The sequence below is a fragment of the Thalassovita mediterranea genome (assembly GCF_001458435.1).
In the GTDB taxonomy this organism is placed as follows: Bacteria; Pseudomonadota; Alphaproteobacteria; order Rhodobacterales; family Rhodobacteraceae; genus Thalassobius; species Thalassobius mediterraneus.
Window position 1 is genome coordinate 1 of sequence record NZ_CYSF01000018.1, and the last position, 55950, is coordinate 55950.

Annotated in this window: 53 protein-coding genes, 1 rRNA gene and 1 other RNA gene; 30 read left to right on the forward strand and 25 right to left on the reverse strand. The window is 58.9% G+C overall.

The window, feature by feature from the left end:
* The first annotated feature begins 32 nt into the window (after positions 1–32).
* The 6 genes from rrf to TM5383_RS16770 all read left to right on the forward strand — a co-directional run bounded on the left by rrf (position 33) and on the right by TM5383_RS16770 (position 7256).
* A 5S ribosomal RNA gene (gene rrf / locus TM5383_RS15060) occupies positions 33–147 on the forward strand.
* A gap of 362 nt (positions 148–509) precedes the next feature.
* Positions 510–755 (forward strand): hypothetical protein, encoded by a 246-nt coding sequence (locus tag TM5383_RS15065; RefSeq protein WP_058319876.1) that lies wholly within the window; start codon positions 510–512, stop codon positions 753–755.
* Positions 756–765: 10 nt separating this feature from the next.
* Complete coding sequence (locus TM5383_RS15070; RefSeq protein WP_143570272.1) at positions 766–1290, forward strand: hypothetical protein; 525 nt, start codon at positions 766–768, stop codon at positions 1288–1290.
* 239 nt (positions 1291–1529) lie between these two features.
* Positions 1530–3830, forward strand: a complete 2301-nt coding sequence (locus TM5383_RS15075; protein ID WP_143570273.1) for a calcium-binding protein — start codon at positions 1530–1532, stop codon at positions 3828–3830.
* Positions 3831–3855: 25 nt separating this feature from the next.
* Positions 3856–5970 carry an ATP-binding cassette domain-containing protein gene (locus tag TM5383_RS15080; RefSeq protein WP_058319879.1) on the forward strand — a complete coding sequence of 705 codons (2115 nt, stop codon included), beginning with the start codon at positions 3856–3858 and terminating at the stop codon, positions 5968–5970.
* Entirely contained in the window at positions 5967–7256 is a 1290-nt protein-coding gene (locus TM5383_RS16770) for a beta-barrel domain-containing protein (protein WP_058319880.1), read from the forward strand. The genes TM5383_RS15080 and TM5383_RS16770 overlap by 4 nt, the downstream gene beginning before the upstream one ends.
* Before the next feature lie 128 nt (positions 7257–7384).
* Here the strand turns inward: TM5383_RS16770 and TM5383_RS15090 are convergent, their stop codons facing one another.
* The 10 genes from TM5383_RS15090 to TM5383_RS15135 form a co-directional block, all read right to left on the reverse strand.
* Entirely contained in the window at positions 7385–9076 is a 1692-nt protein-coding gene (locus tag TM5383_RS15090; RefSeq protein ID WP_076400178.1) for a methyl-accepting chemotaxis protein, read from the reverse strand.
* A 315-nt stretch (positions 9077–9391) separates the two neighbouring features.
* Positions 9392–10189: a heme ABC transporter ATP-binding protein gene (locus tag TM5383_RS15095; RefSeq protein ID WP_058319882.1), complete on the reverse strand. Its 798-nt coding sequence runs from the start codon at positions 10187–10189 to the stop codon at positions 9392–9394.
* A 1-nt stretch (position 10190) separates the two neighbouring features.
* Positions 10191–11264, reverse strand: coding sequence for a FecCD family ABC transporter permease (locus tag TM5383_RS15100; RefSeq protein ID WP_058319883.1), 1074 nt, complete (start codon positions 11262–11264; stop codon positions 10191–10193).
* Positions 11264–12145: a heme/hemin ABC transporter substrate-binding protein gene (locus tag TM5383_RS15105; RefSeq protein ID WP_058319884.1), complete on the reverse strand. Its 882-nt coding sequence runs from the start codon at positions 12143–12145 to the stop codon at positions 11264–11266. The genes TM5383_RS15100 and TM5383_RS15105 overlap by 1 nt, the downstream gene beginning before the upstream one ends.
* Complete coding sequence (locus tag TM5383_RS15110) at positions 12142–13215, reverse strand: hemin-degrading factor (RefSeq protein ID WP_058319885.1); 1074 nt, start codon at positions 13213–13215, stop codon at positions 12142–12144. Before TM5383_RS15110 ends, TM5383_RS15105 begins: the two co-directional genes overlap by 4 nt.
* 120 nt (positions 13216–13335) lie before the next feature.
* A complete protein-coding gene (locus TM5383_RS15115; protein ID WP_058319886.1) occupies positions 13336–15411 on the reverse strand; it encodes a TonB-dependent receptor domain-containing protein in 2076 nt (691 codons plus the stop codon).
* Positions 15412–15664: 253 nt separating this feature from the next.
* Complete coding sequence (locus TM5383_RS15120) at positions 15665–17050, reverse strand: DEAD/DEAH box helicase (protein ID WP_058319887.1); 1386 nt, start codon at positions 17048–17050, stop codon at positions 15665–15667.
* Between the two features lie 304 nt (positions 17051–17354).
* On the reverse strand, positions 17355–17801 hold the full coding sequence (gene dtd, locus TM5383_RS15125; RefSeq protein WP_058319888.1) for a D-aminoacyl-tRNA deacylase: 447 nt from the start codon (positions 17799–17801) through the stop codon (positions 17355–17357).
* Positions 17802–17914: 113 nt separating this feature from the next.
* Positions 17915–18586 carry a nitroreductase gene (locus TM5383_RS15130; RefSeq protein WP_058319889.1) on the reverse strand — a complete coding sequence of 224 codons (672 nt, stop codon included), beginning with the start codon at positions 18584–18586 and terminating at the stop codon, positions 17915–17917.
* The gene (locus TM5383_RS15135; protein WP_058319890.1) at positions 18586–19692 is read right to left on the reverse strand and encodes a TFIIB-type zinc ribbon-containing protein; all 1107 of its coding nucleotides are present in this window, start codon (positions 19690–19692) and stop codon (positions 18586–18588) included. Before TM5383_RS15135 ends, TM5383_RS15130 begins: the two co-directional genes overlap by 1 nt.
* A gap of 136 nt (positions 19693–19828) precedes the next feature.
* On the opposite strand from TM5383_RS15135, the gene TM5383_RS15140 reads away from it, so the two are divergent.
* The 3 genes from TM5383_RS15140 to TM5383_RS15150 all read left to right on the forward strand — a co-directional run bounded on the left by TM5383_RS15140 (position 19829) and on the right by TM5383_RS15150 (position 21835).
* Complete coding sequence (locus TM5383_RS15140; RefSeq protein ID WP_156415738.1) at positions 19829–20251, forward strand: hypothetical protein; 423 nt, start codon at positions 19829–19831, stop codon at positions 20249–20251.
* A gap of 445 nt (positions 20252–20696) precedes the next feature.
* Positions 20697–21074, forward strand: a complete 378-nt coding sequence (locus TM5383_RS15145) for a hypothetical protein (RefSeq protein ID WP_058319892.1) — start codon at positions 20697–20699, stop codon at positions 21072–21074.
* A gap of 383 nt (positions 21075–21457) precedes the next feature.
* Positions 21458–21835, forward strand: a complete 378-nt coding sequence (locus TM5383_RS15150) for a hypothetical protein (protein WP_058317577.1) — start codon at positions 21458–21460, stop codon at positions 21833–21835.
* An 83-nt stretch (positions 21836–21918) separates the two neighbouring features.
* Here the strand turns inward: TM5383_RS15150 and TM5383_RS15155 are convergent, their stop codons facing one another.
* The 6 genes from TM5383_RS15155 to TM5383_RS16635 form a co-directional block, all read right to left on the reverse strand.
* A complete protein-coding gene (locus TM5383_RS15155) occupies positions 21919–22434 on the reverse strand; it encodes a DinB family protein (protein WP_058319893.1) in 516 nt (171 codons plus the stop codon).
* Positions 22435–22440: 6 nt separating this feature from the next.
* On the reverse strand, positions 22441–23589 hold the full coding sequence (locus TM5383_RS15160) for an SPFH domain-containing protein (RefSeq protein WP_058319894.1): 1149 nt from the start codon (positions 23587–23589) through the stop codon (positions 22441–22443).
* A gap of 45 nt (positions 23590–23634) precedes the next feature.
* Entirely contained in the window at positions 23635–24615 is a 981-nt protein-coding gene (locus TM5383_RS15165; protein ID WP_231725180.1) for a DUF2927 domain-containing protein, read from the reverse strand.
* Entirely contained in the window at positions 24612–25805 is a 1194-nt protein-coding gene (locus TM5383_RS15170) for a toxic anion resistance protein (protein WP_058319896.1), read from the reverse strand. The genes TM5383_RS15165 and TM5383_RS15170 overlap by 4 nt, the downstream gene beginning before the upstream one ends.
* A 64-nt stretch (positions 25806–25869) precedes the next feature.
* On the reverse strand, positions 25870–26760 hold the full coding sequence (locus TM5383_RS15175; protein WP_058319897.1) for a 5-bromo-4-chloroindolyl phosphate hydrolysis family protein: 891 nt from the start codon (positions 26758–26760) through the stop codon (positions 25870–25872).
* 221 nt (positions 26761–26981) lie between these two features.
* The gene (locus TM5383_RS16635; RefSeq protein ID WP_082645507.1) at positions 26982–28169 is read right to left on the reverse strand and encodes a pseudouridine synthase; all 1188 of its coding nucleotides are present in this window, start codon (positions 28167–28169) and stop codon (positions 26982–26984) included.
* Between the two features lie 95 nt (positions 28170–28264).
* On the opposite strand from TM5383_RS16635, the gene TM5383_RS15185 reads away from it, so the two are divergent.
* Entirely contained in the window at positions 28265–28714 is a 450-nt protein-coding gene (locus TM5383_RS15185; RefSeq protein ID WP_058320025.1) for a nucleoside deaminase, read from the forward strand.
* A 39-nt stretch (positions 28715–28753) separates the two neighbouring features.
* Here TM5383_RS15185 and TM5383_RS15190 read toward each other — a convergent pair whose 3' ends face one another.
* Positions 28754–29446, reverse strand: a complete 693-nt coding sequence (locus tag TM5383_RS15190; protein WP_058319898.1) for a metal-dependent hydrolase — start codon at positions 29444–29446, stop codon at positions 28754–28756.
* 108 nt (positions 29447–29554) lie between these two features.
* Here TM5383_RS15190 and TM5383_RS15195 point away from each other — a divergent pair, with 108 nt between their 5' ends.
* The 7 genes from TM5383_RS15195 (at position 29555) to rpmG (ending at position 34308) form a co-directional block, all read left to right on the forward strand.
* Positions 29555–30205: a ceramidase domain-containing protein gene (locus TM5383_RS15195; protein WP_058319899.1), complete on the forward strand. Its 651-nt coding sequence runs from the start codon at positions 29555–29557 to the stop codon at positions 30203–30205.
* A gap of 34 nt (positions 30206–30239) precedes the next feature.
* Positions 30240–30527, forward strand: coding sequence for an Asp-tRNA(Asn)/Glu-tRNA(Gln) amidotransferase subunit GatC (gene gatC / locus TM5383_RS15200; RefSeq protein WP_058319900.1), 288 nt, complete (start codon positions 30240–30242; stop codon positions 30525–30527).
* Positions 30527–32014, forward strand: a complete 1488-nt coding sequence (gene gatA / locus TM5383_RS15205; RefSeq protein ID WP_058319901.1) for an Asp-tRNA(Asn)/Glu-tRNA(Gln) amidotransferase subunit GatA — start codon at positions 30527–30529, stop codon at positions 32012–32014. The genes gatC and gatA overlap by 1 nt, the downstream gene beginning before the upstream one ends.
* A gap of 103 nt (positions 32015–32117) precedes the next feature.
* Positions 32118–32837 carry a hypothetical protein gene (locus TM5383_RS15210; protein ID WP_306345462.1) on the forward strand — a complete coding sequence of 240 codons (720 nt, stop codon included), beginning with the start codon at positions 32118–32120 and terminating at the stop codon, positions 32835–32837.
* Between the two features lie 31 nt (positions 32838–32868).
* Positions 32869–33516 carry an N-acetylmuramoyl-L-alanine amidase gene (locus TM5383_RS15215; protein WP_231725182.1) on the forward strand — a complete coding sequence of 216 codons (648 nt, stop codon included), beginning with the start codon at positions 32869–32871 and terminating at the stop codon, positions 33514–33516.
* Between the two features lie 49 nt (positions 33517–33565).
* Positions 33566–33976: RNase P RNA component class A (gene rnpB / locus TM5383_RS15925), an RNA gene on the forward strand.
* A gap of 164 nt (positions 33977–34140) precedes the next feature.
* Entirely contained in the window at positions 34141–34308 is a 168-nt protein-coding gene (rpmG, locus tag TM5383_RS15220) for a 50S ribosomal protein L33 (RefSeq protein WP_007814563.1), read from the forward strand.
* Positions 34309–34483: 175 nt separating this feature from the next.
* Here the strand turns inward: rpmG and TM5383_RS15225 are convergent, their stop codons facing one another.
* The gene (locus tag TM5383_RS15225; RefSeq protein WP_058319903.1) at positions 34484–35260 is read right to left on the reverse strand and encodes a Bax inhibitor-1/YccA family protein; all 777 of its coding nucleotides are present in this window, start codon (positions 35258–35260) and stop codon (positions 34484–34486) included.
* A gap of 185 nt (positions 35261–35445) precedes the next feature.
* Positions 35446–35664, reverse strand: coding sequence for a DUF1127 domain-containing protein (locus tag TM5383_RS15230; RefSeq protein WP_076400182.1), 219 nt, complete (start codon positions 35662–35664; stop codon positions 35446–35448).
* A gap of 136 nt (positions 35665–35800) precedes the next feature.
* Between TM5383_RS15230 and TM5383_RS15235 the strand changes: the two genes are divergently transcribed.
* Positions 35801–36652 (forward strand): LysR family transcriptional regulator, encoded by an 852-nt coding sequence (locus TM5383_RS15235; protein ID WP_058319904.1) that lies wholly within the window; start codon positions 35801–35803, stop codon positions 36650–36652.
* A gap of 86 nt (positions 36653–36738) precedes the next feature.
* Here the strand turns inward: TM5383_RS15235 and TM5383_RS15240 are convergent, their stop codons facing one another.
* The gene (locus TM5383_RS15240) at positions 36739–37698 is read right to left on the reverse strand and encodes an NADPH:quinone oxidoreductase family protein (RefSeq protein WP_058319905.1); all 960 of its coding nucleotides are present in this window, start codon (positions 37696–37698) and stop codon (positions 36739–36741) included.
* A 426-nt stretch (positions 37699–38124) separates the two neighbouring features.
* Between TM5383_RS15240 and TM5383_RS15245 the strand changes: the two genes are divergently transcribed.
* From TM5383_RS15245 to TM5383_RS15265, 5 genes are all read left to right on the forward strand, one after another.
* Positions 38125–38496, forward strand: coding sequence for a helix-turn-helix domain-containing protein (locus TM5383_RS15245; RefSeq protein ID WP_058319906.1), 372 nt, complete (start codon positions 38125–38127; stop codon positions 38494–38496).
* A gap of 140 nt (positions 38497–38636) precedes the next feature.
* Complete coding sequence (gene hisN / locus TM5383_RS15250) at positions 38637–39437, forward strand: histidinol-phosphatase (RefSeq protein WP_058319907.1); 801 nt, start codon at positions 38637–38639, stop codon at positions 39435–39437.
* A 62-nt stretch (positions 39438–39499) separates the two neighbouring features.
* Complete coding sequence (locus TM5383_RS15255) at positions 39500–40753, forward strand: sugar-transfer associated ATP-grasp domain-containing protein (protein WP_058319908.1); 1254 nt, start codon at positions 39500–39502, stop codon at positions 40751–40753.
* Positions 40754–40912: 159 nt separating this feature from the next.
* Positions 40913–42253 (forward strand): 8-oxoguanine deaminase, encoded by a 1341-nt coding sequence (locus TM5383_RS15260; protein ID WP_058319909.1) that lies wholly within the window; start codon positions 40913–40915, stop codon positions 42251–42253.
* A 110-nt stretch (positions 42254–42363) separates the two neighbouring features.
* On the forward strand, positions 42364–42879 hold the full coding sequence (locus tag TM5383_RS15265) for a CAP domain-containing protein (protein WP_058319910.1): 516 nt from the start codon (positions 42364–42366) through the stop codon (positions 42877–42879).
* Here the strand turns inward: TM5383_RS15265 and guaD are convergent.
* A complete protein-coding gene (guaD, locus tag TM5383_RS15270; protein WP_082645509.1) occupies positions 42876–44240 on the reverse strand; it encodes a guanine deaminase in 1365 nt (454 codons plus the stop codon). The genes TM5383_RS15265 and guaD overlap by 4 nt on opposite strands.
* 288 nt (positions 44241–44528) lie before the next feature.
* On the opposite strand from guaD, the gene mgtE reads away from it, so the two are divergent.
* From mgtE to TM5383_RS15295, 5 genes are all read left to right on the forward strand, one after another.
* Positions 44529–45899 carry a magnesium transporter gene (gene mgtE / locus TM5383_RS15275; protein WP_058320029.1) on the forward strand — a complete coding sequence of 457 codons (1371 nt, stop codon included), beginning with the start codon at positions 44529–44531 and terminating at the stop codon, positions 45897–45899.
* On the forward strand, positions 45896–46453 hold the full coding sequence (locus tag TM5383_RS15280) for a 5-formyltetrahydrofolate cyclo-ligase (protein WP_058319911.1): 558 nt from the start codon (positions 45896–45898) through the stop codon (positions 46451–46453). Before mgtE ends, TM5383_RS15280 begins: the two co-directional genes overlap by 4 nt.
* A gap of 67 nt (positions 46454–46520) precedes the next feature.
* Entirely contained in the window at positions 46521–47342 is an 822-nt protein-coding gene (locus tag TM5383_RS15285; protein WP_058319912.1) for a TIGR00282 family metallophosphoesterase, read from the forward strand.
* Positions 47343–47489: 147 nt separating this feature from the next.
* A complete protein-coding gene (locus TM5383_RS15290) occupies positions 47490–49268 on the forward strand; it encodes an SLC13 family permease (protein WP_058319913.1) in 1779 nt (592 codons plus the stop codon).
* 120 nt (positions 49269–49388) lie between these two features.
* Complete coding sequence (locus tag TM5383_RS15295) at positions 49389–50129, forward strand: YebC/PmpR family DNA-binding transcriptional regulator (protein WP_058319914.1); 741 nt, start codon at positions 49389–49391, stop codon at positions 50127–50129.
* Between the two features lie 559 nt (positions 50130–50688).
* Here the strand turns inward: TM5383_RS15295 and TM5383_RS15300 are convergent.
* Complete coding sequence (locus TM5383_RS15300) at positions 50689–51564, reverse strand: LysR family transcriptional regulator ArgP (RefSeq protein ID WP_058319915.1); 876 nt, start codon at positions 51562–51564, stop codon at positions 50689–50691.
* Between the two features lie 102 nt (positions 51565–51666).
* Here TM5383_RS15300 and TM5383_RS15305 point away from each other — a divergent pair, with 102 nt between their 5' ends.
* A complete protein-coding gene (locus tag TM5383_RS15305) occupies positions 51667–52266 on the forward strand; it encodes a LysE/ArgO family amino acid transporter (protein ID WP_058320030.1) in 600 nt (199 codons plus the stop codon).
* 71 nt (positions 52267–52337) lie between these two features.
* On the opposite strand, the gene choV is transcribed toward TM5383_RS15305, so the two are convergent.
* The 3 genes from choV to choX form a co-directional block, all read right to left on the reverse strand.
* A complete protein-coding gene (gene choV / locus TM5383_RS15310) occupies positions 52338–53357 on the reverse strand; it encodes a choline ABC transporter ATP-binding protein (RefSeq protein WP_058319916.1) in 1020 nt (339 codons plus the stop codon).
* A gap of 1 nt (position 53358) precedes the next feature.
* Positions 53359–54189 carry a choline ABC transporter permease subunit gene (gene choW, locus TM5383_RS15315; RefSeq protein ID WP_058319917.1) on the reverse strand — a complete coding sequence of 277 codons (831 nt, stop codon included), beginning with the start codon at positions 54187–54189 and terminating at the stop codon, positions 53359–53361.
* A 113-nt stretch (positions 54190–54302) separates the two neighbouring features.
* A complete protein-coding gene (gene choX / locus TM5383_RS15320) occupies positions 54303–55226 on the reverse strand; it encodes a choline ABC transporter substrate-binding protein (protein WP_143570275.1) in 924 nt (307 codons plus the stop codon).
* Between the two features lie 87 nt (positions 55227–55313).
* Here choX and betI point away from each other — a divergent pair, with 87 nt between their 5' ends.
* Positions 55314–55901 (forward strand): choline-binding transcriptional repressor BetI, encoded by a 588-nt coding sequence (betI, locus tag TM5383_RS15325; protein WP_076400184.1) that lies wholly within the window; start codon positions 55314–55316, stop codon positions 55899–55901.
* Positions 55902–55950 lie beyond the last annotated feature (49 nt).

A 55950-nucleotide genomic window follows, 5' to 3' on the forward strand; every position in this document is an offset into this window, starting at 1 on the left:
GGGCTAACAAAAGCCCGTTGTTGCTTATTCGGTTTGGTGGTCATAGCACGAGTGAAACACCCGATCCCATCCCGAACTCGGAAGTTAAGCACCGAAGCGCCAATGGTACTGCGTCTTAAGACGTGGGAGAGTAGGTCACCGCCAAACCTAATAAACAACAACAATCTCTCAAAAACGATGAAACACAAAAACAGCCGCCCCAATGGGCGGCTTTTTTAATACAAAATTAACAAAATTAGAACGTATGATACAAAATAGAGGTATCAAAGATTGAACTGTGTTACGCACGCGTGCTTTAAGCGCGTGGCAAACAACTGAAAGTTCGTATCTGTGAAAAAAACTATTCTGTCTGTCACTATGTTTGGGATCCTGGCGGCACATCCTAGGTCACCGTACGTGCATTCCGCGAAGGTGCTGATAGCAAGCGCGGCGAAGAAATCATTTGGGCGAAATGCAAACTGGTTTCCGATGACCTCGCTGCAGACGCTTTAACCCCGCAAGAAGTGATTGTGCCCCGTTTTAAGCAGCGTGCCGAATTTGAGGACCGCGGCGTTCCCAGCGCGTTGGTTGTGTCTTGTAAATACGGCGACCTGTCCGGGGTTTCTCAGGTGACCGCAGTTCCCAAAAGCACCACTGTTATGACCGGCGCAGGGATTGCTGGCGCATTGGTGAGCATTGCGGCCAGTGCGGCCTTGGCGACTTCGACACCTTGGATTTATGAGGGCGCTGTTGCCGTCGTCATGACCGATGGCTAACGTGATCAGAATGGCGAAGCGCTGCGCGGTGCTGGCGATCTGTGGCGCCCTCAGCGCCTGTGGTCCGTCGATTGAAATCACGTCGGATACTGTTTCGCCACGTATGGTTCGCAAAATCCCGGCGGGGCAGCATCTCGGCTGGGTACAGACCGAGGTTCGCACCTTCACCGAAAGCGCTGATGGGAAGAAGACCGAAGTGTCCGGTATTTCATGTGTCATCAGATCAAAGGACTTTACCGCCCGCGTGACCTCGCCTGCGCGTGTGAAGACGCCGACGTATGTACAGGGGGCGCGATTTGCCGACCGGGGCAAGCCGTCGCCTGTGGTTTTGAAATGCCAAGGCGGTGGTTTGTCGGGTAACACAAAGGTTGAGGCAAAGCCTTATGGCTTGTCCGATTCCACCACCACCACGAGCTATTATTATAGCAATACCGGTGGCTATGCGGGTGGGATCAGTACGACACGTCACAACAGCCAGCTGGTGTCCAGTTTCCCGTGGTCTTATGGCGGCGCGATCAAATTGGTTTTGCAATAACCTGACCCGGAACGAAAATTGAGAGGCGCGTGCAATACCAGCACGCGCCTTTGTCGTTTCAAATGCCCGCGAAACATCCAATCCTCACCACGCGGACACAGTGGCAATCGCCGTAGACATCCGCACAAATTAGATCAAATCCAACACAGTGCAGTCCGTTCCTCGTGGCCACAGAAAACTCTTCTTAAGGAATTAGACCTACCCTGAACCTCGATTGAAACCTGTGGCCGAGGTGCAGAATGTCTATGAATGAGCGGGATCCTAAATCTGATGAGGTAAAGGAATTCATCGGGACAACCGATGATGACCAATTGAGCGATGGCGCGCAAAACGAACAGGGCCAAACCCTGCGCGAGCGGCTGGCGCAGGTGGACAAGGTTAACGGGCACGCAGGTGACGACAATATCAGTACAGGGCAGGGCAATGATTTGGCCGCTGGTGATATGGTCGGGGACGAATGGGCCTATGTGGACGGGAAATGGGTCTACAATCCCGCTGCGCTACAGGTCAGCGATGTTGGGACAACCCGATCCTATGACGACGATATTCGTACCGGTGATGGCGATGATGTGCTGCTGGGGAATGGGGGAAATGACACCCTAAGTGCTGGACGCGGCGACGATGTCTTGAACGCAGGCCGGGGGAATGATCTGGCCTACGGTGGGGAAGGCGATGACCTTGTTAATCTGGAACAGGGGAATGACACCGCTGAGGGCGGGTTGGGCGCCGATACCATCAATGCTGGGGATGGCGACGATGTGGTTTATGGCGACCTGCGCGGTGGCAACATCCTATCTGCTGACGGTGACGGCCTGACCAGTTTTTCCCAATACGGTGAAAGTGCTGGTTGGGTGATGGAGGATCAGGATGGCATTGAAACCATTTCCCAATCCGCAAATACGGTGGCGGGGGAAAGCTATACCATTTCCTTTGAACTGGCGGCGAATCTTTCCGGTGGCCATGGATGCGGCAAGGTAGAGGTCCTGTGGAATGGCGAAGTGGTCAGCGTGGTCGAAACAACTACAGGCGTCTATGAAACCCACCAGGTTGAGGTGACAAGCACCGGACAAGAGGGGCAGCTGAGTTTCCGTGCGGTCCCCCCCGAAGGGGCGGTAGCCTATGATTTCAGCGGCCCTGTCGCCAGCTATGAAAAAATAACCACCCTTAATGGGCAAGAGGTTGAGGTCGCCGGGTTCGCCCCTGGGCAGTCGACCCTTTATCAGGTGATCAACGGCCAACTAAAAGCCTTTGACCCAGACGCGCGCACCTATGTCGATGTCGGTGATCCACCTGGGTTCAAGATTAACGCCGTTGGTTTCAACGCCGAGGATGACTTGATCTATGGCGTGGCGAAGTCGAATGGGGTGGATGCCCTTGGTAACCCTGTGCGCAGTACAGATACCGTGATGATTGATGCGAATGGCGATGCCTTCCGTGTCGGCGATGGGTTTTACGGCGATTATGTTGGCGATTTCGATGACAGCGGGAACCTATGGACCTTTCACACCACATTGGACCGGATCAGCGTGGTGGACGTCGACAATAGGGACGCCGACGGCAATCCGGAAATCCAGCATTTCCACCTGCCCCGGGGGCTGTTCACTGACCGGACCTATGATCTGGCCTACAATAGTGAGGACGGGCATTTCTATGCGGTTGTTTCCCCTGGCAAAAATGGCGAAGCGGGCAAGGTTGTGCAGATCGACGTAAGCGAGGTAGCTGCTGGCGGTCATCCCACCTTTAACGAGGTGCCAATCACCGGCACGCTCTATGGTGACACGATGGAAAGCGGCATGGCCAGCGGTGCCTATGGTGCGGTTTTCCTCGATGGGGATGGGAACCTTTATTACGGGCTCAATCGCGGGGATCATGATCTGGACGGCAGCACAGCTGCGCAGGGGGGGATTTTCAGGGTTGAGGTCGATTGGGACACCGGACAGGCCTACTCGGAATTCATGTCCGAAGCACAATCAACAGGATCCAATGACGGCACGGTCGATCCACGCTCTGCCGACGCCTTTACCGATATTGATGCCGACTCGCCTGTGTTGCTGCGCAATCCACAGCTGATCCAGTCGGACGGCGGCAACGATGACCTGCGCGGCGGTGCCGGAAATGACCAGATGTTTGGCAATGCGGGCGATGACACCCTGCATGGGGGCGAAGGTGCGGATCGTTTGTCTGGGAATCAGGGTAACGACAACATGAGCGGCGGCACCGGTGCGGACACCCTGACAGGCGGCAGCGGCGATGATCACCTGTGGGGCGGCAACTGGCGCGGCGATGGCACCACGGATACCTTTGTGGTGTCTCATGATGCAGGGCGTGACATCATTCATGATTTCGAAACGGATCACGACCGAATTGACCTGTCCGCCTATGGGCTGGACTATGCCGAAGTCGAGGCTGCGCTGTCTGATCGCGGCTGGGCGACGGAACTGGATCTAAGCGCACTTGCCGGTGATGGCAGTGTTGGCGACAGGCTGCTGCTGAAATCTGTGGATGTTGATGATCTGGATGAAAGCAATTTTATCCTGTGATCCCCTGTGTTGAGTGGAGCAAGCAATGAACCCCATCCAACACTCACGCCGTATGATCGCACCGCTGCTGGTGTTCTCTCTGTTGAGCAATCTAGCGGTGTTGATCAGCCCTTTGTTCATGATGCAGGTGCTGGATCGCGTCGTCCCCAGCGGCAATACCGCCACTCTCGTGCTGTTGGGGGCGCTGGCACTGTCGGCGCTGTTGGTGCAGGGCGTGGCCGAAGGGTTGCGCGATCTTTCTTTGCGCCGCCTTGGAACATGGATCGAAGGGACGGGAAGCGGGCAATTGATGCAGGATTGTGGTGCCAGCCCTGCTGAAACCGATATGGCAGAACATTGTGCTGCGGTCGCAGGCTTGACGCAGGCGCTGCGCGGCCCAACCGCACAGGCAGCCCTGTCGTTGCCATGGTTGCCGTTGTTCATTCTCGCATTGGCGTTGATCCACGCGGGGTTTGTTGCGCTGTTGTTTGGCCTTCTTTGCGCGTTGTTTCTGTTGGATCGAATTCTGACGATAACAACCGTGACGACACAGATGCAGCTTGCGCAGGACCAGCAACGCGAACAGACCCTGTTTCAGAACGCAGGCAAACAAGGCCAGCGTCTGGGAAACGCGATGGCCACACAACACATGCTGGCGCGCGCATTTAGCCTACAGGTGCGCCGGCATCAGCATAGCGACCGTCTGGATCTGCCGCAGGCATTTGGGGGCAGCATTGCGGGTGTTCTGCGCAGCGCCGGACAAGTTATGGCGTTGGGGCTTGGGGCCTATCTGGTGACCCAGAACCAGCTGAGCGCGGGGGGAATGATCGCAGCCTCGTTGATCGTCAGTCGCAGCTACGGCAGTTGTGAAACTGTTCTGAAACAGGGGCCAGCACTGCGGCAGGCGTTGGAACACTATCGGGTGCTATTGCGCCGGCCTCAAATGCATGCTCCCTCGATGGCGTTGCCTGCATTCAAGGGCGCACTGACCGCAGAAAACCTGACCTGCCCACGTGGTGGGGGCGCGGCGCCTTATCTCGACCGGGTCAGCTTCAGCTTGGCGCCCGGGGAATGTCTGGCGATCGTCGGCGCGGCGGGATCTGGTAAAACCAGTTTGCTGCAGGCGCTCTCCGGCTTGAAACCTGCCGCCATCGGATCGACATTTTATGATGACAGTGCACAGCGCAGCCTGCCGCCAGAGGCGAGTTATCGATTGATCGGCAGCCTGCCGCAGCGTGCCGATCTAATTGCGGGCAGCCTCGCCGATAATATTGCCTGCTTCGATCCAGACCGCGATGATGATGCGGTGGTAGCGGCGGCGCAGGCCGCAGGTGTGCATGGTTTGATCGCAGCCCTGCCCGAGGGATATGAAAGTGATCTGTCGCGTTGCCCGCATGTTCTGTCTGCTGGTCAGGTGCAACGTGTGGCCTTGGCGCGCGCGCTTTACACGCAACCGCGCTACCTGTTTCTGGATGAGCCGAACGCGCTGCTTGATGGTGATGGTGAAAGGGCCCTGTTGCAAACGCTGCTACGCCTCAAGGCGTCAGGCACAACCATTGTCATGGTGCTGCATCGGTCGGGGGTGATGGGGGTCGCGGACAAAATTCTGCGTCTTGATCAGGGACGGGTGGTTGATTTTGGCCCCCGGGCTGAGGTGTTGGCGCGCCTGAGCGGAAATCAGCGCCAAATTCGGCTGCCTGCGTTAGCAACGTCGCAGCATGATCTGCGTGATTGGGTTGCGTCGCAATTCACCCGTGCCAGCGATGAGGCATTCAGTCAAAAGGCGCAGATCATCGCTCAGGAAATGTTCCAATTGGCCTTGGCGGCGGCGGGCGAACAGGCCAATCCACCGCCAGAGTTGGCGTTTTCATTGAAATTTCGCGATGAATTTGAATGCGACTTGCGCATGGCGGGGGATGTGGCGCTGGATCTATCGGAAAAGATCATCCGCGTGCGCAAAGAGCTGAGGCATGGCCGCGAAATGGGGCAGGGCTCATCGCGCGACGAACAGGCTTTGGCGGCGTTGGAACGTATGGGCAGCGCGTTGTGTCAGCAGACATTGGAAGGCCGCACGACGTTGCAGGCGTCTGTTCTGGCCCACAATGCCCCACGATCCTCGGGCGGACGGGAACAGGGACAGCGGCAGGAGGTATTGCAATGAAAGATGATGCACTGCCCCCACAGGTGGCGCGGCCTGCGTTTCTGGGCGCCTTGGCGGTGCTGTGCTTTTTGACAGGCCTCATCGCCTATGCGGGTTTCGTGCCTTTGGCGACGACCTTAACCCTGAGTGGACGGTTGGTCTCATCAACGCCAGAGGTGGTCTTGCAGCCGCCATATGGCGGACCCGTGGCCGAGGTTTTGGTGGCCCGCCATGATCATGTTGCGGCAGGGGATGTGCTGTTGCGTCTGGATACGACGGTTGAGACGAAACAGGTTGCAGCCGTTCAGGCACAGCAGGCGCGGTTGCGGGCCGAAAATGCAGTGATCACCGCGCTGCTGACAACAGATATGCCTGTGTCTGTGCCAGTGTCTGGGCCGGTGCTGGATGGCGCAGCGGGGCACGGCCACGAATATGCGCTACAGATGCAATTGGCTTATGCGGAACATCAGGCCAAACAACAGTCAGTTGGCGCATTGGCACAACAGATCACCCTTCTTGAGGGGGAGGTGGCGCTGACTGAACGACAGTTGTCTGGTATGCAGGCGCGGGCGGATCGGCAGGCAGGGTTATTGCAAAAGGGCGTTTTGAAACGCACCGAGGTTGAGGCGTTTTCAGAGCAGGTCCTGATGGTTGCCGCCGAAATCGAAGGCAGCCGCGGCACACTGGCCGCGCTGCGTGATCGGCAGGCACAAATGGCTGCGCAGGCGCAGATCGTTTTGTTGCAGGTGCGCCAGCGGTTGACCGCTACGCGGGCACGTAACATCAAACAGCTGCAGGATATCGATCAACATCTGGCTGAGTTGAAGGACCGGATTGAGCGCGCCACCATTCATGCACCAATCAGTGGCACGGTGACACGGCTGGATCTGCCTGCACGCGATGCCTATGCGGCACGGGGCAAAACGGTTCTGGCAATTGCGCAACCGCTTGCGCAGCCGCATTTGGAGTTGACCGTACCGACCACCTATATTGATCAATTGCGCCCGGGCATGGTCGGGCGATTGGTGTTGCCCAGTCTGCCTCAACGGGCCATGCCCCGTATTGAAACGCAGCTGGCAGCTATTTCGCCCCGTGCCGCGTTGGATGAGGCGGGGCAGCCCACAGGCTTTGCCGCGCAGGCGGATTTATCACTGGATGCCTCACAACGGCTGGCGTCGGCGCTGTCAGATCTGCGGTTGTCAGAGGACATGCCGGTTCAGGTGATCATAGAGGTCCGTGAAACAACGCTGGCGCAGTACCTTCTGGCGCCTTTGGCTGCAGCGTTTCAACGCGCACTACAGGATTAAGGAATGTAAGGGGGCAGGGCGTCCGCTGGTCAGGCAAGACCCTGACAATAAGTCCAGGCGAACAACGTAGTGCAGACAGATGACAGGCCGCATCTTGAACGGATGCGGCCTGCTGCGATTGGCGTAAATTACGCGGCCTTGTTGTTTTTGGGGATGAAATCCGGTTCTTCATCCGTGTCGGCCAACAGTGCGTCAAAATCCAGATCCGGCGCGCTGCCGCGGGAGGTGTCGCGTGCAGGCGCGGAAACTGGGTCCTGTTCCTTGGCCTGCGGTTGAGGGGCCTCTTCTGCAGGCTGGGCGTCGCGCACGGCCAAAGGCGCGGTGTCTTTGGTGCCCAGATCGAAAAACGCGACAGCTTGTTGCATGACCTGCGCCTGACCTGACAGCTCTTCGGCCGTTGCTGCCAGCTCTTCTGAGGCGGCGGTGTTGGTCTGGGCGCTGCCGTCAACCTGATTGACTGCGATGCCGATCTGTTCGATGCCTTTGCTGATTTCGTCATTGGCTTTGGCGATATTGGTGATCAGATCAGACGTGGTGGCAATCTGCGGCACCAGCTCGTCGATCATCTCGCGTGCCTTATCGGACGAACTGGCCGTGACCGAGGTGAGCGCGTCAATCTCGCTTGCGGCTTCCTGACTGCGTTCGGCCAGTTTGCGCACCTCAGAGGCGACAACAGCAAACCCGCGCCCATGTTCACCTGCGCGCGCAGCTTCGACTGCGGCGTTCAGAGCCAGCAGGTCTGTTTGGCGCGCAATCTCCTGGATGATGTGGATTTTTTCCACAATCTGCCCCATGTGCTTGGTCGCGTCGCGCACCACGGTGGCACCACTGCGGGCCATTTCTGCGGCGTCGGCTGCAGTGCGTTCGGTGCGGTGGGCGTTTTCAGCAGTGCTGGCGATACTGGCGGCGATCTCTTCGATCGAGGCAGAGGTCTCTTCGGTCGCGGCGGATTGGTTGATTGCCACCTCTTGCAGCTGCGCGGATGTTGTCGACACCTGCAAGGCCCCCGTAGAGACATACCCCGCAGAGGTGTTCACATCCCCAACCGTGCGGCGCAACTCGCCAACCATGCGGGCCAAATCATCCAGAAGCGCCCCAATTTCGTCCCGGCGGCCATGCGCGGCCGGGGTTTCCAGCAGGCCTGATGCGACCTGATTGCTGAGAGTTTTGGCCGCTTTCAGACCCTTGTGAATGGAACGCAGCATCATCAGTGCCACCAGTAGAGAGAAGACAACAGCGCCCAAAGTCAGGGCAATCAGTTCAAAGCGCACGATGGCGTATTCGTGGTTCGACTTCTCGACCTGCGTTTCCAGATAGGCACTTTCCGCGACAGAGAAATCGTGAATGATTTTCAGCATCTCTTTGTCCAGCGCGCCGCCTTCTTCGACCAGTTGCAGCGCCGCCTTTTCCATATCACCACGTTTATAAGAGGTGATGACTTCGGCGTTGACCACATTGATCCGTTTGCGCAGGTCGGTGAATTCGTCCAGCACAGCTTTCTCTTTGGCCGAGGCATGAGAATATGCGGTTTGCAGCAACACGTCTTCTTCGTGTTCCAACACTTCCAGTTCGGCCTCTATCCGGTCATGGAGAGCGCCGGGTTCGATCAGAACATATTCCCGCATCAAGTTTTGGATGCGCTCCTGAATCAGTGCCAACTCATCCAGATCGCGCAACGCGCGGAAATCTTCGTGAACGATTTTGTCAGTTCGATCCTTGAGGATCGACATCTCCTTTACTGACAGCCACCCCACAATCATGAGGAGGGTGCATAACAGCGCAAAGGAGGCCGCGAGCCGAGCTTTGATAGAAAAAAACATTACGGGTTACTCTTGCTTGGGGTCATCAACGAGAGGGTTGTGCAATCACATCTAATTGGGGGTGGCAGGTGGTTAATATCGTGGTGCCGTCGTCAGTTTTATGGATCTGGGGTTGTGATCGCAGTGCGCCTCCTTACTCGATAAATACGACGCGCATGGTGGGTGTTATAGATCGCGCAATGATTGTTTTGGGCTGATGGTGCAGCATTAGATCGTAACCTTTGCGCCATATGCTTGTTTTTAAACGAATGTTTTGCATAAAAAATGGGCATCCGATTTTGTGTCGAACGCCCATCTTTTCAACGGTTGGTGGGATCAGTTTAGGTGTGCGGCCTGTGGTAAAATCCACGCGCCGCCCATTGGTGGGGGCGTGTTGACCTGCAGCTTGCAGTGGTAGGCTGCGCTGAGGGTGTCATTGGTCAGTACCTGTTGTGGCGTGCCATGTGCGCGGACGGATCCAGCATCAATCAATGTGATCTGATCGGCAAACATCGCCGTCAGGTTGAGGTCGTGCATCACCGCCACCACACCGCCGCCCGCGCGGGCATAGTCCTGCGCCAGTTGCATCACCACCAGCTGATGCCCGATATCAAGGGCTGACACTGGTTCATCCAGAAACAACCAGCGCGGTTGTCCGTCTAGCACCGGTTCCCAGATCTGCACCAGCACGCGCGCCAACTGCACCCGCTGTTTTTCACCACCTGAGAGGTCGTGGAAATAGCGCCCTTCGAACCCCGTCAGCCCGACGCGGGCCAGCGCCTGCAAGGGCAGGGTATCGCTGGTGTCGGGGCGGCTACTGGCCAGTCCAGCGGTCAGGCCAAGGCGCACCACCTCTAGCACAGTGAAGGGAAAGGCGAGGTTCGCCGCCTGCGGCAGCACGGCGCGGGTCATTGCCAGCTCATGCGGTTTCATCGATGCGCAATCCTGCCCGTTGATCTGCACCTTTCCGGTGTAGGCCAGTTCGCCGGTGATGGCGCGCAGTAGCGTGGTTTTGCCCGATCCGTTGGGGCCGACTATCGCGGTGACCTCACCAGCGCGGGCGGCGAAGTCGATGCCGTGCAGGATCTCTTTGCGGCCCAGTTTGACGTGGATGTCTGTGGCTGTCAGGGACATCTTACATCTCCACCAGATTACGGTTTTTGAGGAGGATCCACAGGAAGAACGGCCCGCCGATGGCGGCCATGACGATCCCGATGGGCAGCTCAGCCGGGGCAATGACCACCCGCGAAATGGCATCTGCCAAAAGTAGGATAATCGCCCCCAACAGCGCCCCGTTGATCAACAGGCCCCGGTGATCCGGCCCCTGCACCAGACGCAACAGATGGGGCACCACAATGCCGACAAACCCGATGCCACCGGTCACAGCGGTGGACGCCCCGATAGAGGCGGCGACGGTCATGATCGCGATACGTTTCATCTTTTGCACGTCGATGCCAAGGTGATGCGCTGCGGCTTCGCCCAGGGTCAGGGCGTTTAGCGCGCGGGCCAGAAACGGTGCGGCGATCAGCGTCAGGATGATCAGCGGCGCTGAGGCGCTGAGCTTTTCCCAGCTGGCCCCGGCAACGGATCCCATACTCCAGAACGTCAAATCGCGCAGCTGATTGTCATCAGCATAATAAACCAACAGCCCCATAAAGGCCCCGATCAGCGCGCCCAATGCGATGCCCGCCAAAAGCATGGTCGCCACCGATGTGCGGCCGCCACGGGTCGCAACAGCATAGAGCAGTAGGGTCGTGATCCACCCGCCGATGAAGGCCGCGAAGGGAACTGAATATTTGCCCACCGCGGCGGCAACGGTCACAGGCAGGAAACCACCCAGCACAATGGCCACAACCGCGCCAAAGCCAGCGCCAGCGCTGACGCCGACCAGACCGGGATCGGCCAGCGGGTTGCGAAACAGACCCTGCATCACTGCGCCAGACACCGCGAGGGAGGCACCGACCAGTGCAGCGGTCAACATGCGCGGCATCCGGATGTCCCAAATGATGATCTGATCACGTAGGGACCCTTCACCGACCAAGGCGGCCAGAACATCCGTCTGATCCGCCGCCCCCCAGCCAAGGCTGAGGAGCATGGCCGCCGCCAAGACCACGATTAAAATCACGCTCAGCAGCTGTGACAGACGGCGACGATCACCGCCGCGGCGCTGGGCAGTCTGCGTCAGCGACGTAGCATCTGCGGCAACCATCAGTTCACAACCTCCTCTGCGGGATAGAGAACCTGGTGCAGTTCACTGACAAAGGAGGCCGTGCGCGGCCCGAAACCAAGGGCGGCACCGTCGATGCTGTAAAATCCACCGTTTGCCGCGGCAGGTGTGGGGGCAACAGCGGGCAGGGCCAGGATTTCCTCGGCCCGACCTTCGTGATCGGTGCGGCCGGTCATCATCAGCACCAGATCTGGTTGCGCTTTGATCACCGCTTCATCGTTGACCAGTTTGTAGCCTGCATAATCCTCGGCCATGACGTTGATGCCGCCGGCCAGTTCGATCAGCCCGTTGGCGCCTGTGTCACGACCCGACACGTTCAGGCGGCCACCGTCGTTGGACAGCACAAACATCACGCGCTTTTTGGTGTCCACCTTGGCGACCTTGGCGGCGATGGCGGCCAGCTCGGCTTTAACGTCACTGGCCAGTGCCTCTGCCTGAGCGTCCTCGCCGATGGCGTGGCCGACGGTGCGAATGGCGTCTGTTACAGCCTCGGCGCTGAAACCATCATGGACCAGCACAATAGGAACAGAGGCTTCGCGCAGCAGATCCATAGTTTCTACGGGTCCGGAGGTGTGGCGCGCGATGATCAGGTCGGGGGCGACAGACAGCACGCCCTCGGGCGACAGGCGACGCATGTAGCCGACGTCGGGCAGATCGTTCACCATTGCCGGATAGGTTGATGTGGTGTCACGCGCCACGATGCGATCCTGTGCACCAAGGGCGAAGAGGATTTCCGTGATCGGCCCACCGACGGAGACGATGGATTTTGCTTGCGGGTAGCTGTCGCCGTGGTCCTCTGCCGCGAAAGCGGCGGCAGAGAGGCCAATCGCGGCCACAGCGCCTAAGGTCAGTGAACGGATCATGCCGGAACCTCTTCTTTCGTAAGGGTAGGCAAGTCAGCGATGATCTGATGCCATTGGGCCAGATCGTCGGCGTCATTGTTCGGATCGCGCATGCCAAAGACCTGCATGATGGTCATGCCACGGTTGTCAAAACATTCCAGCGACACGGCAGGGCCGCGTTTGGTGGGCTTTTCGACCGCATAAACCTCGGCCACGTGGTCATTGCGCAGGTGCAGATCGAACCGCTCATCCAACACGTTGACCCAAGGCCCCATGTTCTTGATGTTGTCCAGACGGCCCCAATGGATCTGGATATTGCCGGGGTTGCCGACGAACAAAATGGTGCGCTGTTTCAGCTCTGACACGCGGTTGATCAAGGTTTCGACAGCCGAGATTTCTAGCGGGCGCACCCATTTTTCACCCGCAACCAGACGGTAGGCGCCCAGACGGTTCATGCCCAGTTTCGACGTCAGCCGCATGAACTGGTGGGTGTCGGTCATCTTGCCCCACTCCTGCAGCAGAACGTCCCGTTTGGCGGGGTTCCATTTGGCGGGTTCGATGGGGGTGGCCTCAACCACGTCGATGCCTTCGGATTGGTCGGCATCGGTCAGCTCTGCCACAACAGCGGCCCATGCGTCGTGGTTCGATCCCTCGCGCATAAACACCTTATGGACGGCGTCACCGGCGGCATCAAACACCTGCAGCGTGCGGCGCAAGCCACGGTCGGTTTCCTGTTCGATGGCGAAGCCATGCACCCAGTGTTTGGGGAAGATACGCAGGTCAATCTCATGGCCCACAACCATCGCCGCATGGGCGCCGGAGGTGTATTTGCCATAGGTGCCCACACGTTCATGCACGGCAGAAAAGTTGCGTGTCAGCGCCATGACTTCGCCCAGTTTGCTGATTGCAGGCATCAGCTGATCGGGATGGGGATTGATGCGGGTGATCACCTCGCCGTTGCGCTGACCCAGATGGGCGGCGACCAGTTCGGCCTCTGAGATGGCCAGCTTGTCTGCCAGATCGCGGTCGCGCATTTTGGGATTGTCGAGTTTTGCCTGACGGATGTCGGCGGCACTTGGTTTCTGGGTCATCGGACTACCTCGAAGACAGAGAGCGAAGAGAAGGGGGGATGGCGCCGGGCATCGGGCCAGATCCCGAAAACTGCAAAGGGGCGGCCCCAGACAGGGGCCACCCGATAGGATCACAATGGATCAGAAGGTTTTCGCCAGGGTGAACTTGATGTTACGGCCCTTGGCGTTCCGGTTGGGGTTGGTCAGGTAGGGGCGATAGGTGGTGTCGAACAGGTTTTCGACGCCCAGTCGCATTTCCGTGCCCGCCAGTGCGCCGCTTTTGGGTTTGTAGCCAACAGACAGCGCGTAGGTGGTCCAGTCATCCGACGGTGCGGTTGCGCCGCCTGCGGATGTGGTGCGGTTGTGGGCAAAGGCATGTTTGGCCTCAACCGCGATGTCCAGCTGTTCATCCATGAACTTCTTGCCCACAGTCAGCTGAACAGTGTCCGCTGGTGTGTAGTTAAAGAAGGTGCTGGTGCCGTTGATGGTGCCACGGGTGCGTGCGGCCGCAAAGTCGGCGTAGAAGACCGGGCTGGCGTAGTTCAGTTCCAGCTCCAGACCTTCCAGTTTGGTGTCGTTGATGCCGGAATAGGTGGTGCCATCCCAGATCTCGGTGCGGAAGGCCGTCAGTTTGGCCTGCAGGCGGTCCTCATCCATCATTACGTCAAAGCCGTCATAGGACAGGCCCAATTCGAATGTGGTGGCTTTTTCCGATTTCTCGCGGTTTGCGCTCGAGCGCAAATCGTCAAGGATTGGCAGGTTTTCGTTGTAGGCCGCGCTACCGAATACGGCAAAGGTATCGCTGACCGCGTAACGTGCGGACAGGGCACCGGTCCAGGCCTGTTTCTTGTACTGCGTTCCGTCGGGGATTGCGGTGTAGGGAATGCAGAAACCGGGACCGAAACAAACCGTGGTGTCGCGGTTGTTCTGCGATGTCAGGGTCTGTTTTTCAAAACGGATCTGCGGGGTGACAGTCAGGCGATCACCAACTTCCATTTTGTTGGCAATATAGAGCGAGATACTTTCGTCCGTACCGCCGGGGGCCGTACCGTCGTTTTCACCCGCATCCGCACCGCTGAGCAGGATAGCGCTGCGTTCGCGGTTTTTGAATTCGACACCAGTGGTCAGGGTGTGGCTGACCGAAGCAGTATCGAAGCGCGCGCGGTTTTCCAGACGCAGGCCGTGCGTGACCGTGTCGTGGTCGGTGTTGGTCAGGTTGGCACCCACAGTTGAGGAGGTGATCTCCATCTCTTCCTGTTTGCGGAACAGGCGGGCTTCAAAGTCAATCAGATCGTTTTCGACCGAGGTATAGCGATAGGACAGATAGGCAGTTTTGTCCTTCATGATGCGGTCAACCAGCGTGCCACTCCACAACGGATCAAAGGCGTCATAGGGCACGTCTTCGGCAGGTGAGGTGGTCTGCGTGTAGCCAAAGGTCAGGCGGCTGTCGTCGGTCAACTGATAGTTCAGTTTCAACAGGCCTGAGGGTGCTTTGAACCCTGTTGCCTGACGTGTGGTGCCACTGCCGTCTTTGCCCTCTTTGACTTTGCGGTAGCCGTAGAAAGCCAAGGCGTTAAAGCGGTCGCTGGGGGCAAACGATAGGATCGTCGTCGACAACAGGCCGTCGCCGTTGCTTTCATAGCCGACCTTTTGGCGCACAGAGAATGTATCGCCGTCTTGCAAGAAGTCGGTGGCGTCTTTGGTCTGTGCTTCGACCGTGCCGCCCATCGCGCCCGAATTATAGCGGAAGCTTTCGCCGGGGCCACGGGTGACCTCGACAGATCGGAACAATTCCGGTTCCAGCGACAGGAGCGACCCGTTGCGATAGATCTCTTCGGCACCCGAAGGCACGCCGTCGATGACAACGGCCACATGGCCGTCGGTGCCGTAGGTGCCGGCCTGCGCGCCAAGACCACGGATGTTCACAGCCGACCCCTGCGGGGTGGAGCCGTTGATCAGGCTGACGTTCGGGATCGAATCCAGCAGTTCGCCAAACGATGTGGCCTGACGGGCCTCAATCTCTTTTTGGTCAACCACGGTGGTGGAGGTGGCGGTGTCGGTCTGAACGCCGCGGCGGCTTTCGTTTAGCTGGATTTCTTCCAGTTCGATGATGTCATCGCTGTCTAGAAAGGCATCCTGTGCCAAACCGGCGCTGGGCGTGGCGGTTAGGGCGGTCAGGCCAGCAATGGCCACCGCAAATGGTGATGTGCGCTTCATGGTCCCCTCAAAGCGTAGATGTTGGATGGCTGCGCAGGCAGGCGCAGAATCGGTCTAGCTGGCTTTGAAGAGCGTGCTGGGTGAGCGAGGTCGTTTTATTAACTTGATTTCTTTTGTCAAGAATTGAAGCCGACTCTGCGGTCTTTCCGGTTCGCCCGCCTGTTTGTGTTGCAAAGCGGGCAAACAAAAAACGCGCGCCAAGCAGGGCGCGCGTTTTCTGGGTGAGGTGTCGCGTATTAAAAAATCCGCTGGATCAATCTCGGGCAGGGGCCGGTTTGCGGCGACGCGGGCGACGCGATTTGGAATTTGCGGGTCGATCCGATTGGGGCCGCTCAGATTGTCCGCCGTCTGCCTTTGATCGCTCGGTACGGGGACGTCCGCCGCCGTTGCCACCACCATTGCTACCGCTGCGACCACGACGATTGCCACCACCGTTGCCGCCGTTGCCTGCGCCACCACGACCACCACGGCGACGATTGCCGCCGGGTTTCTTCGGTGCCTCACTCGGCAAGAAGGGGGTGCCGGAGGCCACGGGGATCTCCAACTTCATCACCTTCTGGATGTCGCGCAGCTGTTCGGCCTCATCGACGGTGCAAAACGCAATCGCTTCACCTTCACGGCCTGCACGCGCGGTACGGCCAATGCGGTGCACATAGTTGTCGGGCGTGTCGGGCAGATCGTAGTTGATCACATAGGCGACGCCCGGAATGTCGATGCCACGCGCAGCCACATCGGTGGCAACCAGCACGGTGATCGTGCCATCGCGGAACCCTTTGATGGCACGGTCGCGCTGGTTCTGGCTTTTGTTGCCGTGGATCGAGGCGGCGTTGTAGCCATCGCGCACAAGCGACTTCATCAGCTTCTCGGCACCCCATTTGGTGCGGGCGAACACCAGCGTCAGCGCGTTCAGATCGCGCGACAGGATTTCGCGCAGCAGCTTGGGTTTGTCGTCACGGCCCAGGAAATGCACCGATTGTGTGACCTTATCAGCCGCCTTACCGGGGGGCGATACCTGCACGCGGCGGGGATTGTTCAGATAGGCCTGCGACAGCTCTTCCATCTGTTTGGGCATGGTAGCCGAAAACAGCATGGTCTGGCGCGGGGTGCCCAGTTTCGGTGCGATTTTGCGCAGCGCATGGATAAAGCCCATGTCTAGCATCTGATCCGCTTCATCCAGTACCAGATGGCGGGTTTTCGACAGGTCAACCGCGCCACGGTCCATCAGGTCAATCAGACGGCCGGGGGTGGCGACCAAAATGTCGGTGCCACGGTTCAGAACCGCGATCTGGCGGTTGATCGACTGGCCGCCAACGACGGTGCGCACATGGATGCTGGTGTGTTGCGCCAGCATGTTCAGGTTGTCGGCGATTTGGTTCACCAATTCGCGCGTCGGGGCCAGCACCAGTGCCTTGACGGTTTTCGCGGGGGCTTTGGCCGGATCGTTCAGCAGCTGTTCCATCAGCGGCAGGCCAAAAGCCAGCGTTTTGCCGGTGCCGGTCTGGGCCAGACCCAGAATGTCGTGGCCTTCCAGCGCCAGCGGGATCGCTTGGTTCTGGATTGGGGTGGGTTGGGTCAGGCCAGCTTTGGCCAGCGCCTTGTTCAGGGCTGGGCTGAGGCCCAGCATGTCGAAGTCAAACAAATCATGTCCTTTCGCGCTGGGCCGTTTGGGCGCAGCGCAGGGGGCCGCGTGAGATGCGGCAGCACGAGGTTTCACGCAGATCTGATACTCCCGACGCCACATGCGGCGGGCGGTCCTGCGTCAAGAACCCTGCGTGATGGGGAACTAAAGGGTGGTGGGGTCACTGGGCCGGATGCGGATGGTCATGCATCGGCCGGCTGGTCACGCGACAGCGCAGCGATGGGGCGCATATGGCTGTCGCGGGCGCGAAAGTCAAGCGGGCAGGCGCGCCGGTCGGGGTGGCGCGCCTTTGGTCTGCGGCGGATTACACCGCTTCGGTGTCCATCCAGATGGTGACAGGACCGTCGTTCAGCAATTCGACCTTCATGTCGGCGCCAAATTCCCCCGTTTCCACCGGCACACCCTCTGCCGCCAGTTTCGCGGCGAAGTATTCATAAAGCGCCTTACCCTCCTCAGGTCGTGCGGCAGAGGAAAACCCGGGGCGGTTCCCGCGTGAGGTGTCTGCCGCCAGCGTGAACTGCGATACCACAAGGGCAGAGCCGCCGATGTCACGCACGGATTTGTTCATCTTGCCCGCCTCATCCTTGAAGATGCGCTGCTTGGCAATCTTGGTCGCCAGATAGTCGGCCTGTGCCTCTGTGTCGCCCTGTATGGCGCAGATCAGGATCAGCAGACCGGGGCCGGATCGACCGATTTTTTCACCATCCACGGTGACAGAGGCATGGGAAATTCGTTGCAACAGGGCGCGCATGGGCGGGTTCCTTTTGGATATTCGTTTGGGATCGGTAACTTTGTACCGTCAATCTTGGGGATTGGCGCCTGACGGGCGCGTCTGATCAAGGCGGGTTCAGTGCTGCGTGCGACCTATGCACGCCAGTCCAGGACTTCGTCCAGATCTGCGCGGTCTGTGCGGAACCCGTTGATCGGGTGATCCGCGTCCCTGTAGCCGAAAGAAATGGCGCACAGGATCATGCGGTTGTCGGGAATCTGGAAATGATCGCGCAACGCGGGCGCATAGGCTGCCACCGCCGCCTGCGGGATGCTGGCCACGCCCAATGCCTCAGCCGCGAGGGTAAACGCGGTGATAAACCCGCCGCAATCCAGTGCCCCATAGGGCCCAAGATCACGTTCCGAGGTGACAATCGCCACATGCGGCGCCCCGAACAGGTGAAAGTTCTCTGCCATCTGCTTGGCCGAGGCAACGCGGTCGCCCTTTTCGATGCCCACCGCCTGATAGAGTTGTCCGCCGCAGGTGCGGCGGCGTTGCTGATAGGCGCCTGTATATTGTTTGGGCCATGCCAGATCAGGCGCGGGTGCGGTGGTTTCCGTTGCCGAAACCAATGCCGTGCGAAAGGCGTCTGTCGCAGCTTTGTCGGTTATGATGACCTGCCAAGGTTGCGCATTACACCAACTGGGAACGCGCCCCGCCGCGGTTACGATCCGTTCGATGTCGGCGCGCGGTACAGATTTATCCTGAAAGGCACGGCAGGAATGGCGGCGCGTCAGCAGTGTCTCGAATGTAGCGATTTCGGTCATCAGATTTTCCCCTCACTCACCGCGATGGCATAGCCGATCCCGCCCGCCACGATAAGACCGGCGAGCGTGGCCAGCGCAATTTTCCACATCGACCAAGGCCGTTCGCCCTGCACGCGGCCAGTGCGGCCGTTGACCACAAAGCGGTAACTGTTGCCACGATACTTATATGCCGCGACCCAAACCGGCAGCAGCACATGCTTAAATGTCACTTCGCTGACATCTGTATCGACGTCGCTGATCCGTTGCCGGTCGCCGCCGATGTCAAAACGCACGTCGCGTTCAATCACCCGGTCCATGTGGGCGCGTGCCTCTTTGAAACCTTCGGTCAGTTCGACGGTGTAGGCTTCAGCGCGAAACCCGGCGAGGTATTCCGGCTGATAGGGTTCCAAGGCCGACAGATCCCAAGGCTGCAACGCATCCGTATAGCGTTTCGGCAAAGAGCGAGAGGCCAACACCAACACATCATCAAAAAACCGCGCAACCCGCCCTGACACATTGCGCCAGCGGATCTTTTGGACCCGCTCTTGCTGCATCTCACCGTCGCGCATCACATTGCGGGTTTCATAGTAAACCGTGCCGCGCTGGCCGCGATAGCGACTGTCGGTTTGGGCATCAAAGGTCCAATAGGGCACATAGATGCCATCCATCTTGCGTCCTTTGCGGGCATATTCCTGCAACCCGTTGGGGGCAAACCACAGACGGCCCAGCCAGTCGTTCATTGCCTGATGCGCGTCGCGCTCTTCCAATGCAAAGGGCAGGACACCGCGCGGCTTGATATGGCGGTGCTGGCCTGTGTCGGTGACCACGGGGGTGGCACAGAACGGGCATTCCGCGGCATGGGTCGCCTCGTCTAGTTCGACCTGCGCGCCGCAGCTGGGGCACTGGCTGACGCGGGTTTCTTCCATCTCTTGGCTGGGAAGTAGATTTTGCAAAGCGCGTTCGAAATCCAGTTCACGGATCCCGCCTGCCCAGGGATTTTTCTGCCGCACCTCGCCTTCATTGCCGCAATGATCGCAGATCAGCTGGCCTTTTGTTGGGTCATATCGAAAATCTGCACCGCACAGATCACAGGGAAAATGGTGTTGCGACAGGGGGTTATCCGTCATGAAATGCTGAACCCATACTTTTGTGTGTAACTCTCACAAACTTTTTCTCATCTTTTTTCTAAAAAGGGGAGAGGCTATGTCGTTTTGGGATCTGAACGCAGAGAAAAAGATAGCTGCCCAGCCAAAGGACAACGCCATGACTGCCAACATGACCGCCACCGCCGCCAACCAGAACACCACCCCTGCTGCTCTGCTGGGATTGCACGTTGCTCTGCAAAGTGCGCTGAAGGCACATGGCGCATGGAAACAGCGCATGGTGCGTGCCGTTGCCAACAAGAACACCCACATCGCCATTGATGAATTGCGCATGGCCGAAGTCAGCGAATTTGGCCGTTTCCTGATGGATCTGCCGCTGGCGCTGCAGTCGTCCGAAAATCTGGCTGAAGTGCGCCGTTTGCACGCCGACCTGCATGTGGCCGCTGCCGAAGTGGCCTTCCTGGTGAAGCAGGGCAAACACGCCGAAGCACGCGCGGCCATTTCGAACGGCGCCTTTCCGCAGATCAGCGGTGCGCTGAACCAGGCGCTGGTGCGCTGGCAGGTGCGCGATCTGGCGGCTTGATCAATCTGGCGCCGCATTGGTGGCGACCAAGCGAAACCGACACATTGAGGGCAAGGCGATGATCCGGGGGGACATCGCCTTTTTCTTTGCGTTTCCTATGTGGGGGGCTGGACCCGAAATCACCCCGCCAATGCCACAGAGTTGCCACACTTGCTGTCGTCACTTAGGGCATGGCCAACTCTGTCTTGCTTATCCGACCCATTGTAACATTGCGCCCGCTACTGCGGCGCGGATGGCATGAAACCTGCTGTAAATATTTGAACAAGCGTTGTTTTTATGTCCTTGGTCGGTTCACTAGGACCAAAGTCCTAGTGTCGCTAGGACCATTGAGAGCGGCGACCATACTTTATCGCAATTTCTTCCTAAAATGGGGAGTGATACTGTCGTTTGTAGTTACCGAGAGCACCCCTTCGCATCACGCGATCAACCTAGAAAGAGACATGTCATGACCCAGAAGACCGTCACCAACACTTGCGAGATTATCAACAACGCAATCGTTGCCCACTTCGTTCTGGGTCATCAGCTGCGCGCCGCCGCTTACGAAGAAAATCGTGCGTTGCCGGTGCGCGCCTACAAGAATTCGCAGAAATGTGGTCTGGGCAAACTGATCGCATTCCTGAAGGAAAACGATCAGATGACCGACCGTGCCAAAGAGGTCGATGTGCTGCACCTTGATCTGCACGACGCTGCTTGTGGCGTGGCTGCATTGATTGCCACCGGTCATTTCGACGAAGCCATTGATGAACTGTCGACTGGCTATTACGCCGATGCCGCATCAAACCTGACCAAGGCGCTGTCGCATTGGAAAATGGAAACCGCCTGACGCTTTCGTGCGGTAACGATTGCTCTCGGGGCGCCTCGGTTTTTCCGGGGCGCCTTTTTTGTGTCTGTTCGGCGGGGCCTGTGGGTACTCATCGCCTCATACCTCCCCCCGAATCCCCCCGTTTCCCCGCCTGATACATCCCGAAGGATATATCGCGGATATATCCTTTCTGGACCCGCACCAGCGGTTCGAGAGCGTGGTTTTTACGCCCATCCGGCAGGATGCAGATCACCCCCCGCCGGAACCGCCTAAGCCCCTTAGGACCATCGAGAGGGCGCGCCATACTTTATCTCAATTGAGGCGATAAAGGCGGATATCTATATTCGTTTGTAGAGAGCACGAGCAAACAATCGCATAAGCGACAAACGAGAAAGAGACACACAATGACCCAGATGACCGTTCTGAACACCGCTGAAATCATCAACAACAGCATCGTTGCACATTACGTTCTGGGTCATCAGCTGCGCGCCGCCGCCATCGACGGCAACCGCAGCCTGCCGGTGCGCGCCTATAAAAACGCCGAGAAATGTGGTCTGGGCAAGCTGATCTCCTTCCTGAAAGACAACGCACAGATGACCACCCGCGCCAAAGAAGTTGACGCGCTGCACGTTGACCTGCACGACGCTGCCTGCGGTGTTGCGGCCCTGATCGCCACCGGCAACTTTGACGCGGCGATTGATGAACTGGCCACCGGCTACTACGCCGATGCAGCCGCGGCCCTGACCAAGGCACTGTCGCACTGGAAAGTTGAGATTTCGTAAACGCCAATCACTTTCTCTGCTCTCTCAAACGAAAAAGCGCCCCCGATCGGAGGGCGCTTTTGTTTTTGCTACTGTGCGTGGGCTTACATCGTTAGATATTCATCCGGCATAAACGGCACATCTGTGTCGCCCGGACGTGCCCCTGCAGCGGTCAGCATGGCGTGGATCTGGCCGCGATGATGGGTCTGGTGGTTAAAGAGTTGCATGACCAGCATTTGTTTGGGTTTGGTCACGTCCCGCCCGATAGCGCCGGAAAACCAGCTGAGATCACCCTGAAACCAGTCCGGCGTCACCTCATGCGCCCATTGCAGGATGCGCTGGTCAAAGGCCTTGCGATCCGCCTTGAACGCCTGCCAATCATCGGCAAGGCCTGTAGATTGTGGAATGCCAACCGTCGGCGCAGGGGTGCCGGCAAAACGGCTGAGCCAGATCATATCCCCCCAATACAGATGCGAAAACGTGGCATTGATTGACCCAAAGAATGCACCGCGATCCTGCACCCGTTCCGCCGCAGACAAGGTGTCGGCGGCGGTGATCAGGTTTTCGTTTTGCCATAGGTTATATCTGGCCATAGTCAGCACGTAGGTTTGGTTTGGCATGATGCCTCACATCCCCGGCGGTGGGGGCGGGGGCGGCATTACGGTGAACAGCTGGGCCAGCTCAGCCACCTCATCCGCGGTTTTCCACCCGTCCTGACCAGGGGTCCAGACGTGGGATTCGCGCTTCAACTCACCAGTTTGGGCCATACGGCCCATCTGTGCCTTGGAGAACGGGCCTTTGGTCTGGCCGTTTTCGGCGATGTGCCAGACGTGCTCCACCGGCGGCGGGGGCGGTGGGGCCATCGCGGCGGGGGCAGGGGCGGCTGCTTGCGCCGGGGCCGCGCCCCACGGTCCACGCTGGGGCTGGCCCATTTGGGCGCCCATGGCTTGGGCCATCTGCATACCCATTCCCATCCCCATTCCGGCACCCATGGATTGATCCATTGCGCCGCCGTTGCCCATCGCTTCGGCTGCTTTCCACTTCATGTGGTCATCCAGATTGCCAGCGATCCCGCGGGATGTGCGGGCATCCAGCGCCTTTTCCACCGCCGGCGGCAGCGAGATGTTTTCGATGTAAAGCTCTGGAATCGACAGGCCATAGCCCGCCAGAACCGGATCGATGGCCTGTGCAATCAGCTTGCCCACGTCACCGGTATTCGCCGCCATATCCAGCACCGGAATGCCGGATGAGGCGATGGCGCGGGAAAATTCCTGCACGATGATGTTGCGGATCTGGAAGCTGACCTCATCCATGGTGAACTCACCATCGGTGCCGACAATCTCTGTCAGGAACAGCGCGGGGTCCGTGATCTTGATGGTGTAGGTGCCAAAGGCGCGGATGCGGGTCGGACCAAATTCGGGGTCACGCAACATGATGGGGTTTTTGGTGCCCCATTTCAGGTTGGTAAACCGGTTGGTGTTGACGAAGTAGATCTCGGACTTGAACGGGCTTTTGAAACCGTGATCCCAATGCTGCAGCGTCGTCATCAGCGGCATGTTGTTGGTTTCAAGCATATAAAGACCCGGGCTGAACACATCGGCCAGCTGACCTTCGTGCACAAACACCGCTGCCTGACCTTCGCGTACGGTCAGTTTGGCGCCATACTTGATCTCATGGCCTTCACGCTCAAAGCGCCAGACCAGTGTGTCGCGGGTGTCATCGACCCAATGAATGACGTCGATAAATTCCCCGGTGAGGAAGTCGAAAATACCCATGAAACCCTCCTTCGTGGGCGTGATACTTGCGCGGTTTTGACCGCGTTAACTATTGGGAGCGCGTTGGGCGCCGATTTGTTCTGCGGCCAGTTGCCGGATAATTGGACGGGCCTCTTCTAGTGTCATACCGATGCGCAGGCGGCGGTCGTAGTGCATCCGCAGCAGTTGTTCATCGTGGCGAGTCAAAAAGGCAAATTCGTCATTGTCGTTAAAGATCGAAGGCCGCGCGCGGGGGCTGTCGTTGATCAGCCCCATGCCTTGGGCCATTTCCTCATGGATGCAGGATTTGCGCAGAATATCAGGATGTTCGGCGCGAATAATCACGATGGACTGGCCCAGTTCCTGCGGGTTGTCATCAGCGGCGAAGCCCAGCATCAAACAGTGGGTGCTGCGCGGTAAGGTTTCGATCAATCGTAACGATGCCCGATCCAGATTTGGTACGATCTGCCGGAGCTGTTGCAGCAATTGCGGTTGGTCGTCATAGCCGGTGAAAATGACGTGAAAATTCGCGTTGCGCGCTGCGCTCATCGATACGGGGTGGCGTGTCACGCGGCTGAGGCGTTGGGCAAACAGGTCGACGTTTCGGGCATCAAGGTTGCGCTGTTCCAGCGGAACCGAATTGCCAAAACTGACGTCCACGCGTACCGGATCGGCCCAACGGCGCAGCTGATAGGCGGTGCGTCCGTTCTGGCGTTTCCAGCTGCCGTCCTCATATTCCTGAAAAAACGCGATGGTTTCGTAGGTTTCAGCCAGTTGGCGTGCATTGTAGGGCGTATCTGGCCCGCCGCCGTCCGTGCGCAGCAGTCCCTGCACCAACAGGTCCGCCTGCAGGTTGTTGTAATAGCGCCCCAGCGCCCGCGCACTGGCAGAGGCCTCGGTGACCTCTGGCGGCTGCAAAGGGCCGGTTGGGGGGGCGGTGAGAGGGGCAGGGCCTGTGCCCAAAGGGGCGCAGGCGCTTAACGCACCTGCGACAAGGACGCTAGTCAGCGCCGCGACCTTTGGAAACCGGCCCGCCACTTTGATCACTCCGACCCAGCAGAGGTGGCGATGGTGTCACCCAGCCCGTCTTGGCGCGCCTTGGCGGCGGCCAATGTGTCGCGCAGATCGGCCTCCATCTGTTGCAGGTCGGCTTCGGCAGCGGCGCGTTTGGCCTTGCCTTCGTCGGCGATCTCCAGGCTTTCGTTGATGGTGGCGATCAGATCGGCGTTGGCCTGTTTTACCGCCTCGATGTCAAAGACGCCGCGCTCCATTTCCTGACGGATCACCTTGTTGTTTTCGCGCAGGTTGGCTGCATTGGCTGTCAGCAATTCGTTGGTCAGGTCGTTGGCTTCGCGCACGGCATTGGCCGCCTCGGCGCTGCGCTGGATGGTCAGCGCTTGGGCGAGTTGGGTTTCCCACAGCGGCACGGTGTTCACGAGGGTGGAGTTGATCTTGCCCACCAGCGATTTGTCGTTTTCCTGTACCAACCGGATCGAGGGCAGCGATTGCATGGTCACCTGACGGGTCAGTTTCAGATCATGCACGCGGCGTTCCAGATCATCACGGGCAGCACGCAGATCACGCAGTTCCTGCGCCTTCATCACCTGCGCCTCTTCGTCGGCGGCGTGCACCTCTGCCTCTTTGGCGGGGATCACGGTCGCGTCCAATTCGGCAATCTTGGCCTCACCGGCAGCAATGTAGAGCGCCAGCTCGTCGTAAAATTCCAGAGTTTTTTCATAGAGCATGTCGAGGGATTTGATATCCTTCAGCAACGTATGCTCATGTTTCAGCAGGTTATCGGTGATCATGTCGATCTGACCCTGCACGGTTTCATAATGTGCGGTAAACTTGGCAAAGGGCGCGGCACGGCCGATCAGTTTCTCCCAGAAACTGCGTTTGCGGCGGGTGTCCAGTTCCGACATCGAGAAGCCACGGATGGTGGTCACAATCTCGCGCAGCGAGTCACCGGCGGGCCCCAGATCCTTGTTGCGGACATCGGTCAGCATGGCCTGCGAAATGGTTTGCAATTCCGCCTGCGCCTTGGATCCGAAACCAATGATCGACCCGCTGTCTTCCATGTCCAGTTCGGCCATACGGGTGCGGATTTCCGCGCTGACGCCGTCATCTGCGGCCTCTAGCGGGACCACGTCTGTGCTGGGGGTGGGCAGGATGGCGGTGGTGACTTGTTCCACCTCTGCCAATGCGGCTTCGGCTTTTTGTTGAATGGTCTTAGACATTTTGGTCCCTTTCACACTGGGAAAAATAGGCAGGCGGCGGGGCCGCAGAATGGGGTGTTAACGCTCACTCAACAGTGAGGCCTTCGCGTTTCAGCCGGTCGCGCAGAACCTCAATTTCAATGGTGAGGTCGCTGCGATCTTCCAGCAAGAATTTTTCAGTACGGGCGGCGAAGTTCTGCTCAAGATCGTTGAGCAGGGCCATGTAATCGTCACGCGCCTGTGCGTCGCCGCTGCGGCTGTAGATATCGGCAAAGCGCACCGTCGCGTCGCGCGCACCCATCAGATAAACGCTGAGGTATTTGCGCGCGGCGCTCAGATCACGGGGATCTTCCTCAACCTTGCGGAACAGATCGCGGGCGGTCTTTTCAAAGGACTGCAACTGGCGGCTGGCCTGACGGTCACCGGCGCGGGCCATCGCGTCGCGCATTTGTGCCAGATAGGCCTCTGCCTCTTCTACCGCGCGGGCGACACGATCGGTTTGGAAGGTGTCGATGCCCTCCATCCCCTTATCCTTCAGCGGATCAAGCCCAAAGGCCATCAGGTGCAGTACTGCACCCAGAACGGCGAAAATCCCCGCATCAACAGGGCCGAAACCGGCAATGCCCACCAGACCAAGGCCAAGGCCAAGGCTGATCGCGCCGATAATCTTGCGCGGCATGGCAGGGCGGCGGGCGATTTTGCGGGCCTCATAGGCTTCTTCGGCGCGCAGACCTTCGCGGGTCAGCCATGCGGCAAGGATCAACACACCCAGCGCAGCGAGATATTGCGCCATCACCACAGGTTCGGCGCGAAACGCCTTTAGGATCAGCGGCAATGGTAGCAAGAACAATAGGTTAGAGCGTAGCCCGATCCGACTGCGCACCGCGCCGCGAAATTCCTGTGACCCTGCGGGTGGGGCAGGGGGCGGCGTGCGGTCGTCGTCAGGGCTGTATTTGCCACCAAATTTCTGTGCCATTATGCGCCCCCCCAGATGGTGTAACACATCAGAAGGATCAGCAGCGCATAGGCCAGTTTTTGTAATCCGGTTGCAGACATTCAAAGGCTCTTATCAAAACGCAAGGCGGACTTGCCGTTGGGATAAAACCTAAGGTGTCTGCCCCCATTTCGCTAGGGGGAAGATTTGCCAGATCGGCGCAAAACCGTTGTGGTGTGCGGGTTTGCGCCGCCCAACCGCAATCAGCGACGGGGTTTGCCACCCTGCGGGGCACCAGAACGGCCCGCGGGTTTGCCACCAGTCTTGCCGCGACGCAGCGATTGACCGGGATCCATCGCGCCCTTGCGGCCACGCGGGGCGTCATCACGGGAAGTGCGATCACCGCGTGGACCTGTGGTGGATTTGCCGCCAGTTTTACCGAAAGATTTCCCAGAAGGCTTGCCCGTAGGTTTGCCGCCAAACTTACCGCCACGGCGTTCTTCGCCGCGATCCTCATCGCGCGACTTGCCATAGCCCTTGGCGCGGGCATCGCGGCCCTTGCCACCTGCGCCACGCGGCGCTTTCTGATCCTCTTCGCGTGGGCGACCGGGCTGACCGGGGCCGCCAAAGCTGCCTTTGGATTTCGGTTTGCGCAGCGGGCGGCGTACCTTTTGACCGGGGGCGGCGTCGGTATCGCCGAAATCCTCGGCACTTAGCCCCAACTGATCGCGGATCACCTTGCGGCGGATTTCCTCAACCTCGCCTTGTTTCAGGGTGCCTAGCTGGAAGGGGCCATAAGAGACACGGATCAGGCGGTTCACGCTCAACCCGATGCTTTCCATCGCGCGGCGAATTTCGCGGTTCTTGCCTTCGCGCAGGCCGACGGTGACCCATGCGTTGGCGCCTTGCTGGCGGTCAAACGTGACCTCCATCGGCTGGAACTTCTCACCATCCACAGTAACGCCCTTGCGCAGTGGGGCCAGTTTGGCGTCGTCCACCGAACCCTTCACCCGCACGCGATATTTGCGCAGCCAACCGGTGGAGGGCAGTTCCAACTGCCGCTTGATGCCGCCGTCATTGGTCAGCAGCAGCAACCCTTCGGAATTGAGGTCGAGGCGACCAACGCTCATCACCCGCGGCATATCTTCGGGCAGGTTGTCAAAGATGGTGTCGCGGTCCTGTTCATCCTTGTGGCTGGTCACCAGACCCGTGGGTTTGTGATAGAGCCACATCCGCGCCGGTTCCGGTGCCTGCAGCGCGCGGCCTTTGACCACGATCCGATCTTTGCCGGTGACGTTCAGCGCGGGGGAATTGATCACCTTGCCGTTCACGCTGACCTGTCCGGTTTCAATCAGCTTCTCCGCCTCACGGCGCGAGGCAACGCCAGCCCGTGCAATCACCTTGGCAATGCGGTCGCCGGCGGGGGTGGTTTCAGGGGCTTTGTCGGACATGGGGCGGCCTTTGTAGCAAGGAGCAAGAAAGAGGCGTCAGACCTAACCCAAATTTGCCCATTGCGAAAGCGCTGATCTGCGGGCACACCAAGGGCATGGTTTTTCGCACGTATATGGATCAGGCACTGGCCGAAGCAGAGGCCGCGAGCGCCCGAGGCGAGGTGCCGGTGGGCGCCGTTCTGGTGTCGCCTGCGGGTGAGGTGGTGGCGCGTGCCGGAAACCGCACGCGCGAATTGTTTGATCCCACCGCGCATGCAGAGGTGCTGGTCATCCGCGCCGCCTGCGAAGCGCTGGGCAGTGAACGTCTGCCGGGGTATGATCTGTATGTCACGCTAGAGCCGTGCCCAATGTGCGCCACGGTGATATCCGCCGCACGGATTGCGCGGCTGTATTATGGGGCGTCGGATCCCAAGAGCGGCGGCGTGGCGCAAGGCCCGCGTATTTTCAGCCACAGCCAGTGCCACCATGTGCCAGAGGTTTATGACGGTCTAAGCGCGGCCCCTGCCGAGGCGTTGCTGAAGGATTTCTTCGCCGCACGCCGTTAAAGGCAGGCTTTCTGAGCTTAGAAAGCCTGCCCTCGCAGATTACAGCTCGATCGGCTGCATCACCTCTGGTTCAATCACGTTTACATCCGGTAGGGCCGCTGCCAGTGCTTCGGCGGATTGTTCTAGGATCGGGAAGGTGCGGTAGTGGCAGGGGATCACCGTCTTGAAATCAAAGAAGGTTTTCGCTGCATAAGCCGCGCGTTTCATATCCATGGTGAAATGACCGCCCGCAGCCAGAATGCCGATATCGGGCTGGTGCAGATCGTTGAAGATCTTCATATCCGCCATCACATCGGTGTCGCCTGACACATAGATCGTGTGACCTTCGCCTGCGATCATATATCCCGCCTCAGCCCCCGCATATATCGGCCCGTTGTCAGAGCCAAGCGAGGAGGAATGCACCGCGTTTACCATCGTCACGGCCACATCACCGATCTGCACCGTGCCGCCTTTGTTGAAGCCGATGGTGGAAAGGCCTTCGCTTGCCTCCCAGAACGACATCAGATCATAGATGCCCACCACAGGGATCGACAGTGCCTTGGCCAGTGCGACAGTATCTGCGGAATGATCGCCGTGCCCGTGGGTCAGCAGGATCGCGGTCGCGCCGTCGGTGGCGGCGTCTTTCTGATCCTCTGGGAACATCGGGTTGCCGGTGAGCCACGGATCAATCAGCAGGATCTGATCGCCGATTTCCAAGCGGAAGCTGGCATGGCCAAGCCAGGTGAGTTTCATGTGCGTATCTCCTGTCGGTTATTTATGTGGTTGTTTTGTGGCGAAGGGTAGCACGCAGAGGATTAAAGGCTAGGGTCTTGGTTGAGCGCGCGACGTTGAGGGATTGCAATGTTTGAACACATCGACAGCTACTGCGAACGGCTGGATGCCAGTTTTTGGGCAGAGCCGGTGAATTTTGTCACCAATGCCGCCTTTATATTGGCGGCGCTTTACGTTTGGCCGCAGGTGCGTGGGATGATCTGGGGGCAGGTTCTGGCGGTGATCTTGTTTGTCATTGGCGTGGGGTCTTCGCTGTTTCATTCCTTTGCGCAGACATGGGCAGCGATTGCCGATGTGGTGCCGATTCTGATTTATGTGCTGGTCTATATCGCCCTGTCGCATCGCGTTTACTGGCAGCATTCGTGGCCCAAAACCGCGCTATTCCTCGGGTTGTTTGTGCCCTATGTTGCGCTGACACTGCCGCTGTTTCAGATGGTGCCCGGCCTCGGCTCCTCCGCCGCTTATGCGCCGATCCCTTTGTTGATCTTTATCCACGCCTTTTTGCTGCGCCGCCGTCTGCCGCAGGTGGCGCGGGGGCTGGCGATTGGGGCCAGCATCCTGTGCGCCTCGATTCTGGCGCGGGTGCTGGATGAACCCATGTGCGGGATCTGGCCGATGGGCACGCATTTTATGTGGCATATCCTCAACGCGGCGATGCTGATGCATATGATCCTTGTTTATCGCGCCCACATGCTTGCAGCGGGGCAGGCAGGGCGTTAAAGCCGTAGCAACGCGAAAACGGAGATCTCTTGAGATGTCGATCGACACGAAGACCGCCGCCAAAGTGGCCAAGCTGGCCCGTATCAAGGTGGAAGATGAGGCGCTGCCGGCGCTGGCCAATGAGTTTAACACCATTCTGGGCTTCATTGAGCAGCTCAACGAAGTGGACGTCGAAGGCGTGGAGCCGATGACCTCGGTTACGCCGATGCGTCTGAAGCGCCGCGTGGATGAGGTGACCGATGGTGGTCAACAGGACAAAGTTCTGAAAAACGCGCCAGATGCGCGCGAGGGCTTCTTTGCGGTTCCGAAGGTGGTTGAATAATGTCTGAACTGAACAAACTGACGCTGGCCGATGCCCGTGACAAACTGCGTGCGGGGGATGTGACCTCGGTTGAACTGACCCAGAGCTGCATTGAGGCAATCGACAAGGCTGGCGCGCTGAACGCGTTCGTGCATAAAACGCCGGAAATCGCGCTGGAACAGGCCAAGGCCGCAGATGCTCGTATTGCTGCCGGTGATGCGCCTGCCATGTGTGGTCTGCCCGTGGGCATCAAGGATCTGTTCTGCACCAAAGGCGTGCCCAGCCAGGCGGCATCCGCCATCCTGGAAGGGTTCAAACCGGAATACGAATCCACCATCACCTCGAAACTGTTCGACGCGGGCTCGGTCATGCTGGGCAAATTGAACATGGACGAGTTTGCGATGGGGTCGTCGAACGAGACGTCCGTTTACGGCAATGCGGTGAACCCGTGGCGTCGCGAAGGGTCTGACGCGGACCTGACCCCCGGTGGCTCCTCCGGTGGGTCGGCCGCTGCGGTTGCGGCTGATCTGTGTCTGGCGGCGACTGGCACCGACACCGGCGGTTCCATCCGTCAGCCCGCAGCTTTCACTGGCACTGTTGGCATCAAGCCGACCTATGGTCGTTGTTCGCGCTGGGGCGTTGTCGCCTTTGCATCCTCGCTGGATCAGGCTGGTCCGATGACCAAGTCGGTCCGCGATGCGGCGATCATGCTGGAAGCGATGTGTGGTCATGACGAAAAGGATTCGACCAGCGCCGATCTGGCGGTGCCGAACTTTGAAGCGATGCTGACCGGCGACATCAAGGGCAAGAAAATCGGCATCCCCAAGGAATACCGCATGGACGGTATGCCTGCCGAGATTGAGAAGCTGTGGGAAAACGGTCAGGCGATGCTGAAAGACGCAGGCGCTGAAATCGTGGATATTTCCCTTCCGCACACCAAATACGCGCTGCCTGCTTATTACGTGATTGCACCGGCAGAGGCGTCGTCGAACCTGGCACGCTATGACGGTGTGCGTTTCGGCCACCGCGCCACGCTGGAGGCAGGCGACGGCATCACCGAGATGTATGAGAAGTCCCGCGCCGAAGGGTTCGGCCATGAGGTGCAGCGTCGTGTGATGGTTGGCACCTATGTGCTGTCCGCAGGTTTCTATGACGCCTACTACAACCGCGCCCGCCGCGTGCGCGCGCTGATCAAGAAGGACTTCGACGATGTGTTTGCAGCAGGCGTCGATGCGATCCTGACTCCGGCGACCCCGTCGGCGGCCTTTGGTCTGGGTGAAATGACCGATGCGGATCCCGTACAGATGTATCTGAACGACGTCTTCACCGTGACCGTGAACCTTGCTGGTCTGCCCGGCATCTCGGTCCCGACTGGCGTCGATTCGCAGGGGCTGCCGCTGGGTCTGCAGCTGATTGGGCGCCCATGGGAAGAGGGCGATCTGCTGAATACCGCCTACGCGCTGGAAGGCGCGGCAGGGTTTGTAGCCAAACCCGGCCAGTGGTGGTAAATACATGCTTCGAAAGGGCCCGGGCGATGCTCGGGCCTTTTTCTTTGTGGGGATTTATGATCCCTTAAGATCTGTAAGATAAAGTGGCAGCACAGGCAGGTGAATGATGCGGTTTGTTTTTGGTAGTTTGGCTCTCGTTGCGTTGAGCGCCTGCGCGCCTGCTGTGCCGGATTCGGCGGCGGGTGTCGGGTTTGGTGACTACAATGAATACCAGCGCGCACAGGCGGAACGGGACGCGGCGCTGAACGGTCAGGCGTTGCCGCCTGCCAGTGCGGTCTCCTCGGAAACCCTGCCAAGTGCCCCCACGACAACCGGTGGTGCGGGCAATGCTGCTGAACAGCTCGCTGCCGACGCTGCGGCCGCGTTGAATTCCGGTGAGGCGCCATTGGATGCCAGCCCATCGAACCCAGCACCCGAGGTGGCGCTGACCGCTTCCGGCATTTCGGACGAGAACGATTTTGACAACGTCTCGTCCCTGCGCAGCATCGAAGGTGACAAACAGCGCATCGAACAGAACCGCGCCCAGTATCAGGTGGTCACCCCCACCGCACTGCCATCGCGCAACGGTAGCGAAGGGCCGAACATCGTGGCCTATGCGCTGCAAACCAGCCATCCGGTAGGCGCGCAGATGCACAAGCGTTTTGCCGGATCGCAAAAACGCGCTGAACGGAACTGCGCCAAGTATGCGTCCCCCGATCAGGCACAGGCGGCGTTTCTGGCCAAGGGTGGCCCCGCGCGCGACCGTTTGGGAATTGATCCCGATGGCGACGGCTACGCCTGTGGCTGGAACCCGGCCCCCTTCCGCAACGTGAACGGTGGGTAAGGGCGGCCAACACGCTATGCCCGTGGCTGATATGAACATTATCCAGCATCCGTCGCCAAATTTTGGCGAGCGGCGCGATGGTGCCCGTCCTGAGCTGATCGTTTTGCACTATACAGCCATGCCGACTGCACAGGCCGCACTGGCGCGCCTGTCTGACCCTGCATTTGAGGTGTCGGCCCATTACCTGATCGGCCGCTGCGGTCAGATCTGGCAAATGGTCGACGAGGAAAAACGCGCCTGGCACGCCGGGGCAGGGGCGTGGGGCGGTTTGGGGGATGTAAACTCCCGCTCCATTGGGATTGAACTGTCCAACAGTGGGGCAGAGCCCTTTTCTGAACTGTTGATGGCCTCGCTAGAGGCGCTGTTGGCCGATCTGATGGCCCGTTGGGGCATTCCGGCCCAGAATATCATTGGCCATTCCGACATGGCCCCTGGGCGCAAGATTGACCCGGGCGCGCGTTTTGACTGGCCACGTCTGGAACAGCAGGGCATGGCACGCCTGCGCGGTGAGGCAGGGCAGGATCTGACGCCAGATCCTGCACGGTTGCGTGCTTTGGCGACGGTGTGTGGCTATCCTGAGGATGTCAGCGATGACGCCTTGCTGGAGGCGGTGCGCCTGCGCTATCGCCGCGGCGCGCTAGGCCCGCTATGTGCAGAGGATCTGCGCGTCCTCGGTTGAGGTTTGCGCAATTGACCCCGATCCGCTTTGCCCTTAGACCGACCCTCGCGCGGAGGGCCGGATGGCCGCTGGTGGCAGGGTAACCGGTCACGAGAGGAAAGTCCGGACTCCACAAGGCAAGGGTGCCGGGTAACGCCCGGCGGGGGCAACCCCAGGGAAAGCGCCACAGAAAACAGACCGCCTCGTGGCCCGTTGGTTCGCCGATGGGATCCCCGTCGGGGTAAGGGTGAAACGGTGGGGTAAGAGCCCACCGCGGGTCTGGCAACAGAACCGGCACGGCAAGCCCCACCCGGAGCAATGCCGAATAGGGGCTTCACGCGGCGTGTCCGCAGGGTCTGCCTTGACCCAGAAGCCCGGGTTGGCAGCTAGAGGTGCGTCGGTAACAGCGCGCCTAGATGAATGGTCATCTCGGATGGATCTCCATCTATGACAGAATCCGGCTTATAGGCCCTCCGCGCGTGTTTATGTCCGGTTTTCGTGAAGGAAATTCCTGCCTTTTCCGTTTGTGCACAGAAACCTGTCATATTGCTGTTGACTCGGGGGGGTGATCCCTTAAAAGGCAGGCTTCAAGGATTCCGCGGGCGGCCCGACTGACCCGTATCGAAAGCGACTGGAGATTTAACAATGGCGAAGCCGACGACGATCAAAATCCGTCTGAACTCGACCGCTGGCACGGGCCACTTCTATGTGACCAAGAAAAATGCCCGCACCATGACCGAAAAAATGGTTGTACGTAAGTACGACCCGGTTGTGCGTAAGCACGTCGAATACAAAGAAGGCAAGATCAAGTAAGATCAGCCCTCTTGGACAAGTTAGCGCCGTGTAGGAGATATCCTGCACGGCGTTTTCTTTTGTGTGGTTGCTTGCTTTGGGGTGGCGAAAATGGCGCCAAATTCTGGCTTCGGCATCCCCAAAAGAAAAGGCCGGTCGCAATGACCGGCCTTTGGCGTTTGATATGTGGGGGCGCTTACTCGCGCTCGCCCAGCAGGTTCAGCAGCATCATGAACATGTTGATGAAGTCCAGATACAGGCTCAGCGCGCCCATGATGGCGGCTTTGCCCAGCCATTCCTGGTCGCCGTGGTGGGCGTGGGCCAGGTAGGTGGTTTTGATGTTCTGGGTGTCATAGGCGGTCAGACCAGCAAAGATCAGCACGCCGATCGCCGAAATGGCCAGGCTCAGGATGCCGGAGCCGAGGAAGATGTTCACGATCGACGCAACAACCAGACCGATCACACCCATGATCAGGAACGAACCCCAGCCGGAGATGTCCTTCTTGGTGGTGTAGCCGTAGAGCGACAGGCCAGCAAAGGCGATCGAGGTCACCAGGAACACCTGAATGATCGACTGACCGGTGAACACCAGAAAGATCGAGCTGATCGACACGCCCATAACGGCGGCAAACAGGTAGAACACGGTCTGCGCGGTGGCGGCCGACATGCGGTTGATCGCGGCGGAGAAGCCGAAGACAAACGCCAGCGGCGCAAACATCACAACCCATTTCAGCGGCGAGGCGTAGAGCGCATAGCCCAGCTGGGTCAGATATTTACCCGCGCTCAGCTGCGCGACAGCGGCAGACGGGTCGGTGGTCACGGCCAAACCTGCCAGCGCCCATGCGGCGAGGAAGGTGATCAGCATGCCAACAGACATGGTGCCGTATACTTTGTTCATGTGGGCGCGCAGACCCTCGTCAATCTGTGCGGCACGGGCACCCGCTGCGCTTCGGATGGTGTCGAATTGAGCCATTATAGCCTCCGATAAATTGGACCAAGCTCCCGATGTTTCGGGGAGTTGTCTCAAATATCGGTGACGGATGCGCCTTTTTCAAGGCAGAGCAGGGAAGCGGAGGCGCATTTTTGCGCCTCCTTTGCGGGTATGCACCGCAAAAAGGCGGGGCAAATCGGCCGCATTTTATCAAAGCTGGGCGAACCTCAGCTGGTCCAGTGGTTCGGCGCGTCCCAAATCGGGCGCGTTGCCTCGGTTTGGGCTTCGGCGCGGCTCAGGCCCAAATCCTTCAGAGCGGCCGAATCAAGACGGTTGAGCGCGCGGCGCTGACGGTAAAGCGACTGCATCGCCAACAGGCGGCCCAGCAGCGAGGAAGAACGGGAAGAGTGCAGCGCAGCAGCGCGCCGGGTGGTCATCGTGGTCATGGCTGTCTCACTTTCGGTTTCTTTTCAAATTGTGATTGATGCGACTCGTTGCATCATTTCTGTTGATGTATATGGCGCATTGTGGTTCATATGAAAAATGAATGTTTGGCAAAGATAGCATCAAGGAATGTGATGAATGCGAAATCTCGATGTGACCACACTGCGTTCGTTTGTGGCTGTCGCGGAATTGGGCGGTGTCACCCGCGCGGCGGGTTTTCTCAATCTGACGCAATCCGCTGTCTCCATGCAGCTGAAGCGGTTGGAAGAACTGTTGAACCTGTCGCTGATTGATCGCAGCAGTCGTGCTGTTAGCCTGACGGCATCCGGAGAGCAGCTGCTTAGCTACGCGCGCCGGATGGTGAGCTTGAATGATGAGGTGATGTCGCGCCTGACAGATCAGTCCCTCGAGGGTGAAATTACGCTGGGTGTGCCTCATGACATTGTGTATCCGGCGGTGCCCAAAGTACTGCAAATGTTCAATGCTAGCTTCCCACGGATGAAAGTGCAGCTGTTGACCAGCTACACCCGCGAACTGAAAGATCAGTACCGCCGGGGGGAGGTGGACGTGATTTTGACGACCGAGATCGGCATTGATCCTGATGGTGAAACCCTCAGCACCAAACCTTTGCAATGGGTCGGTGCGCCGGATGGTAGCGCCTGGAAACAACGCCCCCTTCGGTTGGCGTTTGGACGGCACTGCATTTTCCGCAGTGGCGCCATCAAATCGCTAGAGGCGAGAGGGCTGGCCTGGGAAATGGCTGTAGAAACCGAAAGTGATCGCACGATCGAAGCGACGGTGAGCGCGGATCTGGCTGTTGCTGCAATGTTGGAGGGCACCAAACCCGACCATCTGGAGGTGATCGACCACAGCGGCAGCTTGCCAGAACTGACCCAGCAGAAAATCAATCTTTACGCCGCTGACAAAGGTAAGGGCGAAGCGGTCGAAGCATTGTGTGATCAACTGCGGCAGGCCTTTACGATGATGTAACGCACCGGCGCCTGATCCCACTATCCATGTGCAGATGCCCCGGTGCATTGCCGGGGGTATCGCTGCTATTGGGGTAGGGCGGGGGATTAGGGCGTCACCACGACCTTTCCTGTGGATTTGCGGCTGCGCAGCAGCTCCAGCGCCTCATCCGCACGTTCTAGTGGCAGGACGTGGCTGACATGGGGTTTCAGCGCGCCCTCTTCGTACCATTTGAACAGCTGTGTCATGCTGTCAGTCAGCACCTTGGGGGCAAAGTTGCGGTAGGCGCCGTAGTAAAGGCCAAGGATCGTCAGGTTTTTCACCATCACATGATTGGCCGGAATTTGCGGCACATCCCCGCTGGCGAAACCGATCGGGATCAGGCGGGCCTCAGGCTTGCAGGCGCGGAACGCTGCTTCCCATTGTTCGCCACCCACGGGGTCATAGACCACATCGGCACCGCCCAAGGCCTTTACTTCGGCGCGGATATCGGCGGTTTTTGCGTCGATCAGGTGATCAGCGCCTGCCGCGCGGGCAATCTCCAGCTTGTCTTGACCGCGGGCGCAGGCAATCACCGTGGCGCCCATCAGTTTGCCGATCTCGACCGCTGTCAGGCCAACACCGCCTGCGGCGCCCAGCACCAGCAGTGTCTCACCGGGTTGCATGCGGGCGCGATGATCCAGCACCACATGGCTGGTGCCATAGGCGATCTGGAATGCGGCTGCGTCTTCGTAGGACATGGCGTCCGGCAGCGGCACCATGCGATCGGCCGGAAAACAACCGTATTCCGCCAAGCCACCCTGTCCTGCATAGATTGCCACCCGCGTCCCAGGCGCAGGCCCGTCGGTGTCAGGACCGAGGGAGATAACTTCGCCCGCCATCTCCAGACCCAGCGTAAAGGGCAGGGGCGGTGTATCCTGGTATTTGCCTTTGGTCATCAAGAGGTCGGCAAAGTTCAGACTGCAGGCGTGAATGCGGATCAGTGCCTCGCCCGCGGTGGGCTGTGGCATCGCCACGTCCACCAGTTCTGGTGCCTGATCAAATCCCTGTACTTGAAGCGCCTTCATCGCTTGCCCCCTCCTGCTGTGTCTCCTGTGTGGGTTATGCCGCGCCGCGGCAAAGCTGTCAAAACTGGCGTTGGGTCTACCCGCCTAAGAAGAGTTGCTTCACGCATTAGTGATTCTGGCAGATTTGTCGCGAATTGTCGCTTTGAGCGTGTCGTTGCGCACGGATAGGGCAGTGACTAAACCTGTGGGGGATTGGGCCTGTTCGGTTCAATCTCAGGGATGCTATTAATTGGCCTTATGGCACTATCTGTTTTACTTATTCAACCTGCACCTGTTGGCGAAACCTAGGTCGGACGCTAAAATCTGCCTCAGAACGAATGACCCCACAGAAATTGTAATTCGCCATAAAATTGCCAAACGCCGTTTTCTAGTGAGCAGGGACCGGCGGTGCTTTTGTTGGCGCGACGATGACGTTAGGAGACGAAAATGGCGCACCCAGTTGATGAGCATGTGGGCAAGCGCATCCGGCACCGTCGCTGGATGGTTGGTATGACGCAGCAGCAGTTGGCCAGCAAAGTTGGTATCAAGTTCCAACAGATCCAAAAATATGAAACCGGCACAAACCGTGTGAGTGCGTCTCGCCTTTGGAACATCGCCAATGCGCTGAATGTGGGGGTCAGTTTCTTCTTTGAGGGACTCGAAGAAGAGGGGGCGGTTGAACGGGCAGATCAATTGGGCGCCGCCGATATGATCGCTGACAAGGAAGCACTGGATTTGGTGCGCGCCTATTACGGGATCCCCGAACTTCAGCGCCGCCGCCTCTTTGATCTGACGCGCGCCTTGGCAGATTCGGCCTGATCTGTTGATCGTTCCCATCAGGACGGCGCGCCGGGGCTGGGTCTGCGCTAACTCTTGTTTTTATAGTGGTTTGGTGGGTGCATGCTTGTCGTGTTGGGTTGTTCATAGTATCGCTCAGACAACGTGAACCGGGGGCTCTTATGCAATTTAACGATCCTGATATCCTTGCCACAGCGCACTTGATGGCTGACGCCGCACGCGCGGCCATCTTGCCATATTTCCGTGGTTCGGAACTGGCGACAGAAAACAAGCTGAACGAAGGGTTCGACCCCGTTACCGCCGCTGACCGCGCTGCCGAACTGGCAATGCGCGACGTGTTGGCGCAACGGCGCCCTGATGATGGCATCCTCGGGGAAGAGTTCGGCACCTCCGAAGGCACCAGCGGCCTGCATTGGGTTCTTGATCCGATTGATGGCACCCGTGGGTTTATGTCGGGCACCCCGACATGGGGCGTGTTGATCGCGCTGTCCGATGAGACAGGCCCAAAATTCGGCATGATCGACCAGCCCTATATCGGGGAAAGGTTCTGGGGCAGCACTGATCAGGCGCAAATGCAGGGGCCGCTTGGCGCGCGCCCGCTGGCTGTGCGCGGGATCACCGATCTGAGCGATGCGGTGTTGTTCACCACCTTCCCAGAGGTCGGTACAGAGGCGGAACGCGCAGGTTTTGAAGCGGTGATGCGTCAGGTGAAACTGACCCGCTACGGTATGGATTGCTACGCTTACGCACTGTTGGCGGCTGGTCAGATTGATCTGGTGATCGAGGCAGGGCTGCAACCCTATGATATTCAAGCGCCTATTGCTGTGATCGAGGCCGCAGGCGGCATCGTCACCGATTGGCAGGGTGGCCCGGCCCACAATGGTGGCCGCGTTGTTGCCGCAGCAACAACTGAATTACACGCTGCCGCACTGGCCCACCTGCGTGAGGTAGCCAAAGACTAAGACACACACCCGATCCAACCGGGGGGACAACAGCGGGAAAAGATACAAACAAAGGGGACGTCATGGCCGGTTTCATAGAAACACTAAAGGCAGAACACTTTGAGTATCGCTGTCCTGTGACATTGCCGCTGTTTTCCTTTGCTTGTGGCGACGATGCTGTGTCGCAAGTGCATCGCCATGCCCTGAACCTCAGACGTGCAGGTAAGCGTGGGCGCGGGCTAAAGGTGGCGTTTCTGACAGTGCTTTGGCCGTTAGCTGCGCTGGTGATTGCGGTGCAGTCGGCCATCATTATCGACCGGAAAAAACATGATCTGCCATTGTCGCGGTGGCGATTGGGTATCTTGTTTTGGGCGATGATGGTGCGCCACAATATCAATGTTGAATCGACCCTGCGCTTTAAACTCTGGCGGCCGAAAAACAGGCGGCGGGTGACAGAGTTCATCCAGCATGTTGAGATTATCAAACTGACGCCATGGCTTTACCGTGACCGAGATGTGCGGGAAATCGACAGCAAAGTTGCCTTTGCCGAACTCTGCCAGCGGCATGGCCTGCCGCATATCGAAATCTTGATGCGGATCACTGCGGGCACAATAGAACAGTCCGTCGAAACGCTGCCACGTCAGGATCTGTTTTCCAAGTTTGATGGCTGGTGGGGTGGTAGCGGCGGTTTGATCTGGATCTATGATGCCGCGCAGGACATGTGGGATGCTGGGCAGGGACCGTTGGATGAGGCATCATTGCGCGATCACCTCCGCCATCTTTCAGCAACAGCTGCCAGATCCGACACATTGATCGTTCAGTCTTTGCTGCGCAACGCGGTCGAAATGGCACCGTACAGCTCGGGCGCGTTGTGTACGATGCGGGTTGTGACCACCAAATTTCCAGATCAGTCCGCACAGCTGTTGCGTGGTAGCCTGCGTATGCCGGTGGGCGCGATGACCGTTGATAATTTCGGCGCTGGCGGTTTGGGGGCGCGGATCATGAATGACGGTCGCCTGTCCAATGCCGGAGAGAAATTTGCAGGCAGACGCACCCATGACAGCCATCCCGATACCGGTGCCCGTATTACTGGCGCGACACTGCCGTTCTGGGATGAAGTGCGCACGCTGGCCCTGACGGCCCATGATTGCGCAACGGATATTTATTCCGTCGGCTGGGATATCGCTTGGACGCAAAACGGTCCTGTTATCGTCGAAGGCAATGTCGTCTGGGGTGAGGATCTTTTGCAAATGCCCGATTGTGAACCGCTGGGGGTGGAATACTGCGAATTCTACCTCTCTGCAAAGGAAGCAAGCGAACACTCGTTTGATTCTTAATGGCTTTTTCGATGCTGGGTTAGGCTTGCATCACCCACTTGATTTTTGCCGCCGGACCCGCAAAATCGTCTGACCTGCGCGAGTCCTTTGCCCCTTTCTGTCGCGCGGGCCACACACGGATACCGAAGGGGGCCAAATCGTGTGTGGAGTCTTACAAAGATGACTGAATTTACCCTGCGCAATGTCGATCACATCCTCACCATGGATGATCATCGCCGTGAATTGGCGGGCGCGGATATTTACGTGGCAGACGGCCAGATCAAAGAGATCGGGCATACCCTGCCTACCCGTGGTGAGGTGATCGAGGGGACGGGGTGTGTTGTCACCCCAGGCCTCGTCAACACGCATCATCACCTCTACCAAAGCCTCACCCGCGCGGTGCCGGGCGGGCAGGACGCCTTGCTTTTTGGATGGTTGCAGACGCTCTATCCGATCTGGTCGCGCTTTGGGCCGGAGGAGTTTTATGTCTCCGCTCAGGTCGGGCTGGCGGAAATGGCGCTGTCGGGGTGTTCGCTGAGTTCGGATCACCTGTACCTTTACCCCAACGGCGGGCGGCTGGATGATACCATCGCCGCCGCGGCCGAGGTGGGGCTGCGGTTTCATCCCACGCGTGGCGCGATGAGCATTGGTGAAAGCGACGGCGGTCTGCCGCCAGATGCGCTGGTGGAGCGGGAAGAGGATATTCTGAACGACTGTATCCGCGTTATTGACGCCCATCATGATGCCAGCGACGGTTCCATGTGTCGGGTGGGTGTCGCGCCCTGTTCGCCATTCTCCGTCAGTCGCGAATTGATGCGCGATGCGGCCATTCTGGCGCGGGACAAGGGCGTGATGATGCACACCCATCTGGCCGAAAATGACGAAGATATTGCCTATTCGCTGGAAAAATTCGGCTGTCGCCCCGGACAATATGCCGAGGATCTGGGCTGGACCGGTCCTGATGTCTGGCATGCGCATTGTGTCAAACTGGATGGGCAGGAAATTGATCTGTTTGCGCGGTCGGGCACGGGGGTGGCGCATTGCCCGTGTTCGAACTGTCGTCTGGGATCCGGCATCGCGCCGGTGCGCCCTATGCGGGATGCGGGCGTCAAGGTGGGGCTGGGCGTCGATGGGTCCGCCAGCAACGACAGCGGAAACCTGATGGCCGAGGCGCGTCAAACGATGCTTTTGCAGCGTGTTGCGCGCGGTGCAGACGCCATGAGCGCCCGCGAAGCGTTGGAGATTGCGACGCGCGGCGGGGCAGAGGTGCTGGGCCGATCTGATTGTGGTCAGTTGGCCGTTGGTAAACGCGCTGATATCGCTATTTGGGACGTGCGCGGCATTGAAAGCGCGGGCAGCTGGGATCCGGCGGCACTGCTTTTGGCCGGCCCGCAGAAGGTTCGACACCTGTTGGTCGAGGGGCGGCAGGTGGTGCGCGATTATCAGATGGTGACGCTGGATTTGCCACGGGTGTTGGAACGTCAGCGTGATTTGGCGCAGCGTTTGTCACTGAGTGGGTAAGTCTGCGGGTTTGTGTTGACCGGATCTTTACGCGCGGCGATTTCCTGTTTGGCATCACCATGGTGCTAACAGGCGCTACTGATCGTGGCGCAACCCGAGGGAGAGATTTCATGGTATCCGTATTGAAACACCTGAGCGCTGGTTTGGCCCTGTCGGCCCTGCTGGCCGCCTGTGTCAGCACATCTGCGCGCGACAGTAGCGTTGGGCGTCCCTCAACCAGCGCGCCCATTGCGTCCGCCGCACAGCAACAGGTGCAATCAGGCATCGCCTTTGAAAACGCGCTGAATGCTGCGCGGGGACAGCGCGGCCTACGGCCAGTGCAGTCAGATACGTCCCTGACGCGTGCAGCCTTGGCGCACGCTCAGGATATGTCGGCGCGTACTTATTTTTCCCACGTCTCCCCAGAAGGGGGCACGCCGATGGATCGTGTGCGGGGCGCGGGGGGATGCCGAGCAGCGGTTGCGGAAAACATCGCCACCGGACAGGCAGATGATATGCGGGTTTTTCAGGGGTGGATGGGATCGCCTGGACATCATCGTAACATGATGGGACCGCACTATACCCGCTATGGCATGGCCTCTTGGCAGGGCTATTATGTGATGGTGCTGGCAGGGCCGTGCGTCTAAACGCTAACCCCTTTGCGACAGGTGCCGTTCATCCACACGGCAGCAATTGCGCGGTCATCGCCCATCATCAGGGTGGGAAACAGCGCCTCCCAGATGTCGTCCGCGCGGGCCGCGCGCTGGGCGATGTCGGTGGTGGACTGTAGATCCAGCACCACCAGATCCGCCTCCATCCCCGGGGCGATGTTGCCCACCTTATCCTCCATCCGCAGGGCGCGGGCGGAGCCTGCCGTGGCCAGATAGATCAGCTCTGCCGCGTGCAGCGGGTGATGGCGCAGCTGCGCGACCTCATAGGCGCTGGCCATTGTGCGCAGCATCGAAAAACTGGACCCGCCGCCGGTATCTGTGGCCAGACCAATGCGCAGACCCTCAGCACTCAGGCCTGCCATGTCGAACAGGCCCGAGCCGATGAAGGTGTTGGAGGTGGGGCAATGGATCAGGCTGGCGTCCACCTCTTTCAGGCGGTCTTTTTCGCGCTGTTCCAGATGGATCGCATGACCGTAAAGCCCACCTGCGCGCAACAGGCCATAGGCCTCGTACGTATCCAGATAATCGCGGGCCTGCGGATACAGCGATTTGACCCACTCAATTTCATCCACCTGTTCGCTGAGGTGGGTCTGCATCAACACATTAGGATGTTCGCCCCAAAGCGTGCCAAGCGCCCGCAGCTGATCGGGGGTCGAGGTGGGCGAAAACCGTGGGGTGATCGCATAGGTCAGACGGTCCACCCCGTGCCAGCGTTCGATCAGGGCCTTGCTGTCGTCATAGGCCGATTGCGCCGTGTCGCGCAGGCCATCTGGCGCGGTGTCGCGGTCCATGCAGGTCTTGCCCGCAACAATGCGTTGCCCGCGTGCTTGCGCAGCGGCGAACAGCGCGTCAACGCTTTCAGGGTGGATGGTGCAATAGCTGGCCACCGTTGTGGTGCCGTGGTTCAGCGTCAGGTCCAGATAGCGCGCGGCAACTTCATCCGCATAGGCGCGATCGGCAAAGCGCATTTCTTCGGGAAAGGTATAGGTGTTCAGCCAATCAATCAGCCGTTTGCCCCAACTGGCGATAATGCCTGTTTGAGGGTAATGCACATGGGCATCGACAAACCCGGCAACGATCAGGTGGTCGCCGTAATCCACAACCGTCACATCAGGGTATGCGGCGCGCAAGGTGGCGGCATCGCCTACGTCTGCAATATGGCCACCACGGATCAGAACCGCGCCCACGCGATTGTGGTCCGCGGCAGACACCCCATCGACAAACGGATCCCCACCAAAGCGCAACACTTGCCCCGTGAGCAAGACCGCCGCCTGCGAGTCTGCGGGACAGGCGGCAGACGATGTGGTTGTGTGGGGCACGGCGGTGGCGTTTGGCATCGGGTTTCCTGTCGCGTCAGTGTTGCCGTGCAGACTAAGCGTAAGCAACGCCAAGGTAAATCCGTGGCTCTCCCGCGCTTTGGAGATAGGGGGGAGCAATTGACATGCAAACGCGCAGCATGTGTATTTTCCGTGAATTTACGGGCCTGCCCCATTGTATGACGCGCCCTGCCTCCGCTATGACAGGGGCAGGTAAGTCCGGAGGCCCCCATGCGCGAAGACAACGATCAGTCAGACCTCTCGCAAACCGACCTTCTGGACCGTGCTGATCCCACCACCGAACCGCAGATGAACCCCGACGGCACCACCGAAGGTGACTATGAGCTGTCGCGCCGCGATGTGGCCAGCATTCTCTATACTGTGGACACGGGCGATCAGCAGCAGCTGTGGACGCTGTTGGATCCGCTGCACCCCGCGGACATCGCCGACCTTCTGGAACAGCTAAACGCCTATGACCGCCGCCGCGTCGTGCAATTGTATGGGCGTGAATTTGACGGCGACATCCTGTCGGAACTGGATGAGGGCCTGCGCGAAGAGATCATTAGCGTCCTTCAGCCAGAGGTTCTGGTTGAAGCGGTCCGTGATCTGGAAACCGACGATGTGGTCGATCTGGTTGAGGATCTGGATGAACCGCAGCAAGAGGTGATCCTTGACGCGCTGGAAGACGCAGACCGTGTCGCGGTTGAGCAGGCGCTGAGCTATCCCGACGGATCCGCGGGCCGTCTGATGCAGCGCGAAGTGGTTGCCGCACCGGAACACTGGACCGTGGGCAATGCCATTGATTTCCTGCGCAAATCCCGTGACCTGCCGGAACAGTTCTATCACATCATCCTAGTCGATCCGCGTATGCACCCCAAGGGCAACGTGACGCTGGGCAAACTGATGTCCTCACGCCGCGATGTGCCCCTGACCGATCTGGTCGAAGAGGTGTTTGAGGTCATTCCCGTCACGCAGGATGAGGCAGACGTTGCCTATGCGTTTAACCAGTATCACCTGATTTCGGCGCCGGTGGTGGATGAAAACGACCGTCTGGTCGGGGTCATCACCATTGATGACGCGATGATCGTGCTGGACGAAGAACACGAAGAAGACATCCTGCGCCTTGCCGGTGTCGCGGATGAGGCCAGCCTGTCCGACAGTATCTGGGACGCGGCCAAGGGGCGTGCGGTCTGGCTGGGGGTCAACCTGATGACCGCCATTCTGGCGTCGCTGGTGATCGACATGTTCTCTGGCACCATTGATCAGATGGTGGCGCTGGCGGTTTTGATGCCCATCGTGGCCTCGATGGGGGGCAATGCGGGTACGCAGACTATGACGGTGACTGTGCGCGCATTGGCCACCCGCGACCTGACTGCGCAAAACGCCATGCGGGTTATGTTGCGCGAGGTGTCGGTTGGGGTGCTGAATGGGGCGCTGTTTGGCGCGATCATGGCAGGTGTTGCAGTGCTATGGTTCGGTGTGCCGATGCTGGCGCTGGTCATTGGGCTGGCGATGCTGGGCACCCATGTGGCGGCGGCGCTGGGCGGGATCGTGATCCCGATGGCGCTGGATCGGGCAAATATTGACCCGGCGCTTGCCTCTGGTCCCTTTGTCACCACGGTGACGGATGTTGTTGGTTTTCTGGCCTTTCTGGGGCTGGCTGCAAAGGTTCTGCTATGACCGATCTGACCGCTATCAAGGCCGAGGCGCGCAAAGCCGCCTTTGCCCGCCGCAAAGAGGCGCATAATTCTGGCCTCGTGGGCCGTTCGTCGTTGCTGAGCCAGGTTTTGGCCGGCTACCGCGGTGTGCCGCTGGCCGGTTACATGCCGATCCGCACCGAAATCAGCCCGCTGCCCGCAATGGAAGAGGCCGCAGCGCACGGCCCCGTCGCTGTTCCGGTGATCATGGGCGAGGCGCAGCCGCTGCAGTTTTCCCGCTGGGAACCCGGCTGCGAGATGAAGGATGGCCCGTTTGGCGCATGGATTCCTGCGGTAGATGATTTCATCACGCCGGAAATTCTGATTGTGCCGCTGGTTGGCTTTGACCGCGCGGGCAACCGTTTGGGCTATGGCGGCGGGTTTTATGATCGCACGCTGGAAAAGCTACGCGCGGCTGGCCCCTGCATGGCGATCGGGTTCGCCTATGGTGCCCAAGAGGCAGCTGAATTGCCGTTGGAGCCGACCGATCAACCCCTCGATATGATCGTGACAGAGGCAGAGATCCTTACGTTTTAAGCGTTTCGCGCCCGAAAGACGCCAAATCCCCTTGCCACAGCGCACAGTGCCGCCTAATCCCTAGCCCATGAAGATATTGTTTCTAGGCGATGTGATGGGGCGGGCCGGACGGCGCGCCGTGGTGGAAAACCTGCCCAAGCTGCGCGAGGCGTGGCGGCTGGATTTTGTTGTGGTGAACGGCGAAAACGCCAGCAATGGCATGGGCCTGTCGGCGGAACACGCCAAGGTGCTGTTGGATGCGGGCGCGGACTGTCTGACGCTGGGCGATCACGCTTTTGACCAAAAGGACATGCTGCAGTTCATCGAACGCGAACCGCGTATCATTCGCCCGCTGAACTTCGCCAAAGGCGCACCGGGGCGCGGCCACCGCGTCTTTTCCGACCGGCGCGGGCGCAAGATTTTGGTGACGCAGGTTCTGGGCAACGTGTTTATGAAACGCGCCTTTGACGATCCGTTTTCCGCTGTTGATACCGTGCTGCGCCAGCATGTTCTGGGCGGAGCAGTGCAGGCCGCACTGGTGGATATGCACTGCGAAGCGACGAGTGAGAAGATGGGCATGGGCCATTATTGCGACGGCCGCGCCAGCGTGGTTGTCGGCACCCACACCCATGTGCCCACCGGTGATGCGCAAATCCTGCCCGCAGGCACCGCCTATCTGACTGATGCAGGCATGTGCGGCGATTACAACAGCGTCATTGGCATGGAAAAGGCCGAGCCAATGCGTCGTTTCGTGACCGGCATGCCCAAATCCCGCTTCACCCCCGCATTGGGCGAGGCGACGCTGTCTGGCGTTTACGTGGAAACCGATGACCGCACCGGCAAGGCCACGCTGGTCAAGATGGTGCGCCACGGTGGCCGTCTGGAACAGGCCGGTCCTGCACCTGTCTAAGGGCGCAATGGTCGCCGTAATCGGCGCGATTCTTGCTATGGTATTGATGTGACGGGACCTATCGCCGTCACATCCAACGCACAAAGCGCTTGTTGCGGGGCGCATGGTGGTGGAAACTGCCCAAAACAAAAGTATCAGGCGAACCATATGGCGTTATTTGAACTGTCGCAGACCGGTCAGGCGGTGCTGAGCCTTTGTGTGGTGCTGGGCATGTTTGCCCTGTTCATGAAGGAAATCTTCCCGACCGAGGTGGTGGCGATCTTCGGCGTTGCGATGCTCTTGGCCATGGGGCTGTTGCCCTATGATCTGGCGCTCAACGTGCTGTCAAACCCCGCGCCATGGACCATTGCGACGATGTTTATCGTCATGGGGGCCCTTGTGCGCACAGGTGCGCTGGCGGCGTTTACCAATATGGCGGACAAGGCAGGGCGCACCAATCCGAAACTGGCGATTGCGGTTTTGATGATCTTTGTCGTGCTGGCCTCGGCGATCATGAACAACACGCCGGTTGTGGTGGTGATGATCCCCGTCTTTGTGCAACTGGGGCGCACGATGGGGGTGTCTGCCTCTAAAATGCTGATCCCGCTGAGCTATGCCGCGATCATCGGCGGCACGCTGACCCTGATCGGCACTTCGACCAACCTGTTGGTCGATGGTGTTGCACGGGCCCAAGGCCTTGAAGCATTTGGGATTTTTGAGATCACGCCGCTGGCCGTTGTGCTGGTCGCCTGGGGGATGATCTACCTCTATTTCTTTGGTCGTCACCTGCTGCCTGAGCGCAGCACCATGGCGACGATGCTGTCTGATAAGTCCAAGATGAAGTTTTTTACCGAGGCGGTGATCCCCCCGGAATCGAACCTCATCGGGCGCGAAGTGGTCGGCGTGCAGCTGTTCAAACGCGAAGGCGTTCGCTTGGTCGACGTTGTCCGCGGCGACCGATCCCTGCGCCGCAATATGAAGGATGTGGTGCTGCAGGTCGGTGACCGCGTGGTGCTGCGCACCCAGATGACCGAACTCCTATCGCTCCAGCGCAACAAGAGCCTGAAGCGACTGGATCAGGTGGGCGCGGTGGAAACATCGACTGTTGAGGTGCTGATCACCCCGGGCTGTAAAATGGTTGGCCGTGCGCTGGGATCCATGCGTTTGCGCCGCCGTTATGGTGTTTACCCACTGGCATTGCACCGCCGGAACCAGAACATCAGCGGCCAGTTGGACGAACAAGTGGTGCGCGTTGGTGACACGCTGCTGTTGGAAGGGGCGCCAGAGGATATTCAACGCCTTGCGACTGATATGGATATGGTCGATGTGACCCACCCGTCGGTGAAGGCATTTCGCCGTGGTCATGCGCCGCTGGCAATCGCGACCCTCTTGGCCATCGTTGGCCTTGCCGCTGTGGGCGTTGCGCCGCTGCTGCTGTTGTCGATCATTGGCGTTGCAGTGGTGCTGGTCAGCCGCTGTATCGACAGCGATGAAGCGTTTTCCTTTGTCGAGGGGCGCCTTCTGGCACTGATCTTTGCTATGTTGGCCATCGGTGCCTCATTGCAGCACACAGGCGCCGTGACACTGATTGTTGAGGCGATCGCACCCTACCTGATGCAGCTGCCTCCCTTCTTCATCGTTTGGGCGATTTACCTGCTGACCTCGTTGTTGACCGAAATGGTGTCGAACAACGCGGTGGCTGTTGTGGTGACGCCGATTGCCATCGGTCTGGCGGATGTCATGGGTTTTGATGCACGCCCCTTGGTCATAGCGGTGATGGTTGCTGCGTCCTGCAGCTTTGCCACACCCATCGGCTATCAAACCAACATGCTGGTTTACGGTCCCGGCGGCTATAAATTCACCGACTTCTTGAAGGTCGGCGTGCCGCTTAACATCACAATGGGCCTCTTGGCCTCGGCGCTTATTCCGGTGATCTGGCCGCTTTGATCGGGAAAGCGGGTCGAAAACCCACGTTTTCACCTTTTTGACAGGGGGCGCAGGCTTGCAGCCCCCTGTGGCGCTCCTTTATAGATCGGGACAAACAGGATTACATGAACGGAGGGTGCCATGGCTGGCCACTCAAAATGGGCAAACATTCAGCACCGCAAAGGCCGTCAGGATGCCGCGCGGTCCAAGCTGTTTTCGAAACTGTCGAAGGAAATCACCGTTGCCGCGAAAATGGGCGACCCTGATCCTGACAAGAACCCGCGCCTGCGTCTGGCAGTAAAAGAAGCCAAGAGCCAGTCCGTCCCCAAGGACGTGATTGATCGCGCGATCAAGAAATCGACCGCAGGCGAAGGCGACGATTACGAAGAAATCCGCTACGAAGGCTACGGCCCGAACGGTGTGGCTGTGATTGTCGAGGCGATGACCGACAACCGCAACCGTACCGCATCTACCGTGCGCTCGACCTTCACCAAGAACGGCGGCAACCTTGGCGAAACAGGCTCCGTTGGCTTCATGTTCGACCGTAAGGGTGAGGTGACTTACCCTGCCTCTGTTGGCGACGCAGACACCGTGATGATGGCCGCGATCGAAGCCGGTGCAGAAGATGTCGAAAGCTCGGAAGAGGGGCACCTGATCTACTGTGCGGACAGCGACCTGCATGAGGTGTCTGGCGCGCTGGAAGCAGAGCTGGGTGAATCGGATTCGACCAAACTGGTGTGGAAACCCACCACCACCACTGAATTGGATCTGGAAGGCATGCAGAAGCTGATGAAGCTGGTAGACGCGCTGGAAGACGACGATGACGTGCAGCGTGTGACCACCAACTTCGAGGCCTCGGATGAGGTGATGGAGCAGCTCTAAGGCGCGCTCAGCCGCTGTAGCGGCCCGCAAAAGTGATCTCTCAGATCAAAACGGCGTCCAATCGGGCGCCGTTTTTCATTTTGCGCGATCTGAGGAGCGATATTGGTGGGGGAGGGGGCGCATTTCCGTGTCTTTTGGAGTCATTTTGGCGCGGTTGAGGCGCTATTGCCCATCTTGAATGTCTTTATGACTCATTTCTGGGAAACCTGAGGAACAAGGCGCGGGGGTGAAAAATCGCAGGTTTTGTCATGCGTTTTCGCTGGTGCCGATGCCGGATTTGGGGCATCTAATCTGCAAATATCCCGATTCCAGTGAGCGCTAAGGGCTGCAAGTGCTATGCCAGCGTCGCGATTTTGGAGTTATCCACAGTCAATTGTTTTTTGACACTGTTGCGCAGACGCCACTTTTATCTGCCCAAGTGAATTTTGCGGATAAGTCTGTGGATAAGTTGTGAGTTGTTTTGGTCGGGAATTTTTTGGTACGTTCTGTGGGTGTCCTGTGGATAAAATTGTGTATAAGCGGTGTATAAGTCATATTTTTATGGCTTGAATGTCGCGATCTACTTATCCACAGGTGGAAGGTTTTTTGCCGCGACGCGACGGATTGCATCGGTAATCGGCGCCAAGCTGTCCGTCAGGTGTCGTGGGGACTGCCAAAATAATGGCACCGGCAAATCACTGTTATCCACAAGCCGGACAAGGGTGCCATCGGCCAGAAATTCATCCACAAGTACCTGTGGATTCATGCCCCAGCCCAGCCCAAGGCGTGCGGCGGTGACGAATCCTTCTGTGGATGGAATGGTGTGTGATTTCTTTCTGTGGATAACTCCAAAATTTTGTTTGATCCAAATATCTTGCAGTGCATCTTTTTTGTTGAAAACCAGCATGGGTGCGGCCTCTAAAGACGACTTATCCACAGGCTGAGGCAGGTATTTTTGCATGAATTCGGGACTGGCAGAGGCCACGTAAACCATCACACCCAGCGGGATTGAGCTACATCCCTGCGGTGGGCGCTCTTGCGCGGTGATTGCGGCGCTGACCTCACCCCGACGTAGCCAGTTGCTGGAATGGTCCTGATCGTCGACGACAATCTCATACAGTTGGTCCGGCACATCCGCCAAAGCCTCTAGCACCCAGGTGCCCAAACTATCCGCATTCACTGCAATGCGCAGCCGCGCCAGCGGATCGGGCTGGGCACCGGTTACGCGCGCCTCCATCAGCGCAACCTCTTGTGCGTGGCGCGCCAGCCGTTTGCCGGTTTCTGTGCCCACACAGGGCGTGCCGCGTTGAACCAGTGGGGCGCCGATCCGCTCTTCTAACTGGCGGATGCGTTGGGACACTGCGGATTGGGTGACATGGAGATGCTGCGCGGCGGCTTCGAAGCTGCCCAGGCGCAGAACTGTGGCAAGGGTTTCCAGTTGGCTGTAATCAAGCATTAGATTTTCTAATCCAGTGATAGTTTCTTTAATTTGATTAAATCATCCGTCGCCCTTAGTCACAAGTGCAGCACGAACACGAAGGACGGAAATATGATGGATATGACGACCCTGTTTGCAGGCTTTGGCCTGTCGCTGTCGTTGATTGTGGCGATCGGGGCGCAGAACGCCTTTGTGTTGCGGCAGGGATTGCTCAGGCAGCATGTGCTGCCGCTGGTGCTGTTTTGCGCCTGTAGCGATGCGCTGCTGATCAATGTGGGCGTCGCGGGATTTGGCAATCTGGCCGAGGCGTTGCCGTGGTTCGAACCCGTGATGCGCTACGGCGGGGCGGCGTTTCTGATCGTCTACGGTGCCCGTTCGGCACAAAGCGCATGGCGCGGTGGTGCTGCGTTGGAACAGGGTGAAGGGCAGGGGATGAGCCTGCGTGCGACGCTGCTGACCTGTATGCTGTTCACCTGGGCCAATCCACATGTCTATCTGGACACTGTGGTTCTGCTGGGATCGATTGCGGCGCAGTATGAGGATCGCACGCTGTTTGCCATCGGCGCGTCTGCAGCCAGTTTTGTGTTCTTCTTCTCACTTGGCTACGGCGCGCGTCTGCTCGGGCCGCTGTTTGCCCGACCACGGGCATGGCAGGTGTTGGACGCAGGCATTGCGCTGTTGATGTGGTTTATCGCCTATACGCTGTTAACGGGCGGTTAAGCGGGGTCGTTTAGGCAAAAAGAAAGCGCCCAGATGGGGCGCTTTCTGTGTTTTAGGGGATCAGTGCGGGCTTAGGCGCCGCGCGGATCCAGCAGTTTTTGCAGAACCGTCTGTGGCGTCGCCTGACCGATCACCTGACCGTTTTCGGTGATGGCAACGGGGCCGGTTTGCGACAGCTCCATCACCTCACGGATGTCGGCGTTGGCGTCCAGTGTTGCGCTGTGATCGCCGGTTGCCGGTTCCAGAACGTCACGGGCACACAGAACGCCCAGCGGGTTCATATGGGCAACAAAATCAGCGACATAGTCCGTCGCCGGATCGCTGAAGATCTGCTGCGGCGTGCCGCATTGCACGATGCGGCCACCTTCCATGATGGCGATGCGGTTGCCGATTTTGAACGCCTCATCCAGGTCGTGACTGACGAAGATGATGGTGCGGTGCAGTTTTTCTTGCAGTTCTAGCAGTTCGTCCTGCAAACGGGTGCGGATCAGCGGATCCAGAGCTGAAAACGGCTCATCCATCAGCAGGATCGGCGCGTCAGTGACGAAGGCACGGGCCAGACCGACACGCTGCTGCATGCCGCCCGATAGATCCGATACCTTGCGGTCCGCCCAATCCGACAGGCCCACAAGGGCGAGCTGTTCGTTGGTTTTCTCCAACCGTTCAGCTTTGGACATACCGGCCAGTTCCAGGCCCAGCCAGACGTTTTCGCGCACCGTGCGCCAGGGCAGCAGGCCGAACTGTTGGAACACCATGGCGACCGAATGCTGGCGGATGTGGCGCAGGGTTTTGGCGTCGGCGTGGGTGACGTTTTCCATGCCGTTTTCCGTGGCCACAGACACGCTGCCGCGCACCACAGGGTTCAGCCCGTTCACAGACCGTAGCAAGGTCGATTTGCCAGAGCCTGAGAGGCCCATCAGCACCAGAATCTCACCCTTGTCCACGGTCAGCGAACAGTTGTGCACGCCCAGCACCTGACCGGTGCTGTTCTGAATTTCGGCCCGGGTCTGGCCCTGATCCATCAGCGGCAGTGCCTGTTCGGGCTTTTCACCGAAGACGATGGAAACATTGTCAAAAGTTACAGCAGTCATATCAACGCTCCACTCGCAGCATACGGTCAAGGGCGATGGCCACGGCCACAATCACCAGCCCGCTTTCAAAGCCGAGCGAGGCGTTCACTGTGTTCAGCGCGCGCACCACAGGCACACCTAGGCCGTCCGCGCCCACAAGGGCGGCGATCACTACCATCGACAGCGACAGCATGATGGTCTGGTTCAGGCCGGTCATAATCTGCGGAAAGGCCGAGGGCAGTTCCACTTTCCACAGGATCTGCATCCGCGTGGCGCCAAAGGCTTCGCCCGCTTCGGTCAGGGCGCGGGGCACTTGGCTGACGCCCAGCTGGGTCAGACGGATCGGTGCGGGCAGAACGAAGATAAAGGTTGCCACCAGACCCGGTACCATGCCGATGCCGAACAGCACGATCATCGGGATCAGGTAAACAAACGTCGGGATGGTCTGCATCATGTCCAGTACAGGCAGGATCGCCTTAAAGAACTTGGGTCGATGCGCGGCATAGATCCCGATGGGCACGCCGACGCCCATACAGAAAATCACCGCAAAGAAGATCAGTGTTAGGCTTTCGGTGGTTTCTTCCCAATAGCCTTGGTTCAGGACATAGAGGAAACAGGTAATCACCAGCGCCACGCGGCCAAAGCTGCGTTGCAGGTAGTAGGTCAGCGCCGCAAAGAGGGCGATGATGATCAGCGCGGGCGGTGCTTGCAACAGCCACAGGAAGGCATCGATGCCTTCACTCAGGAAATCGTCAATCGCGTCGAACAGACCCCCGAAGGTGTCGGTCAACCAGTCAAATCCGTTGGCAATCCACTTGCCTACTGGGATTTTGCTCTCTTCAAGCCAGTCCATTTGGCCCCCTATTTAGTGAGTGTATGATCAGGTTCGCGTCTGATCTCGGCCGCGTTCGACTATTGCGGCCGTCAAAAAGCGCGCCGGAACAGATCCGGCGCGCTTCGTGCATTTTACATGCCCAACGAGGCTTTGACCGCGGCAACAGCATCGCCACCGTCTTTGGTGGTAACGCCGTCCAGCCAAGCCATAAAGGTGGCAGGGTTTGCTTTCAGCCAATCGCTTGCGGCATCGGCGGGCTCTTCACCGTCGTTCAGGATCGCACCCATGATTTCGTTTTCCATTGCCAGCGTAAACTCGAGGTTTTCCAGCATCTTACCGACGTTGGGGCATTCGGTTACGTAGCCTTGGCGTACGTTGGTGTTCACAATTGCACCGCCCAGGTTCGGGCCAAAGAACGCATCGCCACCGGTCAGGTAGGTCAGTTCAAAGTTGGCGTTCATCGGGTGGGGTTCCCAGCCGAGGAAGACGATGGGATCGTCTTTCTTGGAGGCACGTGCAACCTGCGCCAGCATGCCCTGTTCCGAGCTTTCGACAACTTCGAAACCTTTCAGGTCGAAAGAGTTGCTGTCGACCATTTCCATGATCAGGCGGTTGCCGTCGTTGCCCGGCTCGATGCCGAAGATCTTGCCGTCCAGCGCGTCGCGGTGGGTGTTGATGTCGGCAAAGTCTTTGATGCCCAGATCAGCAGCGGCTTTGTTTACGGCGAGGGTGTATTTTGCACCTTCGAGGTTGGCCCGTACGATTTCAACGGTGCCAGCTTCGTAGTAGGGGGCCAGATCGGCAACCATGGTGGGCATCCAGTTGCCCAGGAAGATGTCGACGTCGCCATCGGCCATCGAGGTGTAGGTCACCGGAACGGACAGCAGTTTGATGTCGGTTTCATAACCCAGCGCTTCCAGCACCACGGTGGTGGCTGCGGTGGTGGCGGTGATGTCGGTCCAGCCCACATCCGAGAAGGTGACGGAACCGCAGTCGGCCAGCGCCGGGGTGGCGGCCACGAGGGCCAGAGCGGAGAGAGTTGTCTTTAGGGTCATTGCGACCTCCTTGATATTTTTCTTGATTGACGAGTCAATAAAAAACAAATTAGCTTAACGTGGCAAGCAATTTTCTACGAGAAACTGATGCCTAAGCTAGGAATGGAGCCTATACGGCGGGCGGCGCTGGTAAAAGCGGCAATCGCAGAGATCGGGGAAACCGGCACGCTCGACGTGACGGTCAGCCAGATCGCCAAGAGGGCAGGGATGTCCTCGGCTCTTGCGCATCATTATTTCGGTGGGAAAGAGCAGATATTCCTTGCGGCTATGCGTCATACGCTGGCGGTTTATTCGGCTGAGGTGCGCGGCGCGCTTGGCATGGCGACCTCGCCTTTGGCGCGGGTCGAGGCGGTGGTTAAGTCCAGCTTCAGCCATATGAATTTCCGTCAGGACGTGGTGGCCGCATGGCTGAATTTCTATGTGCTTGCCCAAACATCTGAAGAGGCCAAACGCCTCTTAAATGTCTATCAGCTGCGCCTGCGCCGTACCCTTGGCCATGCGTTGCGCCCCCTTGTTGGGGATCGCGCACCCGCGGTGGCGGCCCGTATCGCGGCGTTGATTGATGGCATCTATCTGGAACAATCGCTGGGGTATCAACCTGCCTCCAGCGAAGGCGCTTTTGACCTGATCATGGATTATGTCGCGCTCGAAGTTGACCGCGGCTGTTCTGCCTAATCTGGCACTGCCGACCCCGATGATCTGAATACAAATACACCCCCGTACT

What these genes read in the sequence shown, in the direction of transcription:
- TM5383_RS15070 (WP_143570272.1), top strand. Translation starts at nt 766, where the DNA reads ATGGCGAAGCGCTGCGCGGTGCTGGCGATCTGTGGCGCCCTCAGCGCC.
- TM5383_RS15075 (WP_143570273.1), top strand. Translation starts at nt 1,530, where the DNA reads ATGTCTATGAATGAGCGGGATCCTAAATCTGATGAGGTAAAGGAATTC.
- TM5383_RS15080 (WP_058319879.1), top strand. Translation starts at nt 3,856, where the DNA reads ATGAACCCCATCCAACACTCACGCCGTATGATCGCACCGCTGCTGGTG.
- TM5383_RS16770 (WP_058319880.1), top strand. Translation starts at nt 5,967, where the DNA reads ATGAAAGATGATGCACTGCCCCCACAGGTGGCGCGGCCTGCGTTTCTG.
- TM5383_RS15090 (WP_076400178.1), bottom strand. Translation starts at nt 9,076, where the DNA reads ATGTTTTTTTCTATCAAAGCTCGGCTCGCGGCCTCCTTTGCGCTGTTA.
- TM5383_RS15095 (WP_058319882.1), bottom strand. Translation starts at nt 10,189, where the DNA reads ATGTCCCTGACAGCCACAGACATCCACGTCAAACTGGGCCGCAAAGAG.
- TM5383_RS15100 (WP_058319883.1), bottom strand. Translation starts at nt 11,264, where the DNA reads ATGGTTGCCGCAGATGCTACGTCGCTGACGCAGACTGCCCAGCGCCGC.
- TM5383_RS15105 (WP_058319884.1), bottom strand. Translation starts at nt 12,145, where the DNA reads ATGATCCGTTCACTGACCTTAGGCGCTGTGGCCGCGATTGGCCTCTCT.
- TM5383_RS15110 (WP_058319885.1), bottom strand. Translation starts at nt 13,215, where the DNA reads ATGACCCAGAAACCAAGTGCCGCCGACATCCGTCAGGCAAAACTCGAC.
- TM5383_RS15115 (WP_058319886.1), bottom strand. Translation starts at nt 15,411, where the DNA reads ATGAAGCGCACATCACCATTTGCGGTGGCCATTGCTGGCCTGACCGCC.
- dtd (WP_058319888.1), bottom strand. Translation starts at nt 17,801, where the DNA reads ATGCGCGCCCTGTTGCAACGAATTTCCCATGCCTCTGTCACCGTGGAT.
- TM5383_RS15130 (WP_058319889.1), bottom strand. Translation starts at nt 18,586, where the DNA reads ATGACCGAAATCGCTACATTCGAGACACTGCTGACGCGCCGCCATTCC.
- TM5383_RS15135 (WP_058319890.1), bottom strand. Translation starts at nt 19,692, where the DNA reads ATGACGGATAACCCCCTGTCGCAACACCATTTTCCCTGTGATCTGTGC.
- TM5383_RS15140 (WP_156415738.1), top strand. Translation starts at nt 19,829, where the DNA reads ATGACTGCCAACATGACCGCCACCGCCGCCAACCAGAACACCACCCCT.
- TM5383_RS15145 (WP_058319892.1), top strand. Translation starts at nt 20,697, where the DNA reads ATGACCCAGAAGACCGTCACCAACACTTGCGAGATTATCAACAACGCA.
- TM5383_RS15150 (WP_058317577.1), top strand. Translation starts at nt 21,458, where the DNA reads ATGACCCAGATGACCGTTCTGAACACCGCTGAAATCATCAACAACAGC.
- TM5383_RS15155 (WP_058319893.1), bottom strand. Translation starts at nt 22,434, where the DNA reads ATGCCAAACCAAACCTACGTGCTGACTATGGCCAGATATAACCTATGG.
- TM5383_RS15160 (WP_058319894.1), bottom strand. Translation starts at nt 23,589, where the DNA reads ATGGGTATTTTCGACTTCCTCACCGGGGAATTTATCGACGTCATTCAT.
- TM5383_RS15170 (WP_058319896.1), bottom strand. Translation starts at nt 25,805, where the DNA reads ATGTCTAAGACCATTCAACAAAAAGCCGAAGCCGCATTGGCAGAGGTG.
- TM5383_RS15175 (WP_058319897.1), bottom strand. Translation starts at nt 26,760, where the DNA reads ATGGCACAGAAATTTGGTGGCAAATACAGCCCTGACGACGACCGCACG.
- TM5383_RS16635 (WP_082645507.1), bottom strand. Translation starts at nt 28,169, where the DNA reads ATGTCCGACAAAGCCCCTGAAACCACCCCCGCCGGCGACCGCATTGCC.
- TM5383_RS15185 (WP_058320025.1), top strand. Translation starts at nt 28,265, where the DNA reads ATGGTTTTTCGCACGTATATGGATCAGGCACTGGCCGAAGCAGAGGCC.
- TM5383_RS15190 (WP_058319898.1), bottom strand. Translation starts at nt 29,446, where the DNA reads ATGAAACTCACCTGGCTTGGCCATGCCAGCTTCCGCTTGGAAATCGGC.
- TM5383_RS15195 (WP_058319899.1), top strand. Translation starts at nt 29,555, where the DNA reads ATGTTTGAACACATCGACAGCTACTGCGAACGGCTGGATGCCAGTTTT.
- gatC (WP_058319900.1), top strand. Translation starts at nt 30,240, where the DNA reads ATGTCGATCGACACGAAGACCGCCGCCAAAGTGGCCAAGCTGGCCCGT.
- gatA (WP_058319901.1), top strand. Translation starts at nt 30,527, where the DNA reads ATGTCTGAACTGAACAAACTGACGCTGGCCGATGCCCGTGACAAACTG.
- TM5383_RS15210 (WP_306345462.1), top strand. Translation starts at nt 32,118, where the DNA reads ATGATGCGGTTTGTTTTTGGTAGTTTGGCTCTCGTTGCGTTGAGCGCC.
- TM5383_RS15215 (WP_231725182.1), top strand. Translation starts at nt 32,869, where the DNA reads ATGAACATTATCCAGCATCCGTCGCCAAATTTTGGCGAGCGGCGCGAT.
- rpmG (WP_007814563.1), top strand. Translation starts at nt 34,141, where the DNA reads ATGGCGAAGCCGACGACGATCAAAATCCGTCTGAACTCGACCGCTGGC.
- TM5383_RS15225 (WP_058319903.1), bottom strand. Translation starts at nt 35,260, where the DNA reads ATGGCTCAATTCGACACCATCCGAAGCGCAGCGGGTGCCCGTGCCGCA.
- TM5383_RS15230 (WP_076400182.1), bottom strand. Translation starts at nt 35,664, where the DNA reads ATGACCACGATGACCACCCGGCGCGCTGCTGCGCTGCACTCTTCCCGT.
- TM5383_RS15235 (WP_058319904.1), top strand. Translation starts at nt 35,801, where the DNA reads ATGCGAAATCTCGATGTGACCACACTGCGTTCGTTTGTGGCTGTCGCG.
- TM5383_RS15240 (WP_058319905.1), bottom strand. Translation starts at nt 37,698, where the DNA reads ATGAAGGCGCTTCAAGTACAGGGATTTGATCAGGCACCAGAACTGGTG.
- TM5383_RS15245 (WP_058319906.1), top strand. Translation starts at nt 38,125, where the DNA reads ATGGCGCACCCAGTTGATGAGCATGTGGGCAAGCGCATCCGGCACCGT.
- hisN (WP_058319907.1), top strand. Translation starts at nt 38,637, where the DNA reads ATGCAATTTAACGATCCTGATATCCTTGCCACAGCGCACTTGATGGCT.
- TM5383_RS15255 (WP_058319908.1), top strand. Translation starts at nt 39,500, where the DNA reads ATGGCCGGTTTCATAGAAACACTAAAGGCAGAACACTTTGAGTATCGC.
- TM5383_RS15260 (WP_058319909.1), top strand. Translation starts at nt 40,913, where the DNA reads ATGACTGAATTTACCCTGCGCAATGTCGATCACATCCTCACCATGGAT.
- TM5383_RS15265 (WP_058319910.1), top strand. Translation starts at nt 42,364, where the DNA reads ATGGTATCCGTATTGAAACACCTGAGCGCTGGTTTGGCCCTGTCGGCC.
- guaD (WP_082645509.1), bottom strand. Translation starts at nt 44,240, where the DNA reads ATGCCAAACGCCACCGCCGTGCCCCACACAACCACATCGTCTGCCGCC.
- mgtE (WP_058320029.1), top strand. Translation starts at nt 44,529, where the DNA reads ATGAACCCCGACGGCACCACCGAAGGTGACTATGAGCTGTCGCGCCGC.
- TM5383_RS15280 (WP_058319911.1), top strand. Translation starts at nt 45,896, where the DNA reads ATGACCGATCTGACCGCTATCAAGGCCGAGGCGCGCAAAGCCGCCTTT.
- TM5383_RS15285 (WP_058319912.1), top strand. Translation starts at nt 46,521, where the DNA reads ATGAAGATATTGTTTCTAGGCGATGTGATGGGGCGGGCCGGACGGCGC.
- TM5383_RS15290 (WP_058319913.1), top strand. Translation starts at nt 47,490, where the DNA reads ATGGCGTTATTTGAACTGTCGCAGACCGGTCAGGCGGTGCTGAGCCTT.
- TM5383_RS15295 (WP_058319914.1), top strand. Translation starts at nt 49,389, where the DNA reads ATGGCTGGCCACTCAAAATGGGCAAACATTCAGCACCGCAAAGGCCGT.
- TM5383_RS15300 (WP_058319915.1), bottom strand. Translation starts at nt 51,564, where the DNA reads ATGCTTGATTACAGCCAACTGGAAACCCTTGCCACAGTTCTGCGCCTG.
- TM5383_RS15305 (WP_058320030.1), top strand. Translation starts at nt 51,667, where the DNA reads ATGACGACCCTGTTTGCAGGCTTTGGCCTGTCGCTGTCGTTGATTGTG.
- choV (WP_058319916.1), bottom strand. Translation starts at nt 53,357, where the DNA reads ATGACTGCTGTAACTTTTGACAATGTTTCCATCGTCTTCGGTGAAAAG.
- choW (WP_058319917.1), bottom strand. Translation starts at nt 54,189, where the DNA reads ATGGACTGGCTTGAAGAGAGCAAAATCCCAGTAGGCAAGTGGATTGCC.
- choX (WP_143570275.1), bottom strand. Translation starts at nt 55,226, where the DNA reads ATGACCCTAAAGACAACTCTCTCCGCTCTGGCCCTCGTGGCCGCCACC.
- betI (WP_076400184.1), top strand. Translation starts at nt 55,314, where the DNA reads ATGCCTAAGCTAGGAATGGAGCCTATACGGCGGGCGGCGCTGGTAAAA.